General features: G+C 62.3%; 54 protein-coding genes and 1 tRNA gene (1 of these 55 cut by a window edge). 45 read left to right on the forward strand and 10 right to left on the reverse strand.

All coding sequences use genetic code 11. The features are described from left to right. From NCT32_RS05555 to NCT32_RS05730, 36 genes are all read left to right on the forward strand, one after another. A protein-coding gene (locus NCT32_RS05555; protein ID WP_034474013.1) for a hypothetical protein crosses the window boundary here: on the forward strand, nucleotides 1-240 show its 3' portion. Its footprint begins 9 nt before the window's first position; the window shows 240 of its 249 coding nt (coding positions 10-249); the start codon falls outside the window, past its left edge; it ends in the stop codon at nucleotides 238-240. A 191-nt stretch (nucleotides 241-431) separates the two neighbouring features. Beyond that, entirely contained in the window at nucleotides 432-830 is a 399-nt protein-coding gene (locus NCT32_RS05560; RefSeq protein ID WP_250489966.1) for a hypothetical protein, read from the forward strand. Between the two features lie 733 nt (nucleotides 831-1,563). Continuing rightward, nucleotides 1,564-1,770, forward strand: coding sequence for a hypothetical protein (locus NCT32_RS05565; protein ID WP_250489967.1), 207 nt, complete (start codon nucleotides 1,564-1,566; stop codon nucleotides 1,768-1,770). A gap of 119 nt (nucleotides 1,771-1,889) precedes the next feature. Continuing rightward, nucleotides 1,890-2,075: a hypothetical protein gene (locus NCT32_RS05570; RefSeq protein ID WP_250489968.1), complete on the forward strand. Its 186-nt coding sequence runs from the start codon at nucleotides 1,890-1,892 to the stop codon at nucleotides 2,073-2,075. Nucleotides 2,076-2,160: 85 nt separating this feature from the next. Then, on the forward strand, nucleotides 2,161-2,805 hold the full coding sequence (locus NCT32_RS05575; protein ID WP_250489969.1) for a hypothetical protein: 645 nt from the start codon (nucleotides 2,161-2,163) through the stop codon (nucleotides 2,803-2,805). Beyond that, the gene (locus tag NCT32_RS05580) at nucleotides 2,805-3,491 is read left to right on the forward strand and encodes a hypothetical protein (protein WP_250489970.1); all 687 of its coding nucleotides are present in this window, start codon (nucleotides 2,805-2,807) and stop codon (nucleotides 3,489-3,491) included. The genes NCT32_RS05575 and NCT32_RS05580 overlap by 1 nt, the downstream gene beginning before the upstream one ends. 6 nt (nucleotides 3,492-3,497) lie before the next feature. Then, a complete protein-coding gene (locus NCT32_RS05585; RefSeq protein WP_250489971.1) occupies nucleotides 3,498-3,707 on the forward strand; it encodes a hypothetical protein in 210 nt (69 codons plus the stop codon). A 193-nt stretch (nucleotides 3,708-3,900) separates the two neighbouring features. Then, nucleotides 3,901-4,479 (forward strand): hypothetical protein, encoded by a 579-nt coding sequence (locus tag NCT32_RS05590; RefSeq protein ID WP_061117471.1) that lies wholly within the window; start codon nucleotides 3,901-3,903, stop codon nucleotides 4,477-4,479. Continuing rightward, nucleotides 4,457-6,478: a phage terminase large subunit family protein gene (locus NCT32_RS05595; RefSeq protein ID WP_250489972.1), complete on the forward strand. Its 2,022-nt coding sequence runs from the start codon at nucleotides 4,457-4,459 to the stop codon at nucleotides 6,476-6,478. The genes NCT32_RS05590 and NCT32_RS05595 overlap by 23 nt, the downstream gene beginning before the upstream one ends. 17 nt (nucleotides 6,479-6,495) lie before the next feature. Continuing rightward, nucleotides 6,496-6,771: a gpW family protein gene (locus tag NCT32_RS05600; protein WP_250489973.1), complete on the forward strand. Its 276-nt coding sequence runs from the start codon at nucleotides 6,496-6,498 to the stop codon at nucleotides 6,769-6,771. Between the two features lie 144 nt (nucleotides 6,772-6,915). Next, entirely contained in the window at nucleotides 6,916-8,436 is a 1,521-nt protein-coding gene (locus tag NCT32_RS05605) for a phage portal protein (RefSeq protein ID WP_250490000.1), read from the forward strand. 13 nt (nucleotides 8,437-8,449) lie between these two features. Next, nucleotides 8,450-9,346: a S49 family peptidase gene (locus NCT32_RS05610; RefSeq protein ID WP_250489974.1), complete on the forward strand. Its 897-nt coding sequence runs from the start codon at nucleotides 8,450-8,452 to the stop codon at nucleotides 9,344-9,346. 23 nt (nucleotides 9,347-9,369) lie between these two features. Beyond that, nucleotides 9,370-9,975, forward strand: coding sequence for a hypothetical protein (locus NCT32_RS05615; RefSeq protein ID WP_250489975.1), 606 nt, complete (start codon nucleotides 9,370-9,372; stop codon nucleotides 9,973-9,975). A 27-nt stretch (nucleotides 9,976-10,002) separates the two neighbouring features. After that, on the forward strand, nucleotides 10,003-10,416 hold the full coding sequence (locus NCT32_RS05620; RefSeq protein WP_250489976.1) for a head decoration protein: 414 nt from the start codon (nucleotides 10,003-10,005) through the stop codon (nucleotides 10,414-10,416). A gap of 76 nt (nucleotides 10,417-10,492) precedes the next feature. Continuing rightward, the gene (locus NCT32_RS05625; RefSeq protein ID WP_250489977.1) at nucleotides 10,493-11,539 is read left to right on the forward strand and encodes a major capsid protein; all 1,047 of its coding nucleotides are present in this window, start codon (nucleotides 10,493-10,495) and stop codon (nucleotides 11,537-11,539) included. A gap of 5 nt (nucleotides 11,540-11,544) precedes the next feature. Beyond that, complete coding sequence (locus NCT32_RS05630; RefSeq protein ID WP_250489978.1) at nucleotides 11,545-11,781, forward strand: hypothetical protein; 237 nt, start codon at nucleotides 11,545-11,547, stop codon at nucleotides 11,779-11,781. A 3-nt stretch (nucleotides 11,782-11,784) separates the two neighbouring features. Beyond that, entirely contained in the window at nucleotides 11,785-12,123 is a 339-nt protein-coding gene (locus NCT32_RS05635) for a hypothetical protein (protein ID WP_061117462.1), read from the forward strand. Continuing rightward, complete coding sequence (locus NCT32_RS05640) at nucleotides 12,116-12,721, forward strand: hypothetical protein (RefSeq protein ID WP_250489979.1); 606 nt, start codon at nucleotides 12,116-12,118, stop codon at nucleotides 12,719-12,721. Before NCT32_RS05635 ends, NCT32_RS05640 begins: the two co-directional genes overlap by 8 nt. Nucleotides 12,722-12,730: 9 nt before the next feature. Further along, the gene (locus NCT32_RS05645; RefSeq protein ID WP_250489980.1) at nucleotides 12,731-12,919 is read left to right on the forward strand and encodes a DUF2635 domain-containing protein; all 189 of its coding nucleotides are present in this window, start codon (nucleotides 12,731-12,733) and stop codon (nucleotides 12,917-12,919) included. Continuing rightward, nucleotides 12,916-14,409, forward strand: coding sequence for a phage tail sheath subtilisin-like domain-containing protein (locus NCT32_RS05650; RefSeq protein ID WP_250489981.1), 1,494 nt, complete (start codon nucleotides 12,916-12,918; stop codon nucleotides 14,407-14,409). Before NCT32_RS05645 ends, NCT32_RS05650 begins: the two co-directional genes overlap by 4 nt. Nucleotides 14,410-14,474: 65 nt before the next feature. After that, nucleotides 14,475-14,849 carry a phage tail tube protein gene (locus tag NCT32_RS05655; protein WP_250489982.1) on the forward strand — a complete coding sequence of 125 codons (375 nt, stop codon included), beginning with the start codon at nucleotides 14,475-14,477 and terminating at the stop codon, nucleotides 14,847-14,849. A 3-nt stretch (nucleotides 14,850-14,852) separates the two neighbouring features. Further along, nucleotides 14,853-15,413 (forward strand): phage tail assembly protein, encoded by a 561-nt coding sequence (locus NCT32_RS05660; RefSeq protein ID WP_250489983.1) that lies wholly within the window; start codon nucleotides 14,853-14,855, stop codon nucleotides 15,411-15,413. A gap of 163 nt (nucleotides 15,414-15,576) precedes the next feature. Continuing rightward, on the forward strand, nucleotides 15,577-17,004 hold the full coding sequence (locus NCT32_RS05665) for a DNA circularization protein (RefSeq protein ID WP_250489984.1): 1,428 nt from the start codon (nucleotides 15,577-15,579) through the stop codon (nucleotides 17,002-17,004). Between the two features lie 3 nt (nucleotides 17,005-17,007). Beyond that, nucleotides 17,008-18,615, forward strand: a complete 1,608-nt coding sequence (locus NCT32_RS05670; RefSeq protein ID WP_250489985.1) for a phage tail tip lysozyme — start codon at nucleotides 17,008-17,010, stop codon at nucleotides 18,613-18,615. After that, nucleotides 18,615-19,694: a phage baseplate assembly protein gene (locus tag NCT32_RS05675; RefSeq protein ID WP_250489986.1), complete on the forward strand. Its 1,080-nt coding sequence runs from the start codon at nucleotides 18,615-18,617 to the stop codon at nucleotides 19,692-19,694. The genes NCT32_RS05670 and NCT32_RS05675 overlap by 1 nt, the downstream gene beginning before the upstream one ends. A gap of 8 nt (nucleotides 19,695-19,702) precedes the next feature. Continuing rightward, entirely contained in the window at nucleotides 19,703-20,266 is a 564-nt protein-coding gene (locus NCT32_RS05680) for a phage baseplate assembly protein V (protein ID WP_250489987.1), read from the forward strand. A 3-nt stretch (nucleotides 20,267-20,269) separates the two neighbouring features. After that, nucleotides 20,270-20,716, forward strand: a complete 447-nt coding sequence (locus tag NCT32_RS05685; RefSeq protein ID WP_250489988.1) for a phage GP46 family protein — start codon at nucleotides 20,270-20,272, stop codon at nucleotides 20,714-20,716. 133 nt (nucleotides 20,717-20,849) lie between these two features. Continuing rightward, nucleotides 20,850-21,881 (forward strand): baseplate J/gp47 family protein, encoded by a 1,032-nt coding sequence (locus NCT32_RS05690; protein WP_250489989.1) that lies wholly within the window; start codon nucleotides 20,850-20,852, stop codon nucleotides 21,879-21,881. Nucleotides 21,882-21,888: 7 nt separating this feature from the next. Beyond that, a complete protein-coding gene (locus NCT32_RS05695) occupies nucleotides 21,889-22,485 on the forward strand; it encodes a YmfQ family protein (RefSeq protein WP_250489990.1) in 597 nt (198 codons plus the stop codon). A gap of 9 nt (nucleotides 22,486-22,494) precedes the next feature. Further along, nucleotides 22,495-23,433, forward strand: a complete 939-nt coding sequence (locus tag NCT32_RS05700; RefSeq protein WP_250489991.1) for a hypothetical protein — start codon at nucleotides 22,495-22,497, stop codon at nucleotides 23,431-23,433. Next, nucleotides 23,433-23,651, forward strand: a complete 219-nt coding sequence (locus NCT32_RS05705; RefSeq protein ID WP_250489992.1) for a hypothetical protein — start codon at nucleotides 23,433-23,435, stop codon at nucleotides 23,649-23,651. Before NCT32_RS05700 ends, NCT32_RS05705 begins: the two co-directional genes overlap by 1 nt. Before the next feature lie 147 nt (nucleotides 23,652-23,798). Continuing rightward, nucleotides 23,799-24,218 carry a hypothetical protein gene (locus NCT32_RS05710; protein WP_250489993.1) on the forward strand — a complete coding sequence of 140 codons (420 nt, stop codon included), beginning with the start codon at nucleotides 23,799-23,801 and terminating at the stop codon, nucleotides 24,216-24,218. Further along, nucleotides 24,202-24,765, forward strand: coding sequence for a hypothetical protein (locus tag NCT32_RS05715; protein WP_250489994.1), 564 nt, complete (start codon nucleotides 24,202-24,204; stop codon nucleotides 24,763-24,765). Before NCT32_RS05710 ends, NCT32_RS05715 begins: the two co-directional genes overlap by 17 nt. A gap of 85 nt (nucleotides 24,766-24,850) precedes the next feature. Beyond that, nucleotides 24,851-25,138, forward strand: a complete 288-nt coding sequence (locus tag NCT32_RS05720; protein ID WP_250489995.1) for a hypothetical protein — start codon at nucleotides 24,851-24,853, stop codon at nucleotides 25,136-25,138. Then, nucleotides 25,110-25,631 carry a glycoside hydrolase family protein gene (locus NCT32_RS05725; RefSeq protein ID WP_250489996.1) on the forward strand — a complete coding sequence of 174 codons (522 nt, stop codon included), beginning with the start codon at nucleotides 25,110-25,112 and terminating at the stop codon, nucleotides 25,629-25,631. The genes NCT32_RS05720 and NCT32_RS05725 overlap by 29 nt, the downstream gene beginning before the upstream one ends. Nucleotide 25,632: 1 nt before the next feature. Next, the gene (locus NCT32_RS05730; RefSeq protein WP_250489997.1) at nucleotides 25,633-26,214 is read left to right on the forward strand and encodes a lysis system i-spanin subunit Rz; all 582 of its coding nucleotides are present in this window, start codon (nucleotides 25,633-25,635) and stop codon (nucleotides 26,212-26,214) included. A 16-nt stretch (nucleotides 26,215-26,230) separates the two neighbouring features. Here the strand turns inward: NCT32_RS05730 and NCT32_RS05735 are convergent, their stop codons facing one another. From NCT32_RS05735 to NCT32_RS05755, 5 genes are all read right to left on the reverse strand, one after another. Next, nucleotides 26,231-28,252, reverse strand: coding sequence for a hypothetical protein (locus NCT32_RS05735; RefSeq protein WP_250489998.1), 2,022 nt, complete (start codon nucleotides 28,250-28,252; stop codon nucleotides 26,231-26,233). 520 nt (nucleotides 28,253-28,772) lie between these two features. Beyond that, complete coding sequence (locus NCT32_RS05740) at nucleotides 28,773-28,970, reverse strand: hypothetical protein (protein WP_250489999.1); 198 nt, start codon at nucleotides 28,968-28,970, stop codon at nucleotides 28,773-28,775. Nucleotides 28,971-29,160: 190 nt separating this feature from the next. Then, nucleotides 29,161-29,237: transfer RNA gene (locus NCT32_RS05745), tRNA-Pro, on the reverse strand. An 89-nt stretch (nucleotides 29,238-29,326) separates the two neighbouring features. Then, on the reverse strand, nucleotides 29,327-29,842 hold the full coding sequence (locus NCT32_RS05750) for a hypothetical protein (RefSeq protein WP_250476538.1): 516 nt from the start codon (nucleotides 29,840-29,842) through the stop codon (nucleotides 29,327-29,329). 39 nt (nucleotides 29,843-29,881) lie between these two features. Beyond that, the gene (locus tag NCT32_RS05755; protein ID WP_061120069.1) at nucleotides 29,882-30,772 is read right to left on the reverse strand and encodes a LysR family transcriptional regulator; all 891 of its coding nucleotides are present in this window, start codon (nucleotides 30,770-30,772) and stop codon (nucleotides 29,882-29,884) included. Nucleotides 30,773-30,874: 102 nt separating this feature from the next. Here NCT32_RS05755 and NCT32_RS05760 point away from each other — a divergent pair, with 102 nt between their 5' ends. Then, on the forward strand, nucleotides 30,875-31,291 hold the full coding sequence (locus tag NCT32_RS05760; protein ID WP_250476534.1) for a DoxX family protein: 417 nt from the start codon (nucleotides 30,875-30,877) through the stop codon (nucleotides 31,289-31,291). Between the two features lie 2 nt (nucleotides 31,292-31,293). Here NCT32_RS05760 and NCT32_RS05765 read toward each other — a convergent pair whose 3' ends face one another. Both NCT32_RS05765 and NCT32_RS05770 read right to left on the reverse strand, forming a co-directional pair. Further along, a complete protein-coding gene (locus NCT32_RS05765) occupies nucleotides 31,294-32,217 on the reverse strand; it encodes a LysR family transcriptional regulator (RefSeq protein WP_061120067.1) in 924 nt (307 codons plus the stop codon). 58 nt (nucleotides 32,218-32,275) lie between these two features. Beyond that, nucleotides 32,276-33,094, reverse strand: a complete 819-nt coding sequence (locus tag NCT32_RS05770) for an IclR family transcriptional regulator (protein ID WP_061120066.1) — start codon at nucleotides 33,092-33,094, stop codon at nucleotides 32,276-32,278. A gap of 228 nt (nucleotides 33,095-33,322) precedes the next feature. Here NCT32_RS05770 and NCT32_RS05775 point away from each other — a divergent pair, with 228 nt between their 5' ends. Genes NCT32_RS05775 through pcaC form a run of 6 tightly spaced genes read left to right on the forward strand, consistent with a single transcriptional unit; the run spans nucleotide 33,323 to nucleotide 38,475 of the window. Continuing rightward, nucleotides 33,323-34,015: a 3-oxoacid CoA-transferase subunit A gene (locus NCT32_RS05775; protein ID WP_061120065.1), complete on the forward strand. Its 693-nt coding sequence runs from the start codon at nucleotides 33,323-33,325 to the stop codon at nucleotides 34,013-34,015. A 16-nt stretch (nucleotides 34,016-34,031) separates the two neighbouring features. Beyond that, nucleotides 34,032-34,688 (forward strand): 3-oxoacid CoA-transferase subunit B, encoded by a 657-nt coding sequence (locus NCT32_RS05780; RefSeq protein ID WP_061120064.1) that lies wholly within the window; start codon nucleotides 34,032-34,034, stop codon nucleotides 34,686-34,688. Nucleotides 34,689-34,721: 33 nt separating this feature from the next. After that, nucleotides 34,722-35,924 carry a 3-oxoadipyl-CoA thiolase gene (gene pcaF / locus NCT32_RS05785; protein WP_061120063.1) on the forward strand — a complete coding sequence of 401 codons (1,203 nt, stop codon included), beginning with the start codon at nucleotides 34,722-34,724 and terminating at the stop codon, nucleotides 35,922-35,924. Between the two features lie 4 nt (nucleotides 35,925-35,928). Further along, nucleotides 35,929-37,296 carry a 3-carboxy-cis,cis-muconate cycloisomerase gene (locus NCT32_RS05790; RefSeq protein ID WP_061120062.1) on the forward strand — a complete coding sequence of 456 codons (1,368 nt, stop codon included), beginning with the start codon at nucleotides 35,929-35,931 and terminating at the stop codon, nucleotides 37,294-37,296. Nucleotides 37,297-37,300: 4 nt separating this feature from the next. Next, nucleotides 37,301-38,095 carry a 3-oxoadipate enol-lactonase gene (gene pcaD, locus NCT32_RS05795; RefSeq protein ID WP_061120061.1) on the forward strand — a complete coding sequence of 265 codons (795 nt, stop codon included), beginning with the start codon at nucleotides 37,301-37,303 and terminating at the stop codon, nucleotides 38,093-38,095. Next, nucleotides 38,092-38,475 (forward strand): 4-carboxymuconolactone decarboxylase, encoded by a 384-nt coding sequence (pcaC, locus tag NCT32_RS05800; RefSeq protein WP_008350165.1) that lies wholly within the window; start codon nucleotides 38,092-38,094, stop codon nucleotides 38,473-38,475. The genes pcaD and pcaC overlap by 4 nt, the downstream gene beginning before the upstream one ends. 67 nt (nucleotides 38,476-38,542) lie before the next feature. Here pcaC and NCT32_RS05805 read toward each other — a convergent pair whose 3' ends face one another. Both NCT32_RS05805 and NCT32_RS05810 read right to left on the reverse strand, forming a co-directional pair. After that, nucleotides 38,543-39,835: a DUF3443 domain-containing protein gene (locus NCT32_RS05805; protein ID WP_061120060.1), complete on the reverse strand. Its 1,293-nt coding sequence runs from the start codon at nucleotides 39,833-39,835 to the stop codon at nucleotides 38,543-38,545. 10 nt (nucleotides 39,836-39,845) lie between these two features. Further along, complete coding sequence (locus NCT32_RS05810; RefSeq protein ID WP_061120059.1) at nucleotides 39,846-40,307, reverse strand: DUF2844 domain-containing protein; 462 nt, start codon at nucleotides 40,305-40,307, stop codon at nucleotides 39,846-39,848. Between the two features lie 418 nt (nucleotides 40,308-40,725). On the opposite strand from NCT32_RS05810, the gene bamC reads away from it, so the two are divergent. Beyond that, on the forward strand, nucleotides 40,726-41,946 hold the full coding sequence (gene bamC, locus NCT32_RS05815; RefSeq protein WP_061120058.1) for an outer membrane protein assembly factor BamC: 1,221 nt from the start codon (nucleotides 40,726-40,728) through the stop codon (nucleotides 41,944-41,946). Between the two features lie 453 nt (nucleotides 41,947-42,399). Continuing rightward, the gene (locus NCT32_RS05820; RefSeq protein WP_061120057.1) at nucleotides 42,400-42,690 is read left to right on the forward strand and encodes a putative quinol monooxygenase; all 291 of its coding nucleotides are present in this window, start codon (nucleotides 42,400-42,402) and stop codon (nucleotides 42,688-42,690) included. A gap of 15 nt (nucleotides 42,691-42,705) precedes the next feature. Here the strand turns inward: NCT32_RS05820 and NCT32_RS05825 are convergent, their stop codons facing one another. After that, nucleotides 42,706-42,966 (reverse strand): hypothetical protein, encoded by a 261-nt coding sequence (locus tag NCT32_RS05825; protein ID WP_035503563.1) that lies wholly within the window; start codon nucleotides 42,964-42,966, stop codon nucleotides 42,706-42,708. Nucleotides 42,967-43,161 lie beyond the last annotated feature (195 nt).

The following is a 43,161-nucleotide window of genomic DNA, read 5'->3' on the forward strand; positions in this document are numbered from 1 at the left end:
CACGCCTACATCCAATACGCGGACGTCCCGCAGAGCCTCATCGACACGAGCAGGCAGCACATCGACGGAGTGACGGGCGCCAAGGTCATCGCCTTTGATGGTTGCCCGTTCGCCGGCCAGATCGAGAGCGATGGCGATTCGCTCGAAGTCGAGTTTCCGTTCCCGCGCAATGCCGAGCTGCGAGATAGCTTTGTCGCGTGGCTCATGAACTGGGGCATCAGCTTCATGGTGGCGATGTGAGGCGCGGCGACTTCCGCGATCCGGCGATCGTGCTCGAAGAGCGACAGTCGGCCACGTGCCTCGGATGCGCCGAATTGATCCGTTCGAGCTGGGGCGGCACGACGAAGTTCATCTGCAACAAGGCATTCCAGAAAGCAGCGCTGAGCGTCTACGAGATGCGTCGCTGCAGAAAATACAACGAGGGAGTTTTCATGACGCGCGAACAGAGCGAACAGATCGAGGAAATGTTGCTGGAGTGGTACCGCTGGCAGATCCGCCAGTCGCACCGCGAGACGCTCTCGCATTTCTACCGCCCGGAGGATCGCACCTGCCGCGGCTACGAGACGCCGGCAAATGCCGAAGAGGACGCCGAGGACGCGTATCAGTGGGCGGACGACCAGCAATCGGAGCAGGTGCAGCTCTGCGTCGATGCGCTCCCGCCTGAGCAGCGCGCTGCGATCAGCACCAGCATGCGCAACAAGGAAGGCGGCTATCAGGTGTGGAGCAGCGGTCGCGCGGGCGACCAGCACGCTACATATCAGGCGGCGAAGGAGCGCCTGTTCCCGATGTTAGTCGCGCGGAACATGATCCGCGTCGAGGTGTCGGCATGACGCAGCGAAATCGTCGGGGAGGGGGCGCCGATGCTACCGCCCATCGGTGCATTAGTTTTGATCGAGCACGGCCGCAACGAGGGATCGACATCTGCCAAATCATCGGTTATGACGTGAAGCCGAGCTTGGATGGGAGTGGCGCCTCCCATCGCGTCTTCGTGAATGTCATCTATCGCCGGAGTTCAGGCTCTCCGTCGAAAGCCCGCCCTGATCCAGGCAACCGCGGCAAAGAATGCGCCAAGTGAGACGGCCGGCCACAGAAAAAGGTTGAGGGCGTAGCTAACGGCGGCCGAGTTTGCGGCAGCAATTGCGCTATCGCGCTTCTGAGCCGCTCTGGCTTCGGCGGCGGCAAAGTTCTCATCTGGATCACCGGTCGCCTCAACGCAATCACCACCCAGCCATCTGTCTACAGCGTTAATCGGCGTATGCGGGCCCTTCGCTCGACAATCTCTGAAAGCTTGGGCTGCAGATACCTCTGACTCATACTGATCGACTGCCTTTTTTTGAACGTATCTGACATCGCTGTAGCCACCCCATATACCCAATATCAGGAACACAGTGGATACCGCGATCCACAAACGTGTCCATCCACCGATTCTGATGCTGCCCATGTCTGAAGGACCCCCTCTATTGTTTTCGTGTGACGCGCAGCGCGCGCCGAGAAACTGTACTTCATCGAATGAATGGGTCAATAGGGCGCGGGCTATACTCGCGCTTCCCTTGGAGACTCGATATGACCGAATCAAACTTGAAGCAAGATACCGAAAACCCAGGCTGGTTTTTTGGCTGGGTGGCGTTGGCGCATTCGCCCGAACGATTCCTTGGCCTCTTCGCCACGGAGGCGGATGCTCGTGCCGAGTCGGAAAGCAAGCCCGGCTCAGAGTACTTCTATGCATCTGTCGAGGCTGGAACGGACAACTACATTCGAGTTGATCGGTAAGCAAAAAGTGCTTGCGGTTTGGAATCGCCTTGGGCAAAATTCGGGGTAGGGGCCTCGACCCCGAAATCTGCCAAGCCCGCTAGTCGAAAGACGGCGGGCTTTTGCATTTGGAGACCATCATGAACGTCGTGAAGGACGCCACAGCTTGCGCCACCGAGCCGCTTGTGAGCCGTGGCGCCGAGGCGACTGCGCTCGTCGATAACCTCGAATCGTTCATCGGCAACTTCCGTTTCCTTTCTTCCGAAGCTCGCGCGCACATCGAACAGCAGTTCATCGAGCTGCGCAGCTACTTGCCGACGCACTGACTGCGTCCCGAATCTCCTCAGGGGCATCCAAGCCCTTTCAGACGCCCCGGCCGCGCGCCGGGGCGCTTCTTTTTAGGAGCCTGCAATGCTCAAGTTCAACCCCGAAAAGAACGTTATCTTCGACAACGAAGAAGCGGCCGTCGCACCGATCCGCGAGATCACGCGCGCCGAAATTGCTGACCTGATCGCTAACGGAGCGGGCGTCGACCCGAGCGCCAACGTGGGGGAGCAAACCTCGTCGCCAGCCCAGACGGATGGCGATGCCCAGGCTGCTCAGGACCCGGCTGTGTCTGCGACCGGCTCGGATACGCAGGCTGACGCGGGAAAGCCCGCCGACGCGTCCTCGACCTCGCCCGCAGCATCCAGCGACGAATCCGCCGTCGTGAATGACGCGATCGCTGATCCGGGCGGCGCGGGATCGTCGGAGCTCTGCCCGACGCCCGCCGCGCCGAACCTCGATGCGCAAGCGCCTGCAAGCGTGTCGTCGGATGCCGTCCCTTTGGACGCTGGTGGCGCCGCTGATGCGGAGGCTGGCGGTGCTGAAGCGGGGGAGTCCGACGCGGCGCTTTCTGCTTCCCAGAATGGCTCGGATGAGCATCCGCTGACCATCATCGGCGAGATCGAAGCGCTGGTGCGGATGATTGGCAATAGCGCCGTGCACGAATACCAGCGCCTGATTCAGCGTCTGGCCGATCTCAAGAATCACCCGACCATCAAGGACGGCGAGTAATGCAGAGCCCAATCCGCATCAGCGTTCAGTCGGATCTCGACGCGCTGACGCGGAGGCTCAACGATTTCGAACGCAAGCAACTGACGTTCGCGTCTGCACAGGCGCTGACGGCAGTCGCTAAACGCGTTCAGGCCGCCGAGAAAGCGGCCCTCCCTCAAGTGTTCGATCGCCCCACGCCTTTCACGGTCAACTCGATCGGCGTGAAGGCCGCGAAGAAGAACACGCAGGAAGCGCTGGTGTTCGTGAAGGACATCGCGGCCGCGTATCTCGCGCCATACGAGTTTGGCGGAACGCACAAGCTCATCGGCGCAGGCAAGACGTGGCTGAATCCGAAGGACATGGCGCTGCTCAACCAGTACGGCAACTTCAGTCGCACCGCCCTGAAGCGTCTGGAGGGTCGACCGGACATTTTCGTCGGTACGATCAAAACGGCGAGCGGCGAATCGATCGGTGGCGTGTGGCAGCGCCCGACCGACGTGAAGGCGATCAAGCGCAGCGGCAAGCGCGGCGTCGCGATGCGCGGCGCGAACAAGACAAGTCATCTGCGATTGCTGATCCGCTTCGGCGATGCGCAGCCGGTTAAGCAGCATCTCGACTTTGGCAAGCGCGGCCGCGAGGTGGTCGCATCCACATATCGCGCCGAGTTTGCTGCGGCGTTTGCAAAGGCGCTCGCGACGGCACGGTGATCGACGATGAGGATCTACAAGTGCACGAACTTCACTGGCTTCTATCCGGTGGGTGTCGCCGCGGTCGTCGTCGCTGAATGCGCGTCTGCCGCTGAGCATCTTCTCAACGTGGCGTTGCAGGCCGTCGGGCTGCCTGGTGATGCGCAGATCAGTGAAGACGACGCGATCAACTCGGACGTGCCCGGCATCGTGATGCTGAGGAACGGCGATTACTGACCCGGGACGGCGCGCGGGATGGTTGTAAAAGATGCGCGTCTGGAGGGTGGGGCGGGCGGGCTTGGGAGGGCTCATAGGTATGGTTTACAACCGGGTCCCTCTCCGCCCTTCTGCTTCGCGGGCACTGCGCGCGCGCGATCTTTCTCTAGCCACAAACTTTTCAAATTTGGGTAACAGGTAACAGTTCAGAGCGATGAAGCAGAGCGAGTTTGCGGTTCTCCACGGCGTCAGTCGAAAGACGGTCACGAAGTGGAAGGAGCGCGGCTGGCTTGTGTTTGCGGGCGATGAAGTCGATGTCGACGCGTCGAACGCGCTGCTTAAAAAGTACCGTCGCGATGGCGCACCGGCTGTTACCCAAAGTGTTACCCAAGCGACGCAGGGTAACAAACGCAAGACTGTTACCCAGGCAGCGAGCGAGGTAACGCTCGGCGCGCGCGAGGACGCCGCTGACGTCGCGGACCGGATTCTCGCGGGCAACGTCGAGCTGCTCGACTTCGACGCGGCGCGCTGTTTCAAAGAGAACTATCTCGGGCTGAAGGCTCAGCTCGAATACGACCGCGACTCCGGTCTGGTTATCGACGTTGCCGAAGTGGCGAAAGCAGTCGGCACCGAATACGCCAAGGTCCGAACCCGCCTGCTGTCAATTCCCGCGGAACAGGCACCACGTCTCCATCGGTGCAAGACGCCTGCCGAGTTGCAGGACATGTTGCAGGAGGTCATCACAGAAGCACTCGAAGAACTCACTCGCGATGGAGCAGGCAACCCTAAATAGCACCAGGCGGTACGCGCGCGGCTATGACGCGTTGCGGGCGGGCCTCGCGGCTGCGCTTCGCCAGAACCTGACGCCGCCGCCGAAGCTGACGTTGAGCGAATGGGCCGAGCGTTATGCGGTTCTGTCGCGCGAGACGAGTGCGCAGACCGGCCGCTTCCGGGCGTTCGGTTATCAGAGGGGCATGCTGGATGCAGTAACCGACCCCAGCGTTGAGAAGATCAGCGTCATGAAGTCGGCCCGAGTCGGCTACACGAAGCTGATGGATCACGCGGTCGGCTTCTTCATCCACCAGGATCCTTCGCCGATTCTCGTAGTGCAGCCCCGCGTCGAGGATGCGGAGAGCTATTCGAAGACGGAAATCGCGCCGATGCTGCGCGACACGCCGGTCCTCGCGGCGATCGCGGGCGATCAGAAGGCGAAGAACAGCGATCAGACGATCCTTGCGAAGACGTTCCGCAATGGTTCGAGCCTGACGCTCGTCGGCGCGAATAGCCCGGCGGGCTTTCGGCGGATCACGTCGCGCGTCGTGATGTTCGATGAGGTCGACGCCTATCCGGTCGACGGCGCGGGCAACGAAGGCGATCAGATCGCGCTCGGCACGAAGCGATCGGAGACGTTCTGGAATCGCAAGATCGTGCTCGGCTCGACGCCGACGGTGAAGGGCTATAGCCGGATCGAGAAGAGCTTCAGCGAGAGCGATCAGCGCTACTTCTTCGTCGCGTGTCCGCACTGCGGCGAGCGGCAAGTGCTCGAATGGGGCAGTCCCGAAACGCCGTACGGCATGAAGTGGGACAAGGACGAGCACGGTAACGGTATCCCGGAAAGCGTCTATTACGTCTGCCGGCACAACGGCTGCGTCATCCACGAGGCCGACAAGGCCGACATGGTGACGAACGGCGAGTGGCGCGCGACGAAGCCATTCAAGGGGCATGCTGGGTTTCATATCTGGGCCGGCTACAGCCTTTTCCCGAACGCGTGCTGGTCGAACCTCGTTGCTGAATGGCTCCGAGTGAAGGACGACCTGCTCGCGCGGCAGACGTTCATCAACCTCGTGCTCGGCGAGCCGTATGAGGATCGCGGCGATCGCGCACTGAGCGAGACCCGGCTGGCCGCTCGGACCGAGGTCTGGGATGCGGAGGTGCCCGACGGCGTCGGTCTGATCACTGTCGGCGGTGACGTTCAGGACGATCGCGTCGAGTTGGAGACGATCGGCTGGGGACACAACGAGGAAAGCTGGTCCATAGATCACGCGGTCATCGAGGGCGACCCCGAGAGCGCGGAGCTATGGAAACGCATCGACGAGTATCTGAAGCGGATCTGGCGGCGCGCGGACGGTCGCGGTTTCGCAGTTTCCGCCGCGTGTATCGACTCCGGTGGTCACCATACGCAGAAGGTGTACGAGTTTGCGAAAGCGAGGCTCGGGCGCCGCATCTGGGCGATCAAGGGCGAGTCGGCGCGCGGCGGCGCGCGGTCACCTGTCTGGCCGACGAAGCGGCCGTCGTCTCGAACGAAATCGACGTTCCGGCCGGTCATCATCGGCGTGAACGCAGCGAAGGACGTGATACGCGAGAGGTTGCGGCGCGATCCGGAAGACAACGACGGCGTGCTGACGTACCCGGCCGGATATATGCACTTCCCGACTGACCGCGACATTAACTACTTCGCGCAGCTCATCTCGGAGCGCTCGGTGACGAAGTTCGCCAACGGGCAGAAGTTTCGCGTGTGGGAGTTGCCGCCCGGGCGCGCGAACGAAGCGCTCGACATTCGGGTGTATGGCTACGCGGCGCTGTGCGGCCTCATGCACATGGGCCTGAAGTTGAACCATCGGGTCGAAGCGGTGCAGGCGGATCCGGCTGATCTCGTGCCGCCTGCCCAGGAGACGCGGCAGGAGGTCGAGCTCGATGTCGTTAGCGCCGCGCGGCCGCTACGCCCAGACGGACCGATCATTAAACAGGCACAGCCTGAGAAACGCTCTCGGATTCGGCGGCTCGCCGGCTGAAGCATAGGAGAAAAATCTTGCGATGCTTCGACCCGAGCCGCAGTTTGCTCGCCGGCATGGATCAGACAGAGCTGCGGCAATCGCTTGCCAATGCGCAGCAGATCTACATTCAGTTGTCGACCGGCGCGCAAGGCGAATCGTACTCGTACACGCAGGGAGACGGCACCAGGTCGGTGACATACACGCGCGCGAACCTCGCGGAACTGGCTGCGGCGATCCAACTGATGCAGGCGCAGCTCGGCATCGTCTCGTCGCCCCGCAGAGCAAACCGAATCACCTTCACACGGCGATAACGCATGGAATCGAACGTACAGCTACTTGGTCCGGACGGGAAGCCGCTGCCGGAGCGCAAGAGCCGTGCGCTCGCGCTGAACGGCAGTTATAGCGGGTACGGCAGCACCAGCGCATTCGACGCGGCGGACATGTCCAGTCAGCACATGCGGGACTGGAACCCGGTGCTCTGGTCTCCCGATGGCGAGCTCAACCCATATCGCGATCGCATCGTCTCGCGCGTGCGCGATCTGGTGCGCAACGATGGTTGGGCGAGTGCGGCGGTCACGCGCACGCTCGACAATGTAATCGGCGCAGACTTTCGCCCGATCTCGAAGCCGGACCATCGTGCGCTCGCTGCGATGACCGGCAATAAGAAGTTCGATCACATGTGGGCGGACGAATTCGGGCGCGCACTGGAGGCAGGTTGGCGCACGTGGTCGGAAGATCCGGCGCACTTCTGCGACGCGCAGCGCAAGCTGACGATTCCGCAGATGATGCGCCTTGCATTCCGCCACAAGATCGTCGACGGCGACGCGCTCGCGATCCTCCAGTGGATGCCCGAGCGCCTGCCGCGCGGCGCGCGCTATGCGACCGTGCTGCAGCTGATCGACCCTGATCGCCTGTCGAATCCGCAACAGAATTTCGACCGCCAGACGATGCGCGGCGGCGTCGAGGTTGACGAATACGGTGCGCCGGTGGCGTACCACATTCGCAAGGCACATCAGGGAGACTGGTTCAGCGGCGGAAAGCAGGTGACGTGGGAGCGGATCGCCGCCGAAACCGACTGGGGCCGTCCGATCGTCGTCCACGACTATGACTTCGACCGGGCGTCGCAGCATCGCGGCGGCGCGGGCATCCTGACGCCTGTGCTGCAGCGGCTGAAGATGCTGATCAAGTACGACGGCACCGAGCTCGACGCAGCGATCATCAATGCGATCTTCGGCGCGTACGTCACGAGCCCGTTCGACAAGCAGCTCGTCACAGAGGCGCTTGGTGATGGCGAAGACGCGGTCGATGGATACAACGGCTATCAGGATGCACGAGCCGAGTTCCACGACAAGACGGATCTCCGTCTCGGCGGCGCGCGATTGCCGATCCTTTTCCCCGGCGAGACGATCAACACGGTCTCGGCGACACGGCCGGCGGGTAACTTCGCCGAGTTCGAGAACGCCATGCTGCGTAACGTGGCGGCAGGCACCGGCATGTCGGCGCAACAGATCACCCAGAACTGGGCCGACGTCAACTACTCGTCGTACCGCGCTGCGGCGCTTGAGGCGTGGAAGACATTCGATCGCCGGCGCAGCGACTTCGGTCGCGGGTTCGGCCAGCCTATTTTGTGCGCGATGGTCGAGGAAATGATGGACATCGGTGAGCTTCCGCTTCCGTCAGGAGCGCCCGAGTTCGCGATGGCGCGCGCGGCATATACCCGTGCGTGGTGGATCGGTCCGGGCCGCGGCTATGTTGATCCGATGAAGGAACGTCAGGGCGCGGCGCTCGGGATCGAGTCCGGGCTGTCCACGCTCGAAGACGAATCGGCGCAGCTGTCGGGCAACGATTGGCGCGACAACATCGATCAGAGGGCAGTCGAGATCCAGTACATCAAGGATCGCGGAATTCCTCTTCCCTCGACGCTGAAAGATGACGCGACGGCGGACGAGGTCACACAGGAGCCGAAGGCGCAATGACATTGGAGAGGCTATGCACGGCCAATTGGCGTTTCTGAGCCAGCGGATGTTCAACACTCCGCTGGCGATCAAGCGAGAGAAGGCCGAAGTCGTTATGGCGTCTCTTGCTGACCGGCTCGGCATCTCGCACATCGGGCGACTCGATGGATCGACCATTAGCCCGATGGCGTTCGGCGCGTGGGATGAGGAATACGAGTCCGACACTCGCGCTGGTCGCGTCATCGATCACGGCTACGACATGATTGCCGACACCGGCATCGCGATGATCACCGTGCGCGGCACGCTGGTCCAAAAGCTTCGGTCACTGCGGCCGTACTCGGGGATGACCGGATACGACGGACTTCGGCAGAGCATCCTGTCCGCCCATGCTGATCCGGGCGTGCGCGCGATTGTGTTCGACATCGATTCGCCGGGCGGTGAGGTTGCAGGCTGCTTCGACCTTGCCGATACCGTGTACGCGTTGCGCGGCGACAAACCGATGTGGTCGATTCTCTCCGAGTCGGCGTACTCGGCGGCCTATGCGCTTGCGAGCGCGACCGACAAGATTATCGTCCCGCGCACCGGCGGCGTCGGTTCGATCGGCGTGATCACGATGCACGTGGACTGGTCGAAGGCGCTGACCGCGTCTGGCTACCAAGTCACGTTCATCACGTACGGCGATCGCAAAGCGGACTTCCATCCGGAGATTCCGCTCTCGAAGGAAGCATTCGAAGCCGCGCAGGCCGACATCAACACCATGGGCGAACTGTTCGTTAACACCGTCGCCCGTAATCGAAATCTCGCTGCTGATGCTGTGCGCGAGATGCAGGCCGCCTGCTTCATGGGCGAAAACGGCGTCAGCCGAGGGCTTGCAGACGCAGTGATGGCGCCAGATGCGGCGCTCCTGGCCTTGCTAGCCGAGCTGGCCTAAACAACACTCTCACGAGGTATGCAATGAGCTTGAAGAAGACCCTTGCGGGCGTGGCGCCGTTCGCCCACCTGCTCAGCCGCGCCGGCGCCGCGCGCGCCGAAGAGAACGAGCGTGATCAGCGCGAAGGCGAGTCAGACGAGGATTACGCCAAGCGCATGGAAGAGCTCGACGAGAAGGAAAAGGCCGAGGAAGAGAAGCGCAAGGAAGAAGAGGCCAAGCGCGCTGAAGGCAACGACGTCGACGGCGACGATGCCGACGCCGACGAAGAGACCGACGATGGTAAAAAGGCCGCTCGAGCAACGGAGCGTGGTCGCTGCGCGCGAATCTTGGCGCATGGCATCGCGACCGGCAACGTCGAACAGGCCGCGAAGATGGCATTCAACACGCGGATCTCGTCGGCCGACGCGATCGCGATCTTGGGATCGGGTGCGCAACTCTCCGTGTTCGCTATTCCCAGAGCAGCGGCGGCCGCTCCCGCAGCGACGAGCGCTCCAGCACGTAAATCGCTTGATGAGCGTATGGCGCACGCGCGGCCGGCGAATCCCGGCGCCTCGGTGGCCCCTGTAGCTGAACCGACGCTCGCCGAAAAGATCCTCGCGGCCGGCCGTATGCGCCGCGGCGAACAGTAATCCCTCCCCAAACCCGGAGAAATTCAGATGGCTTTGACTCCTACCACGGTCGGGGAGAACCCCCAAGTCCCGTCGGCTTCCGCACAGACCTTCGTTCCCGATCAACTGATCGCCGGCCCGAAGCAACTCGTCACCCGCAACGTCACCATCACCGGCGGCCCGTTCGCGCGCGGCACGGTGCTCGGCAAGATCACCGCGAGCGGCAAGTACACCATTGCGCTGTCGGCTTCGTCCGACGGTAGCCAGACGCCGACGGCGATCCTCGCCGACTATGCTGACGGCAGCGCTGGTGATGTGGTGGCAGGCGTGTACCTCGAAGGCGAATTCAACGTCAACGCGGTCACGCTCGGCACGGGCATCACGTCGACGGCTGCTCAAGACGCGCTGCGTCCGCTCGGGATCCATCTCAAGTCCTCGGTCTCGGCTGCTGACCCGAGCTAAACCTCAACTGAACTAATGCGAAGGCCCCGCCACCGAGCGGGGCTTTTTCATTTGGGCCACACACTCGGAGAGAGCAATGCCCGGAAACCTGATTTACGACACGAATACCCTGATTCATGTCGTTCGAAACCTGAAGCTGGCGCAGAGCTGGCTGCTCGATCGGTTCTTCATGAACATGATCACGTCCGACTCGGAATTCGTATCCATCGACGTCGACGTCGGCAAGCGCCGTATGTCGCCCTTCTGCTCGCCGCTGGTCGAAGGCAAGCTCGTCGAGAGCCGCCGCTATCAAACGAACACCTTCAAGCCGCCGTACATCAAGGACAAGCGCGTCCCCGATCTGCGCAAGCCGGTCCGCCGCATGATCGGCGAGCGAATCGGCGGCGAACTCACGCCGGAGGTCCGCGAGCAGATGAACCTCGAGTTCGAGCTCAACGACCAGATTGACATGCTGACGCGCCGGCTTGAATGGATGGCGGCACAGGTGCTTCTGACCGGCACGCTCACGGTTTCGGGCGAAGGCTTCCAGACGACCGTGATCGACTTCGGTCGCGACGGTTCGCTGACAATCGCCCTTACGGGTGGCGCGCAATGGACGGCGGCCAACATCACGGCCGGCACCGCGTCGCCGACCACGAACATCGAGTCGTGGCAGCAGACCATCCTGAAGTCCTCGGGCGCGAACGTGACGGACATCGTCTTCACGCCGAAGGCATGGAACGGCTTCAAGCTCGATCCGGTTCTGAAGGGCGCGCAGTTCTATCCGGCGCTGGCGTCGTTCGGCAACGCAGTCGACTTGGGCTCGCGTGTCGAGCGCGGTGCGGTCCACAAGGGCAGGTGGGGCCAATTCGATCTGTGGCTCTACAACGACTGGTATGTCGACGACAACAACGTCGAGCAGCCGATGCTGCCGGACGGTTCGCTCATCATGTCGGGTCCGGACCTTGACGGTACGCGTGCGTTCGGCATGATTGAAGACCCGGCGTTCAACTACGCGTCGTTGCCGTTCGCGCCGAAGACCTGGCTGAAGGACGATCCCGCGCAGCGCTTCCTGATGATGCAATCGGCCCCGGTCATCATCCCGAGCCGCGTCAATGCAGCGCTCGCTGCGACCGTGGCGTGAGGTGAATGATGGCTGAAAAACTCATCGAAGCCGTCGTTGCCCGAAATCGCACCGTCCACGATCAACCGAAGAAAGACGAGCCGCCGGTCATCAAGACTGCCGGTGAGACCGTTCGGTTGCCCGAATCCGAGGTGAAGCGTCTGCGCGATCTCGGCTTCCTCGTTCCCGAAAAGGTCGAGGAGGTCAAGCTCGAAGGTGCGCAGATCTCGGGCGGGCAGATCTCGATCAGCCCGGGAGGCTAACCGATGGACTGGGACGACATCGTCGACGGCAAGATCCTCGGTCCTCTGATGGCGCAGTTCGGAACGGCGATCACATATATGCCTGCCGACGGTGGCTCGTTCCAGATCACGGGCGCTTACGACAAGGCGTTCTTCGGTGTCGATCCGGTCACCGGGTCGACGGTCGTCACGCAGCAGCCGACGGTCGGGATTCAGGTTTCACAGTTTCCCGTCGAGCCGCAGCAGTACGACACGCTGATGATCAACAAGACGGGCGAGCAGTGGCAGGTGCGCGAGGTTCATCTCGACGGCCACGGTGGCGGGCGTCTGATGCTCAACGTTCCAGGACAGACCGATGCCTGATCAAACCGGACGCGCGCAGCTTCGCAGCGTGCTGCTTTCGATCTTGCAGACGATCCCGGGCGTTGCGGTTTATTCGCCCGGCGATTGGAGCGTGCCCGCCCCGAAGCTGCCAGCGATAAAGCTGCGGCAGGCGAAGGAGCGCAAGCAGTCGACGGGACGAAACGGACAGACGTCTTTCACGACTGTCGCGGCATTCGAGATCAAGGCAGAGGTGTCGGCGGCTTCCGGTCCGGCGGCTTTGTCCGCCGTCGAGACGCTCGGCGCACAAATCGAAGAGGCGATCTTCAAGAGCATCCCGCTTCGGCAGGTCGTGCAGGACTTCCCGTTCTGCGACACAGAGACGGATGTGAACGCCGAAGGAGCACCGCACGTTGGCGGAATTTCGATCCTTTTGGGCATCGAGTTCTTCGAGACGTTTGCGCCAGACATCAACACGCAGCTGCTCGCGATGAACCTGACGGCCGACCTTACGAACGTCGCAGATCCGAACGGCACATATCCGGACCCGCCATTCCCTGACGCTGTCACGCCGGCTCCGCGCACGCAGGGCCCAGACGGCCGCGCGGAAGGCGAGGTCAACGTTCAATTTCCTCAATAGGAGCGACGAATGATCGTCAAACCTGCACCGGGCCTCAAAGTGCGGCATCCGGTTACGAAGCAGTTGCTGCCGGACGAAGGCACCGAAGTGCCGGACGGCGACATCTTCTGGACCCGCGTGCTCAATGACGGTGACGTCGTTCTCGCGGACAACGCGGCTCTGCCCGCACCGAAGCAGTCGGGGAGTGACGCAGAATGACCATTCCGTTCAAGCAGATCCCGCAGAACCTCCGCACGCCGCTGTTCTTCGCAGAGATCGACAACTCGCACGCGAACTCCGCGGTCGCAAACCAGCGCGCACTGCTCATCGGTCCGATGACGTCGGCCGGCGCCGCGACGCCGAATGTGCCGCTCATCTCGTCCGGCACGGGCGACGCGAATGTCCAGGCTGGCGCGAACAGCGTGCTCGCACTGATGACGGCCGCATATCGCCAGAACGATCAGTTCGGCGAGCTCTGGTATCTACCGGTCCAGGACGCCGCTGGCGCAGTGGCCGCGACCGGCTCGATCGCGTTCACCTCGGCGCCGACGGCTAATGGCACGATCTCGCTGTATATCGCCGGTCAGCTTGTCACCGTGCCGGTGACGGCAGGCCAGACGACCGCGCAGATTGCGACCGCTGTCGCCGCCGCGATCAACCTGATTCCGTCGATGCCCGTCACTGCAGCTGCATCGACGAGCACCGTAACGCTGACGGCCGACAACAAGGGCCTCGTCGGCAACGACATCGACATCCGCTTCAACTACATCGGCACGACGGCTGGTGAGGCGCTGCCGACCGGCCTCGCTGCGACGATCACGGCGATGGCGGGCGGTACGACGAATCCGACCCTGACGACGGCGCTCGGCAATCTTCAGGATATGCCGTTCGACTTCATTGCGTGCGCGTTCACCGATACGACGTCGCTCGACGCGCTGAAGGCGTTCCTGAACGACTCGACCGGCCGTTGGAGCTGGCAGCAGCAGGTGTACGGCCACGTGTTCGTCGCATATCGCAGCACGTGGGCGGGTCTCACCACTTTCGGCACCTCGCGCAATAACCAGCACGAGTCGATCATGGGCTTCAACGACTCGCCGACGCCGGCATGGCAATGGGCGGCGGCAATCGCGGCGGTGACCGCGGTGAGCGTGCGCGCTGATCCGGGCGTCCCGATGCAGACGGTCGCGCTGACGGGCGTACTTGCGCCGCCGCTGCAATCGCGCTTCAACTTGAGCCAGCGCAACACGCTGCTCTATGACGGCATCGCCACGTTCACGGTTGGTGACGACGGCACGGTCGCGATCGAGAACCTGATCACGAGCTATCAGACAAATGCGTTCGGGCAGCCGGACAACAGTTATCTCGAAGTCGAGACGATGTTCCTGCTCGCGTACGTGCTGCGCCGCCTGCGCACGCTGGTGACGTCGAAATATGCGCGCGTGAAGCTCGCGGCCAACGGCACGCGATTCGGACCGGGCGCCGGTATCGTGACGCCGAACATCATCAAGGCTGACCAGATCGCCGAATACCAGGCGATGGAGTACGAAGGCTACGTGCAGGGCAGCGATAAGTTCGCTCAGTCGATCATCGTCGAGCAAAACGCGCAGAACCCGAATCGTGTCGACGTCCTCTGGCCGGGCACGCTGATCAATCAGCTGCGGATCTTCGCGCTTCTCGCGCAGTTCCGTCTGTCCACCAGCCAGACGTAAGCAGTTCGCCAACGCTGTAAGCCGCCCATGACCGGGCGGCTTTTTCTTTTGTGGAGAAGCCAACGATGGCAAACAACACGAATTTCATCGCCGGCACCGCGTACATCACGATCGACGGCGTCAATTACCAACTCGAAGGCGAGCTTCGGTATGACGTCGGCACTGTGACGCGCGAGTCGCTGTCCGGCCAAGACACGGTGCATGGCTTCAGCGAGAAGCCGAAACCGCCGTCGATTTCCGCATCGATCCGTGATTCGGGCGGCGTCAGTCTTGCTGCGATCAACGCGATGCGCAGCAATACGGTCGTCCTCGAGCTTGCGAACGGCAAGACGATCATCGGCCGGACCATGTGGACTGTCGAGGCGCAGGAAGTCGACACGACCGAAGCGAAGTTCACGGTCAAGTGGGAAGGCCTGCAAGGTTCGGTCACGGAGCAGTAATCGATGAGCGACACAAAAACCATCCAGTTGCGCAAGGCGCTGAGCTACGGCAAGGGCGATCAGGCCAAGACAGTCGACTCGATCACGCTGCGCGAGCCGACCGCAGGCGAATACGAGAAGGCGGAAAACGCGTCAGGCGTGTACGGGCTCCAGATCGCTTTGATCTCGCTGCTCACAGGCGTACCGGTCGACGTGATCGACCAGATGTACACCAGCCAGATCGACGAGGCGGCCGACTTCATCGGTTCTTTCGGCAAGGAAGCGATCAGCGGCATGAAGGCGAGCGCCGACGAATTCGAGCTCGTTCTCCAATCACCGGTGAAGCTCACGGCCGACGACAGCCCGCTGAATGTCGCTTCGCTCGAGTTGTGCGAGCCGACGAATCAGCAGAGGCGCAAAGCTTCGGCCGCCGGCGGCACGTTCGCTTCGAGTATCGCGCTGATCAGCATCGTGTCCAAGGTGCCGAAGAACGCAGTGCGCGCGCTGACCGCGCGCGACTTCATGGCCGCGTGCGCGTACTTCAACGGTTTTCAGCTTCGGCGGACAGCGGACTCGGACGACTGATTGCCGCCGTGACGCCTGTTCCGGAAGGCTGGGATGACGTCCTCGCGGAGTTGACGCATTTCATGCGGTGGGGGCCGAGGGACGTCGAAAGCATGACGGTTTCCGAGACTTTGCGCTGGCTTGACCAGGCCAAGCGCATGAAACAACAGATTGGAGCAAACGCATGAACATTGGAGGCGGCGCAGGCGCAGTGCTCGGCACCACCTCGGGCATCTCCAATCTGGCGAGTTCGCTGGCCGCGCGGCTCGGCGGCTCGGCGGGATCGTACTTCGATCAGTTGCGGCCCGCGTCATTCCGCGGCGTGCCGTTCGTATCGCTCGGTGGCGAAGGCGGCTTCGGTCGCCGAAACGAGTTGCATGAATACCCGCTGCGCGACACGCCGTGGGTCGAGGATCTCGGGCGCGGCACGCGCCGATTCCGCGTCTTCGGGTTCGTCGTTGGCGACGACGTCATCGCGCAACGCGACCTGCTGATCGCAGCCTGCGAGAAGGAAGGCGCAGGCTCGCTCGTGCATCCGACGTATGGTCGGCGGGACGTCAGCCTGATGGATAGCCGATGGATCGAGCGGTGGGAGAAGGGCCGGTATTTCGAGTTCGAGTTTGAATTTATCGAGGGCGGTCCTCGTGTCTTCCCAGCGACCTCAGTGGCTGGCGGCAGCCTTGTCGAGAGTGCGGCGAGTGGCCTGAATGTCGCGGCCGCTCTCAATTTCGCACGGACGGCGCTGACCGCCATCGCGTACGGCGCGGCGGTGCTTGGGTCGGCGGTGAGCACGGCCGTCGGCTGGTACACGGCTGCGAAGAATTTCGTTGGCGACGCGCGGAACCTGTTCCGGCTTCTGACAAACCTGCCGGGTGACTTTGGCCGATTTGCCGGCAGCGCCACGGTGCCGACGTTCAGCAAGTTTCCGAGCTCGTCCGTCGATACGAGTGGCGCGACCGTCGAAGGCCTCACGCAAGCGGCAACTCTTGCGCGCGCGAATCTCGACACAGCGTCCGCGGCGCTCGACTCGGCGGCGAGAAATCTGGACGCGTCGACGATCGACGACTTCACCGCCGCGGTGCAGGGCGTTACGAGTGCGATGCTGGCGGCGACGCCGGATCCCGCTGATTCGATGCGCTTGCTGACGTCGTTGGCGGGCTACGAGCCGAGCGGCGCGACAACGGCATCGACAATCGGCACTGCAATGGCGACGATGCAATCAGCGTGCTCCGATCTCTTCCGGCGCTCGACCATCGCTTCGATTGCAGTGGCAGCATCGAATTACGAGCCAACGTCGAGTGACGATGCGGCACGCGTGCGCAGTCAAGTGCTCGATCTAATCGACGCTGAGATGACTGTATCGGGCGATCAAGGCGACGATGAGACGTATGAGGCTCTCCGATCCCTGCGCCAAGCTGTTGTGTCAGATCTGAATCAGCGCGGCGCGAGTCTGCCGGCCATGCGGACCTTCGCGTTCGCGACGCCGTTGCCGTCTCTGACGCTCGCGAATCGCATCTATCGCGACGCGTCCCGAGCGGATGAGCTGGTCGCGCAAGCAGATCCGGTGCATCCCGCGTTCTTTCCTACAAGCTTCAAGGCACTGGCTACCTGATTCATGGCAAACAACCTGACGATCGTTATCTCCGCGCTCGACAGGACGGGGGCGGGTTTCGCTTCGGCGAACCGGAACCTTCGTGCCATCGATCAGGCGATGATGCGCACGACGCGCTCTTCGCAGCGCATGACGGCAGTGCAAAGCTTCGTGACCGGAGCGACGCGCGCAAGCGCGCTCAGCGGCGCATTGCTCGCTGGCGTTGTAGGCGCAGCCGCGCTCGTCACGTCGAAGATCCTTTCGATCGAATCGGCTTGGGCAAACACCGTGCGCAGCGTCAGCAATAAATCGCTGACCCTCGGTATCGATGCCAAGCAGCTGTTCGGCATCCAGAATGCGGCAAAGTCGGTCGGCGTGAGTGCCGAGCAGGCGACGTCTTCGGTCGAGGGCGTGACGCGCGGGTACTACGAGTCGACGCAAGGTCGCGATCCGCAGAAGCGGATGATCTATCAGGCGTACGGCATCAACGGGCTTGACGAGCGCGGCCAGTTCAGTTCCGAGCGTCTGCTCGAGCAGATCGCTGCGGCCGGCGAAAGCGTGAACAGCCGGAACGGTCCGCTCGCGCGTCATCGCCTCTTTGAAGCGCTCGACGCCGGTGGCTTGGAAGATCTGCTCAACAAGGGCGCGGGCGGTGTGCGTGACCGCTACGCGCGCGGCGTTGCGCTCGCACCCAGCGAGGACGATATTCGTCACGCGAACGACTACGCCGAGGCGATGTCGAGACTCGACGCGCAGTTCGACAAGACGAAGCAGACGATACTCGGTGGCCTCGCTCCGGCGCTGACGAGCTTTCTGGAGGGCGTCGAGCGCGTCATCGCGCGCGTGAACGGGCAGGACTATGTGCCGACGCGCTGGAACAGCAGCAGCTATGTTCCCGCTTCGTCGCCGGATGCCCCGCCCGCAGCGAATCTCGGCGACCGCGCAATCGATGGGCTTGAGAAGTTCGGCAACTTCTTGCGAGGGAACGGCGCGCGCACGAACGCCCAGGTTGGCGCCGAGCCGAATGCCAACGTTCCGGCCGCCGTCTCGTTCTTCGAGTCGCGCGGTTGGACGCGTGCGCAGGCAATCGGGATCGTCTCGAACCTGCAGCAAGAGAGCGGCATCGATCCGGCGGCAAGCGGCGATAACGGCAAGGCGTACGGCATCGCGCAGTGGCATCCCGATCGCCAAGCCGCGTTTCAGCAGTGGGCGGGGAACTGGATCGGCAATTCGACGCTCGAGCAACAACTCGGGTTCGTCGATTATGAACTTCGGCGGGGCGGTGAGCAGCGCGCGGGTGCAGAGTTGGAAATGGCTCGTACGCCCGGTCAGGCGGCCGATGTCGTTTCGCGGCTTTACGAGCGGCCTGCCGCGGCAGCTGCAGAAGCCGCAGCACGCGCTGCGACCGCAAATCGCATCGCCGGCCTCTATTCAGGTGGACAAGGGACGGATGCGGCGCAGCAAGACGCGGCGCCGGCGCGTTCGGACGGCGAGCTTCGCGTGAAGGTAGAACTTGGCAACCTGCCGAAGGGCTCTCGCGCTGAGGTCTCGGGCACGCCGAACGTGAAATCGACGGTGGAGCGCGGCTCGACCGGCTCAACTAGTCAATTCGCACTCGGAGCGACGTACTGATGAATTCGCTCGTTGTGACGCTGCCGGAGTCGAAAATCTCGATCACCGGATGGACGGCCGCGCGCGTGACGCGCTCGATTGAAAATTGCACGGGATCTTTCGTGCTGGAAATGACGGAGCGGTTTCCGGCTGAGGTCGACGAAACATCGCTGATCGGTGGTGCGCCAATTCAGATCGCGATCGATGCTGACAATCTGTTGCTGACGGGGTATGTCGATACAGTCGAATACATCATCACGCCGCACGAGCATATGGTTCGCGCGACGGGGCGTGGACGGTGTCAGGATTTGATCGACTGCAGCGCGCCGGTCTACAGCATTTTGGCGAACAGCCGTATTGATGCCGTCTGTCGCGACCTTGTCAAGAAATTTGAGCTTGAGGTCGTGGTCACGGCGAGCCTCCAGGCGGTGATCGACGACCTGCCGACGATTCCATTTCAGCTTATATCCATCACAGAGACGCCGTGGGAAGTGATAGAGCGATGCTGCCGGTATAGCGGCGTTCTCGCGTTCGAGCTTGAAGACGGATCGCTGTGCCTTGCGATGGCAGGCGATGATCTAGGCTCGACGGGGATTGAGCTCGGCAAAAACGTCGAATCTGCTGTGTCTGTGAAGAGTTCTCTAGGCAGATTTTCAAGCGTCTCCGGCGTGTTGACCAACTACAACAACGCGACGGACATCGGCGTGAATCTGTTGCCGGAGTACACAGCGTTCGATCGCGGCGTGAAGCGGTGGCGCACGAAGTACATCGTGTCAGAGCAGCCCGCGTCAGACCGAACATATCTTCAGCGTCGTGTGGATTGGCAAGTCGCACGCGCTTACGGTATGTCCCGCCAGGTTCGAGTGCTGGTCGACAGTTGGCTCGATGCAAGCGGCTCCCCGTGGTACTTGAATTACCAGGTGCCGGTGACGATGCCATTGCTGAAGATTCCAGAGAAGACTCTGCTGCTTATAACTGAGACGACGTTCATTCTTGACGAGCACGGAACACATACGGAGTTGGTGCTCGCGCCGCGGCAGGCATTTCTACCCGAGCCGCTCGTACTGCAACGCATTGATCCGGACATCGCTCCGGAATAGGGATTTCGATGCATGACGCACTGAACTCGCTGGCGCGGCGGATTCGTCTGTTCGTGAGCCGCGCGGTGATCTCATTCGTCGACGACACGCGAACGGTCCAGTACCTGCAGGCGAAGATCAACGCGCTGGAGACGGTCGGCGACATTCCGCGCTACGTAGAGTACGGGCTGTCATCGAATCCGCCGCTCGGCTCCGAGGCGCTGATCGTTTTCGGAAATGGAGAGCGCACGAACGGCATCGTCATCGCCACGTCGAACGCGAAGTATCGCGTGACGGCGCTGGCGAGCGGCGAGGTCGTGGTGCACGACAACACGGGACAGAAGGTCTATCTATCGCAGGCGGGCATGGTGCTCGACGGTGGCGGAAAGCCTGTGACGATCACGAACACGCCAGAGATCGACGCTGATACGCCGTTGCTCAAATGCAAGGGCGACATCATCGACAACTACGAAACGAATACGCGGACGGTCGCGGGCATGCGAGCAGTTGCCAACTTGCATACGCACCAGATCGTCAACGTGCAGACGGGAGGCAGCACGATCAACACTCAGCCGCCGACACAGCCGGAGTAATAGATGCCTGACATCAGCATTCTCTGGGATGCCGCGAACAGCCGCGGCGATTGGCAGCAGCTCGGGCCCGAACTGCTGACCGGAAACGATCTGCAAACTGCAGTGCTGCTGAGCCTCTTCACCGACCGCGCGGCGAACGCCGATGACGTCATTCCTGATGGCACCGATGATGCGCGCGGCTGGTGGGGCGACCTCGACGAGGACAGCCCAATCGGCTCGCGCCTATGGCTGCTGGATAGGTCGAAGCAGACTCAAGAGGTGCTCAACAACGCGCGCGACTACATCGTCGAGGCGCTGCAATGGCTCGTGGATGACGGCGTCGTTGCGAGCATGGATGTTCAGACGGAATGGACGCGCGACACGTTTCTCGGCGCGCAGATAACGCTCTATCAACCGGCCGGGCCCAGCGTCTCTCTGACGTACGCATGGGCATGGCAACAGCTCACCTGATATGCCATTCCAACGCAAAACGCTCTCCACCTTGATCAGCGAGGTGGCGGCTGACATTAACTCGGCCTTGCAGGGTGCTGATGCAACGCTGCGCCGTACCGTCTTGAAGGTGGTCGGAAAGGTGCAGGCGGGAATGTCTAACCTGCAGATGGGGTATCTCGACTGGATTGCCAAGCAGGCGGTTCCGTTCACCGCGGAAGACGAATATCTGGAGGGTTGGGCGGCGCTCAAAAAGGTCTATCGCAAGGCCGCGACGCCAGCGCAGTTGACGGCTTCCTTCGCTGGCGTCACGGGAACCGTTCTGAATGCCGGAACGCAGGTCGTGCGCAGTGATGGCGCGACATACACGACGGTCGCAACCGCGACGGTCGACGGGACTGGTTCTCTGACCGTGACGATCGTCGCAACCTCGGCAGGCTCAGCAGGCAACGCCGATCCGGGCACGGCCGTCGCTCTCGGCGTTGCGGTGTCGGGATTGCAGTCGGCGGGAACGATCACGGGCACGGTTGCATCTGGCTCAGACATCGAAGATAACGACGATCTGCGCACGCGAATGCTCGCCGCGTACCAGAACACACCGCAAGGCGGCGACCTCAACGACTATGTCGGATGGGCGCTCGCCGTGCCCGGCGTCTCGCGTGCATGGTGCGCGCCGAACGGTTTCGGCGCCGGCACTGTTGTGATCTACACGATGTGGGACTCGGCCGAAGCTTCCCAAAACGGCTTTCCGCAGGGAACGAATGGCTGCTCGCAGTACGACAAGGGCCCAGGCGGCACGCCGCGCGGCACAGTGGCAACCGGTGATCAACTTGTTGTCGCCGACACCATCGTCAACGAACAGCCGGTCACCGCACTCGTTTATTCGTGCGCGCCCGTCGCGAACAACCTGACGGTCACTTTGTCCGGGCTGACGGGCACGTCGACTGCGACGCGCGCGGCGATCTCCGCGGCAATCTCCGACGTCCTGTTTCGAAATGGCGATCCTCGTGCGGGCACGATCAATCGATCGGACATCGAATCCGCGATCGCCTCTGTGTCCGGTACGAGCGGCTTCGTCATCACGCTTGTACAGGGCGTCGTTGGTGTGACGACAACGACATATCCGGGGAACATCACAAGCGGCTTCGGTCAGCTGCCGGTGCTCGCCGGCGTGAACTACGTTTGAGGCGTCCATGCTTGCACCGAACTTCAAGGCGGCGGATTTTCTCGTCGCGATGCAGGCGTTGTTGCCCCGTGGCCGCGTATGGCCGCGTGATCCGGATACCGTCCAAGCGAAGGTCCTTTCGGGGCTTGCGCCGTCGTACGAGCGCCAGACCGCCCGCGCAAACTATCTCTTGGTCGACTCGTTCCCAGCGACGACCTATGAACTTCTGCCGGAGTGGGAGGCGACACTTGGCCTTCCGGATCCGTGCGCGGGTGTCGCGCCCACGGTGCCGGCGCGGCGCGCGCAGGTTGTAGCGCGGCTCACCAACCTCGGCGGCGCGTCAATCCCATATCTGATCGGTTTCGCCGCGAGCCTCGGCTACACCGTGACGATCACGCAGTACACGCAGGCCCGGGCAGGGATGCTCCGCGCTGGCCAGCCGTGCTGTGGATACGACTGGAACTTCGCCTGGAAGATCACCGCGCCCTTGAACACCGTCGTGCGTGCAGTGGCTGGTTCGATGGCAGCTGGTGATCCGCTCGCTTCGTGGGGCAACGCGGTCCTCGAGTGCGAAATTCGCGCGGTAATGCCGGCACACACGACTCCAATTTTTGCTTACGTATAACGAGGTCATATGCAACGCATTGACGATGCAACTGCGGCGGCGAGCCTGCCCCTTCCAGAGGCGGCCGGTACGCCGGGCTACTTCACGGAAGGAAATCCGACGGCGGGCACTCCGGCGACGAACGTTCGCGGCTCCTGGCTGAACATGGTTCAGGAAGAGCTCATGGCCGTGGTCGCGGCTGGTGGACTCACACCGAGCAAGACGACATACACCCAAGTCCGCGATGCCATCAAAGCATTTGTAGGCTCGGGCCGATTGCTCCGCACCTCGGTCTACACGCTGGTCGGTGGCACGCAAATGGTGTCAGTAAATGGCGGCGCATTCACCGCAACGGGTGCTAGCACTTTCACGCCGCTCTCCAGTGCGACCGCGTGGGACGTCGAAGTAGTCGGTGGTGGCGGCGGGTGTGGGGGCACTGCCGCAACAAGTTCTTCACAGATTGCCATTGTCGGAGGAGGAGGAAGTGGGGCCTATGCGCGGAGCATCTTGTCTGCCCTCACGGCGCAGACGATCACCATCGGCGCTGGAGGGGCCGCCGCAGCTGCGGGAAATAATTCGGGCGGCAATGGAGGAACAACCTCATTCGGATCATTGATTACTTGCCCCGGCGGAAGCGCTTCTGCGGGGAGTTCTGCTGTCGCAACGACAACTCCATCCATTAATCCTGGCGCGACGGTAAGTTCCGCACCGACAGGAGGGAATGTGTTGAGCATGGCCGGCGCGCCCGGACAACACAGCATCTTTGTTGCCAACACGGCATCGCCGGTTGGCGGTAGCGGCGGCTCGAACCCGCTTGGAACCGGCGGCGGCTACGGACTATCGGCCACACCGAAACCAGGGCAAGGTTTCGGATCCGGCGCTGGAGGGTCGGCGGCGCAACAAAGTGCAGCGGCGGCGGCTGGCGCCGCAGGCGCGCCAGGCGCGATCATCGTTAGGGAGTACTCGTGATGTCAGTCTATGTCCGTTGCCAAGTCACTGAACTGCAGCAGAAGAACGTGGTGTTTGAGATTATCAACCCGCTCTTCGACTCGGATGGGCTTGAGTATCCGATAAAAGAGAGATTCACTCCTGAATTTGTTGCCACGTTGATAGATGTTACCAACATCAGTCCTCAACCGCAGCAAGGTTGGATATATGACGGCGGCGTCTTCTTGCCGCCTAGCTGATCAATTTTGGCTTTAGAAAGACGATGGTCTGATAGGGATCGAGCAGGTTGACGTCTGTTCCGGCTAACTGCCAGACATTATATGCAAGCCGCTTCGAGGGCGGCTCTTTTATACCCGGATGACCGGCAAATCTACGAGGCAATGCGCATGTCGGAGTTCTGGAACGAGGGCGTTAAATCGATCGTGACGGCCCTCGGAAGCGTTGGAACCTTCTGGGTTGGTGGCCGCATGTGGCGGCAGATCGATCGCAGGCGGCAGGCCGAGAGCGAGGGCGAAGCCAACATCGTTAAGGCGGACTCCGCCGCACAGGTGGAGGCAATCGCGAGATTTGAACGTCTCGCCACATTGGCCGAAGAGCGCGCCGGACGCGCTGAGGCACGCGAGCTCCTCGCAGTGCAGCGTGCTGACCGCGCCGAAGAACTCATGCGCGTTGCTGAGCAACGAGCCGATGCGGCTGACCGACGTGCGCAGCGCGCGGAGGCCGAAGTCCTCGAACTGAAAACTCGGATCGAACGTCTTGAACGTGCGATCGACAACCGGAGGGAATCAGATGTCTCGCGTTCGTGACTGGCGATGGTGGGTTGTGGGCGCGTGTCTCATCGGGGGCTTGATCGGTGTCGCCGCGGTCGGTTTCTTCATCGGACAATGGGGCATGTCGGTTGAACGCGCGAGCTGGCAGGCCGAGCGCGCCGCGTATCTCGCACGGTTTCCGAAGGTGCGGCAAGAGACGCGCGAAGCGTGCACGCGCGAGTTCGCTGGCCGAATCGAGGGGCTGCAGAAGCTCAACGAGCGCAGTGAGCAGGCGCTTGTGGATCTGAAGGCGCAGATGACCGATACGCACGAGCTCGCGGCGTACACGCTGCGCTTTCTCGGCGATCGCGCGAAGCTGACGGATGCGCGGCAGGCGGCGATGCTCAAGCAGACTCGTGCGGCTGCCGTGGCGGCTGTCGCGGCAGCGAAGAAAACTGAAGTTGTCGAGCGGAAGGTATCCGTTGCCACCGCAAGCGCAGCCGAAGCAGCGAGCACGGCGAAGGCGACAGAGAAGAAGCTCGACACCGCAACGCATCCGACGGCGGTCGTGCCGTCGACGCCGTGGGCTGGCAGCAGACGATGACCCGATCGCTATCGACATATCAATAGCGGAAACAGTTACCCGACTCTACCCGGCCACGCGCCGGGTTTTTCTTTTCAGAGAACCTATGAACCTCAAGCTTCGCCTGGTCGATGACGCGGCCAAGGTGCACACATACTCGTCGACGATCATTGCGGCGGCGCTCGGCGCTGTCTCTGCCGCGTCGCCTTTCATCGAGGCCGCATGGACGGGCATGCCCGACGAAGTGAAGTCGCTTCTTCCGGATCGCTGGCGGCTTGCGGTCGCGATCGCGGTCGGCTGTCTCGCGATCATCGCCGCGCGCTACACGACGACGGCTCCGAAAACGACCACGACCGAGGTTGCTGATGGCGACGCAAGCGCAGCAGCCGAGTAAGCGGCCCGGCAAGAAGACACTCGCCGCGACGCTCGGCGCTGCCGCCGCAGCTTCGCTCGTCGCGCTGACTGCTTCACAAGAGGGCGTTTCGCTGAAACCCTATAACGATCGTCTCGCGAACAACATCCAAACCGTCTGCTTCGGCGAGACGAACGTCGAGATGCGCGCCTATTCGCTGCCGGAGTGCAAGTCGATGCTTGGCGACAGCCTCGCGGGCTATGCAGAATCCGTGCGTGCCATCACGCCTGGCTTCGACACGCTCACGGACGGGCAGAAGGTTGCCGTAGTGGATCTCGCCTACAACATCGGCATGCCGAATTACAAGGGCTCGACGCTGCGCAAGCGCTACATCGCGCGCGACTTCCCCAATGCGTGCAACGAGTTCATCAAGTGGCGCTTCGTGGCCGGAAAGGACTGCGCGATAGCGGCGAACCGCTGTGGCGGAATCGTGACGCGTCGCCAGATCGAGGCGCAGGCCTGCCGAGGAAACTGACATGTCTCCATACCTCATCACAGGAATCATCGCTAGCGCACTCGGCATCGCGATCGGCGGGGCCGCTGTGCATACGGTCGACGCCACGAAGCTCGCAAGCGAGCAGACCGTGCACGCGCGCGACAACGAGATCAACGCGCAGAAGTTGCAGGCCGTGTCCGACGCGGCCGCCAGCGCGGCGCGCGCGGCGATCGCAAAGCAGAACGACGCGTCAACGCAGATCGCGTCTTTGGACGCAGAACTCATTCAGGAGAAAGCATCCCATGATTCCGACAATGCGAAGAATCGCGCTGCTATCGCTGATGGCGCTCGCCGGCTGCGCGTCGCAGTCACCGCCTACGCCCCCGCAAGCAGTGGCAACGTGGCAGATTCAGGCGCAAGCGCCAGCAGCGTGGGCAATGGTGCCGGTGGCACAGCCGAGCTATCACCTGCGTTTGGATCAGCTCTTTTCGAGATCGTCGACGACGCAGACAGCGACGCCCGCGCAAAAGCAGAATACCTCCAGCACTACGTCTGCATCCTCCAACAGCAAGGATTGATCGCTGGCGCGTGCAGCCTTACGACCGCTGCAAGGCCCCGGTGACCAAGGTATGGCCGTGTTACCTTGTCTCCGCATGCGCAGCAAGGGCAGTCGCCACAAGGCTCGGCGCGATTCGTACCTGCCTGAAGGTGAGATCAACCGGCAGTTCCCATTGCCCCTCGGAATGCGTGAGCACCCGAAGTGAAAGTACCCGGCGCCCTTTGCCTTCTTGAGCAGCAATAAAATCGTCAGTCTTCGCTATGTACGGTGAAAGGAGGAACCCGCCCGCAGCCATCTCTGGAACGATGCGAGGATACGAAACCGACCCATCCGAAAGGCGAACTTCCAAGACAACTGGCGACAGCTTGTAGGCGGCACTGAGCGCTTTGCCGAACGGTGTCTTGCGGAAATGAACACTGAGCCAGACGGCTCCATCGATCGGTACTGGGACGGGATTCTCGACGTTCATCTCTGTTGCCACGGTCACTGGTGCACCGAACGTCATCGCGCGATGCCCGTCTTTCGTCAGCCATAGACGGTCACCAAGATTCTTTTTTACCGCATAGTCGGTGAGAAGCACGGGCCAACTATGAGCGTCTTCCATCGTGGCAATTCGCTCATCGAGCGGACTGACCGATAGAAATACGTTCTGAGGGGCTTTGCTTCCGTTGAGATGCTTAGCGTTCAATGCATCCAAGACCGGAAGGTATGCCGAATAGCTTTGGATGATCGGCCTCGGCGACCATTCGATCTTGTTTGCGAAAAGGATCGAGATCTCGGAGGGATATACGTCGGACGGTCCGGTCACACCGGCTAGCGGAGTGTGTGCTTCGATTCTCGCGTTCGCCTTATTGAATGCTGCGAGCAAAGCGTCCGGTTTGAAAATCCTTGTCTTAATCCCGTTGAATGTGCCATTCAAGCGTTTTGTGACACGCGTTGACAGGTTCGCTGCCGTCGAATTCGGGGCAGTCGTCGACGCTTCGATTGCATACCAGCCGGCAATCGATATGAAAATCGCAAGGGCACCAGTCTGCCAGGCGGTCGTGCCCGCAACGCAGAAAGCCAACAGCAGCAAAGCGGCGGCGGAAATCAGTGGGTGTACATCCTGACGTACGAACCCAGCTTTGAAGGCCACGGCTGAAAACAAAGCCAATCCAGCGAGGGCGATGATGTCTTGAAGCTTCGGCCTCCATCTGAATGACGCGGCGAACGACAGCAGTAACGCAGTGCACGTAGCAACATATGTCCACACGGGCCAAGCAGGTCCGTCCGACGCCATTGCGTCGGTATAGCCAGCAATAACCGGCCCCTGCATCTTTATGTAAGTCGGCAGGGCACCCAACGGTTGGCTACAAAGCAGCCATGTCACCAGCATCAACAGGAGCGGGAGCAGGACCACCAGAAAAGCGACCCTACGCCTGCCTTGAATCGCGGCGATTGCGCAGGCCATAAGAATGCCCGCGGCTGCGATCGCCGTGAGACTTCCCTTGATCAATGGCAGCAAACCCACGGCCGCCGCTCCGATATAGATGGCCGCGGCGGGAGTCCGACGCCATGCGCACAACATCACAAGCATCGGCAAAACCATGAATATCGGATCTCTGAAGTTCGAGAGCACCACAATCATGGGCAGCACGATAAGGAGAATCCGACGACGTTCAGAAACGAGGGCGTAAGCTGTTGTGCAGAAGCCGATTGCGACCACAGTGCTACCTATTAGCATGGTCATGTCGGTTTCCGGTCCGTACAAAGTCGTGTACACGGACGCCAGCGGACCGAACGTGAAAATCACGTCTCTCCCGAAAACCAGATGCTTCGCGACGGCCACGTTAAAGGCGTACGCCCACGACGCGTCAAGGCCGGGCTTCGGCATCCAAGGCATTAGTGGAACGATCAATAAACCAGCGAATAGAAGAGCAATACCGCAAAAAATGCGAACGCCTTTATTTGACGAGAGTTGAGCGTGTTTCTGCGAGATCGTCGCGTTGAGAGCGGACGTAGTTCTCAACCACAGCCAATATGCGGACCAAATTATGATTGGTATTAAGACGAGTCCAAGTCCAAGCAGCAAACCATCGACACTGTAATCCTGATAATCCATTGAGCCGCTCACTTCTCTTCTGCCGGGAAGTGTGGGTTCGGCGCCTTTGCAGTCGTGGGCTCGTAGCCAGGCTTTGGCTTAACACTTTGGTCGCGATCGGAAAGAGCCAGCATGACTGTCAAGATCACTGCGTATTTCATATGAGTGTCGGAAATAAGTGCGCGCAGTCTACCGTAAACGCTTCCTAAACCGGCACTTCGTGCGCCTCGCCGTTGCGTTAACCGCACGCCGGCGTGGAATGGCTCAGGAATCGTCAGGGTTTGCTGCTGACATCGGTTCCTCCCCCGACATAATTTGCGGCAGCCGCGGGAAATACACGTCGCACCGCTCGTGATGAGCGGTGGCGCTCCGCCGAGGACAATCCGCCAGCTCGGAGCCGAGGTCCGTCATCGGGAAGTCGTCTCCGAGTCGCGCGACTAGCTTGGCCACTCGATACCGGCCTTTGCGGTCGCACCGGGAGCACGCGACGTCGATGTGGCTCGCGCGCTCGGCGAGCTCACCAAGGAGAACGCTTCCGTTCTTACCCATCGCAAACCCGGACCTGATTTTCTGCGGCCGCGATCCATTGCGGTTGCTCGTATTCGTCGTCGTATTTGCTGACGATGCAATCGCAGTCTCCGCACATCCACCGATCAGGCACATCACCACCCGCCGGCTGAAACTCATCGCGCGTGAGCCGTCTCGCGCAGACCGGGCACCACATCGCCGTCAGTTCCACTTCCTCTCGTCGCGAACGCCATAGGCCCATGCCAGCCTCCCTGTACTGTATGTATATACAGTATCACGCGAGCGCGCGAGCCGCGCGTCTCCCACAAATATTAGAAACTTTCTAATATCGGCCCGCACTTGCCTAAATCTTGAGCACAAGAAAAAACCCGCGCCAGCCTTAGCTGACGCGGGTTTGTGTCTGGTCGGGGCGAGAGGATTTGAACCTCCGACCACCTGCACCCCATGCAGGTACGCTACCAGGCTGCGCTACGCCCCGAAAGAGCGAAAGTATATCAGAGAGAAACGGATAGTAGAACTGCTTCCAACAATTTCGCTGTTGCACTCACCAAATTCACTCGCGGTGGGTCAGAGCGTCAGCTCCGACTGCGTGTAAGGCGAGGTTTGAATCTGCACGGAGCCTTCGCGTTCCGTCTCGCTTCGACCGTGGACACCCTCGCGCGCGAAGCGCTGACGCCGACGAAATCTCAACGCAAGCAGCAGCGATATCGTGCAGGGAATCAGATACGTGACGATCCGTTCGCTCCACGCGATCCTCGATCCGAGGCTGTCGTAGCGAGTGCGTTCATGGAAATTCGCGGATGCGAAGACCATCGTCAGCGTAAAGTCCAGCAGCATCGCCAATACGCAGAGGGCCAGAAAAAGCAGTGCGCCGTTCCACTTCGGCGCGCCAAGGCTCGCGTTCAAGGCGCGACAGATAAAAAGCGCCAGGCCAAGCAAGGTCAGACTGAAGGCCAGGGGAAGCCAGGGAAAATCCATATCGCGCGTGCCTCGCGTGCGGGTAACAGGGAAGATCCCGGCGGCGCGCAAGATGAAACTTTTTGTCGCGTCTCGAGCGCCCGATCCGGAAGCGGGCGCGATCATCACACGCAAGACCTAACGCTTGAATGAGAGTATTCCTAATTACATAGGCCGATCGGCTAACGACTCCGACAAAAAGTCGATGAAAGTCCGTACCTTGGTCGTCATGTACTTTCGGCTCGTGTACACCGCATACACGGACGGCGCGAACGCCGTGTAGCTCGGCAGCACGCGCACGAGCGAGCCTGAGGCCAGCTCGGGTTCGACGATCCACGCCGGAAAATACGCGAGGCCGAGCCCCGCGCGCACGAGTTGCAGCGCCATCGACGTATCGTTGGTCTTGAGCACAGCTTGATTCTTCACGGTGAACACGCCGTCCGGTCCCGTCAGCGTCACGGTGTCGACGTTCGTGTACGTCGGCAACACGAAGCGATGACGCGCGACATCGTCCGGATGACGCAGCTTGCCGTGCTGTTCGAGATAGGCGCGCGAGCCGGCGAGCACGAAGGGCATCTTGCACAGCGGCCGCACGATCAGCGAAGGCGACGGCTCGGATGTCGCGCGGATCGCCATGTCATAGCCTTCCTCGACCAGATCGACGAAGCGGTTCTCCAGCCGCAGATCGACGAGCACGCCCGGATAGCGCGCCTGATACGCGACGAGCAGATCCGCGAACGTGCGATTGGCGAACCAGCCCGGTGCGGTGACCTTGAGCACGCCTTGCGGCTGCGCGGTCTGCACGCCGACTGCCGCCTGCGCGGCCTGCAGGATGTCGAGCGCCTCGCTGCACTGCTCGTAATACACGCTGCCGGCCTCTGTGAGGCTCAGATGGCGCGTCGTGCGGTTCAAGAGGCGCACGCCCAACTGACGTTCGAGATTGGCAACGTGCTTGCTCGTCATCGCGGTAGAGATGTCGAGCCGCTCGGCGGCTTTCACGAAACTTCCCGCCTCGACGACTTCACGGAACACGCGCAGGCTGGTCAGAGCGTCCATCGATCATTTCCTGTTCGGAAACAAAAAGCCAATGTTAACCGGATTTATCGACGGACGATGCCTGCCTAGACTGCGAGCATTAACCATCACAGGAGTTTCGCGATGTCTACGACTCAAGTTCCCTCAGCCGTGTCCCGCGTACCTGCGCTAGCCGGCTACGCTCACGCTCTGTTGCGCATCGTCGCGTCGTATGTGCTGCTCACGCATGCGAGCGCCAAGCTGTTTCATGTTCCGCACATCGCGATGTTCGATGGCTTGCCGCTCTTCTCGTTGCTCGGCGCGGCGGGCGCCATTGAACTGGTTGGCGGCGTGCTCGTGTTGATCGGCTGGTTCACGCGCGCGGCGGCGTTCGTGTTGTCCGGTGAACTCGCGTTCGCCTATTTCCTCGGACATGCGCCGAATGGACACTTCTTCCTGCCGCTGCTGAATCAGGGCGAGCCGGCCGTGCTGCTGTCGTTCATCTGCCTGTTCATTGCGGCGGCGGGGCCGGGCGCGTGGAGCATCGACAATCGGCGGTGAAGCTATTTCGGCCACTCGTCGAGCTCGTCGTTGAAGAGTGAAGCGACGATCCGGCGCAGCCACATCGTGCGCGCATCGTTATGAAACTTGCGATGCCAGTGCTGCTTCAGATCGAAGCGCGGCAGCGCGAGCGGCGGCTCGGCGAGCGTGATCGACGCATGCTCGGCCACATACGCGAAGCCGATCGCGTGCGGCACCGTCGCGATCAGATCGGTGCGCGACAGGATGAACGGCAGGCTCATGAAGTGCGGCGTCTCGAGCACCGCACGGCGCCGCACGCGTTCCTTGTCGAGAAAATTTTCCAGGATCTCCTGACTGCGGCCTTCGGCGCGCACGACGGCGTGGCCGCATTCCATGAAGCGCGCGAGCGTGAGCGGCTCGCTCGCGTACGGATGATCGCGCCGCATCAGACAGATGAAGCGATGCGAAAAAAGTCGCTGCTGAAAGAAGTTGTTGCCGCGCAGATCCGGGAAATAGCCGACCGCAAGATCGATATCGCCCGATTCGAGCCCGCGCTCGACATCCCCGTGCGACGCCGACACCGAGCGCAGATTCGCATTCGGCGCCTCCTTCGCGAACGCTTGCAGCAGCCGCGGCAGGAATACGATTTCGCCGACATCGGATAGCGCGATCGAGAAAGTCTCCGTGCTTGTCGACGCATCGAAGTGCTGCCGGTCGAGCAGGCCGCGTTCGATGCGCGCCAACGCCTCGCGCGCAGCGGGCACGAGCGCGATGGTGCGCGGCGTCGGTTCCATGCCGCGCGAGGTGCGTACGAAAAGCGGATCGTTGAAGTATTCGCGCAGGCGCGCGAGCGCCGTCGACACGCGCGGCTGGCTCACGCCGAGCCGTTCGGCCGCGCGGCTCACGTTGCGCGTTTCCTCGATGGCGACGAGGTAGGGAATCAGATTGAGATCGAGGTCGTTCATGGCGCGATGCTCCGCCAACGATGTTGGCGCGCGGCGATTCCCACGTCAACGCGCGCCATCAGCCGCGCCGCGCGACCATGTCCGACACGCGCTGAGCCGCTTCCTGCAACGGCTCCAGAAACGCTTTCACCATCTGTCTGGCGTTTTTGCGCTGGGCGTTTCCGCTGATGTTCAGCGCCGCGATCACGCGTCCCTGCCGGTCGCGGATCGGCGCGGACATCGAAATCAGCCCTTCCTCCAGTTCCTGATCGACGATCGCCCAGCCCTGGCGGCGCACGATGGCGATCGCTTCCTTGAGCGCGTTCTTGTCGACGACCGTGCGCGGCGTGCGCGCGACGAGCGGGCTCGAATCGAGCACTTCGTCGAGGCGCGCTTCGTCGAGCGCGGCGAGCAGCACGCGACCCATCGACGTGCAGAACGCGGGCAGGCGGCTGCCGATCGACAGATTCTGCGTAATGATCTTGTGCGTCGGCACGCGCAGGACATAGACGATTTCCGCGCCGTTCAGCACCGCGGCCGAGCAGCTTTCGTGAACCTGCTCGACGAGGTCTTCCATCACCGGCTCCGCGAGATTCCAGAAGGGCATCGAGGTCAGGTACGCGAACCCGAGGTCGAGAATCTTCGGCGTCAGTTGAAAGAGACGCCCGTCGGCTTCGACATAGCCGAGCGCCTGCAGCGTCAGAAGAATGCGGCGGGCGCCCGCGCGCGTGAGGCCCGTTGCCGCGGCGACATCGGTGAGCGTCTGGGCGGGGCGGTTCGCGTCGAACGAACGGATCACCGCGAGCCCGCGTGCGAAAGACTGAACGTATGCGTCGCCGGGGCGCGTCTGCGTGTCTTGCGGCTCGGCATCTGGATTGGGCGTGGCTGGATTCTTCATAAGGCTCGTCACGAAAGGGGCGAACGGTCTGCGGCTTCAGTGAAAACCCGCAGTTTGCGCATGCTTCGTTGACACGACAACGAACGCGGGACTACTATGCCGATGTTCGCTAAACGAATCCATGTTCGCATGACGAACATTTTGAAGCAAGTCTGATTACCAACTGGTAAACCCGAATTCGAGGCGCGATTTTCAAATCGGCGCCCGAGACAGGAGAAGGAACGGCACATGATCAACAAGATTTTCGATTCGCTCGCCTCGGCCGTGGCCGACGTCCACGACGGCGCGACCATCATGATCGGCGGTTTCGGTACGGCGGGCATGCCCTCCGAGCTGATCGACGCGCTCATCGAGCAGGGCGCGCGCGAACTCACGATCGTCAACAACAACGCCGGCAACGGCGACACGGGCCTGGCTGCGTTGCTCAAGGCGAAGCGCGTGCGCAAGATCATCTGCTCGTTCCCGCGCCAGACGGATTCTTATGTATTCGACGCGCTGTACCGCGCGGGCGAAATCGAACTGGAACTCGTGCCGCAGGGCAATCTGGCCGAGCGCATCCGTGCGGCGGGCGCGGGCATCGGCGGCTTTTTCACGCCGACCGGCTACGGCACGAAGCTCGCGCAAGGCAAGGAAACGCGCGTGATCGACGGCAAGCACTATGTGCTCGAAGCGCCGCTGCATGCGGATTTCGCGCTCGTGAAGGCATTCAAGGGCGACCGCTGGGGCAATCTGGTCTATCGTAAAACTGCGCGCAACTTCGGCCCGATCATGGCGAGCGCCGCGAAAACGGCGATCGCGCAGGTCTCGAAGGTCGTGCCGCTCGGTGAGTTGGACCCCGAAAACATCGTGACGCCGGGCATCTTCGTGCAGCGCGTCGTGGAAGTGCCGCAAGCCGTGCATCAAGCCGAACTCGCTGCTTAAGGAAGGACGAAAAGCCATGAAGAAACTCACTCGTGACGAAATGGCCAGGCGCGTGGCCGCGGATATTCCCGAAGGCGCATACGTGAATCTGGGCATCGGCGTGCCGACGCTCGTCGCCAATCACCTCGCGGCGGATCGCGAAATCTTCCTGCACAGCGAAAACGGCCTGCTCGGCATGGGCCCGGCGCCCGCTGCCGGCTCCGAAGACGACGAACTCATCAACGCCGGCAAGCAACATGTGACGCTGCTGACGGGCGGCGCCTATTTTCATCACGCCGACTCGTTCGCGATGATGCGCGGCGGCCACCTCGACTTCTGCGTGCTCGGCGCATTCCAGGTGTCGGCGACGGGCGATCTCGCGAACTGGCACACCGGCGCGCCCGATGCGATTCCGGCCGTCGGCGGCGCGATGGACCTCGCGATCGGCGCAAAGCAGGTCTATGTGATGATGGAACTGCTGACGAAGCAGGGCGAAAGCAAGCTCGTCGCGCAATGTTCATATCCGGTGACGGGCGTCCAGTGCGTGGATCGCGTGTACACGGACCTCGCCGTGTTCGACGTGACGCCGGAAGGCTTCGTCGTGCGCGAGATCGTGGAAGGTCTGTCGTTCGACGAATTGCAGAAGCTGGCCAAGGTGCCGCTTCAATACGCGCCGCTGACCGAAGCCGTCTGACGCCTGAGAGACATAAAGGAACTGGAGCAACTGATGAAAGAAGCTTTCGTATGTGATGCCATCCGCACGCCGATCGGCCGTTACGGCGGTTCGCTGTCCTCCGTGCGCGCCGACGATCTGGGCGCCGTGCCGCTGCGTGCGCTCGTCGAGCGCAACAAGGAAGTGGACTGGGAAGCGGTGGACGAAGTGATCTACGGCTGCGCGAATCAGGCGGGCGAAGACAACCGCAACGTCGCGCGCATGTCGGCGCTTCTGGCCGGACTTCCGGTCGGCACGCCGGGCTCGACGGTGAACCGCCTGTGCGGCTCGGGCATGGACGCGATCGGTGTCGCGGCGCGGGCGATCAAGGCAGGCGAGACGAGCCTGATGATCGCGGGCGGCGTCGAGAGCATGAGCCGCGCGCCGTTCGTGATGGGCAAGGCGACGAGCGCGTTCTCGCGTTCCGCCGAAATTCACGACACGACCATCGGCTGGCGTTTCATCAATCCGCTGATGAAGAAGCAGTACGGCGTCGATTCGATGCCCGAGACCGCCGAAAACGTCGCGGACGACTACAAGATCAGCCGCGCCGATCAGGACGCGTTCGCACTGCGCTCGCAGCAGAAGGCGGCGCGCGCGCAGAAGGACGGGACGCTCGCACAGGAAATCGTCGCGGTGACGATTCCGCAGAAAAAGGGCGATGCGCTCGTCGTCGACCGCGATGAGCATCCGCGTGAAACGAGCCTCGAAGCGCTCGCCAAGCTCAAGGGCGTCGTGCGTCCGGACGGAAGCGTGACGGCCGGCAACGCGTCGGGCGTGAACGACGGCGCGGTCGCGATGCTGATCGGCGACGAGGAAAGTGCTAAGCGCCACGGTCTCACGCCGCGCGCGCGCATTCTCGGCCTCGCGACCGCGGGCGTGCCGCCGCGCGTGATGGGCATCGGCCCGGGTCCGGCGTCGCAGAAGCTGCTCGCGCGTCTTGGCATGACCATCGACCAGATGGATGTGATCGAGCTGAACGAAGCCTTCGCGTCGCAAGGACTGGCGACGCTGCGCATGCTCGGCGTCGCCGACGACGATCCCCGCGTCAACCCGAACGGCGGCGCGATCGCGCTGGGCCATCCGCTAGGCGCGTCGGGCGCGCGGCTCGTCACGACCGCGAGCTACCAGCTTCATCGCACCGGCGGCCGCTTTGCGCTGTGCACGATGTGCATCGGCGTGGGCCAAGGCATCGCGATGATCATCGAGCGCGTCTGACGCAATGTTCGCATCCACGGGACGTCTCACCGATCTCGTGTGCGGCAACGCCGCCGCGAACGAGATCTGGTCGCCGCGCGCGACCGTGCAGGCGATGCTCGACGTCGAAGCCGCGCTCGCGCGTGCGTCGGCGCTGCATCGCGTGATTCCGCCGGGCGCGGTCGAGGCGATCGTCGCCGCATGCAACGCGGACAACATCGACGGCGACGCACTGATGACCGGCGCGCAAGCAGGCGGCAACCTCGCGATTCCGCTCGTCAAGCAATTGACGGCCGTCGTGAAGGCGAGCGATGCCGAAGCCGCGAAGTATGTGCACTGGGGCGCGACGAGTCAGGACATCATCGATACGGGCGTCGTGCTGCAATTGCGCGCGGCGCTCGATCTCTTCGATGCCGACCTGCGTTCGTTGTCCGATGGGCTCGCGCAGCAGGGCGACCGGCATCGCGCAACGCCGATGATCGGCCGCACGTGGCTTCAGCAAGCGCTGCCGATCACGCTCGGCCTGAAGTTCGCGCAATGGCTCGATGCGGTGACGCGTCATCGCCAGCGTCTTGCGGAGTTGAAAGCGCGCACGCTGGTGCTGCAATTCGGCGGCGCGGCGGGAACGCTCGCGAGTCTGCGTGACAAGGCGCTGCCGGTTGCGGCATCGCTCGCGCAAGATCTGAGACTGACGCTTCCCGCGCTGCCTTGGCATACGCAGCGCGACCGCATCGCGGAAGCGGCGTCCTTCTTCGGCATGTTGACGGGCACGCTGGGAAAAATCGCGCGCGACATTTCGCTCATGATGCAGACCGAAGTCGGCGAAGTCGCGGAACCCGCCGCGGCAGGCAAGGGCGGTTCGTCGACGATGCCGCACAAGCGCAATCCCGTCGGCTGCGCCGCGGTGCTCACCGCCGCGACACGCGCGCCGAACCTCGTCGCGACGATCTTCGCCGGCATGGTTCAGGAGCACGAGCGCGCATTGGGTGGCTGGCAGGCCGAGTGGGAGGCGCTGCCCGACCTCGCACGCCTGACGGCCGGGGCGCTTTCGAACATCGTAGGCATCGTTGCGGCGATGGAAGTCAACGTCGAACGTCTCGCGCACAACCTCGATGTGACGAACGGCCTCGTGCTCGGCGAAGCGGTGATGCTCGCGCTCGGCGACGCCATCGGCAGGCTCGATGCGCACAAGCTCGTCGAAGGCGCATCGAAGGCGTCGGTCGCGAAGGGCACGTCGCTCTTCGACGAACTCGCCGCGAACGAAACCGTCACGCGCCATCTCTCGCAAGATCAATTGAAGCAATTGCTCGATCCGGCGAACTACGTCGGTGAGGCGCAGGCGTTCGTCGCTGCCGCCATCGCGAGCGCTAACTCGAAACAACAGGAGCAGTAAAAACATGCCTCTTGCCGAAGTGAACGGAACGCGGATTCACTATCGCATCGATGCCACGGCGGGCGACAGCGCGCCGTGGCTCGTGCTGTCGAATTCGCTCGGCGCCGATGTCTCGATGTGGACGCCGAACATCGAGGCCTTCGCGAAGCACTACCGCGTGGTGCGCTACGACACGCGCGGCCACGGCCATTCCGACGTGCCGCCGGGACCCTACACGATCGATCAGTTGATCGGCGACGTGATCGGCCTCATGGATCATCTGAAAATCGAGCGCGCGAACTACTGCGGCCTGTCGATGGGCGGGCTGACCGGCATCGGTTTGGCCGCGCGTCATCCGGAACGTTTCTCGCGCGTCGTGCTGTCGAACACCGCCGCGCTGATCGGCTCCGACGCCGTATGGACGCCGCGCGCCGCGAAGGCGCGCGAGCCGGGCGGCATGCCCGCGCTCACCGACGCCGTGATCGCGCGCTGGTTCACCGCGCCGTTCATCGAGCGCGAGCAACTCGAGCTCGCAAATATCCGCGACGTGTTTCGCCACACCTCGGGCGATGGCTACGCGTCGAACTGCGAGGCGATCCGCGACGCCGATCTGCGCGACGAAGCCAAAACGATCAGGCTGCCGGTGCTCGTGATCGCAGGCACGCACGATCTGTCGACGACGGCCGAGCAGGGCCGCGAGCTCGCGGGTTACATCGACGGATCGCGCTACCTCGAACTGGACGCGGCGCATCTGTCGAACATCGAAAAGCGCGACGACTACACGCGCGCCGTCCTCGACTTCCTCGGAGAAAAGAAATGACCGACGACGAACGTTACGAAGCGGGGATGAAGGTGCGTCGCGCGGTGCTGTCCGATGCGCACGTGGACCGCTCGCTTGCGAATCGCACGGAGTTGACGACGGAGTTCCAGAACTTCATCACGCGCTATGCGTGGGGCGAGATCTGGACGCGCGATGGCCTGCCGCGCCACACGCGCAGCCTCATCACGATCGCGATGATGGTTGCGCTCAACCGCAGCGAGGAACTCGCGCTGCACTTGCGCGCCGCGAAGAACAATGGCGTGACGCAGGACGAAATCAAGGAAGTGCTGCTACAGACGGCGGTCTACTGCGGCGTGCCGGCGGCGAATTCGGCATTCCACCTTGCGCAGAAGATCTTCGACGAGGAAAGCAAGGCGTAATCGCGTAATACGGCTTCGAGAGGAACCGTCTCCGGGAAACCGGAGACGGTTTTTTTTGTTTCTGGACTCAGAACGCGTAGTACGGTCCCGGTCCGGCGGGCGTCGCGCGTCCGGCGAGCGCCGTGAACACGCGGCGCCCGTAGAAGAACGGCAAGCCCCAGTCGAAGTAGCCGCTCGCCGCGCCGGCGAGGTTGTCGAAGGCGAAGTTGCCTGTGCCGAACAATGCGGTCGATTGCGCGACGGTAAAGCTCACCGCGCTTTGTGCGCCGCTCGACGAGCGAATGGTCGCCGCGATCGTCTGCGGTGTGGACGGGCAATACCACACGCCGCATTTCGCAAGCGTCGTCGAAGGGAAGAAGACGCCGTTCGATCCGCTGTCGATGAAACTCGACCCATACTGGCTGCCGCCGAAATCCGTCGTGACGTAGCCCGACGACGAACTCGACTTGAGCACGGTCGCCGAGCCGAGCAGATTGTTCGACTGCGAGCCGATGCCGAAAGTCATCGTGCCGGTCACGGTCATCGCGCCGTTGTCCGGCACGTCGGGAAGCTCGATCAGCACGCCATTGTTGTCGGTGGCGAAGTTCGCGACCGGATTCGTCACCTGCTGGGCGACCGCCACCGTGCTCGAGACGCAGTTGCCCGCGATGCAGCTGTAGTACCAGCGCGGCATCGCGGTGACCGCACATCCCGCGCCGCAATCGGCGCTGAAGGGCCCGACGCCGAGAATGCCGTTCGCGCGCAAGGACGACGCGGAGAGCATCGGCAGACCGGACTGGGTGCAGTCCTGCGCGGTCGTGGGCGCGGCGCTGTCGGCGATCAGTTGGACGGAGGTCGAGCGCGCGACCTGGCCGGCGAGCCGCACGTCGGCCGTGCGTACCGCGCCCCACGTGTAACCCGAACCGAACACCGCGCATTCCGCAACGATCGCGCTTTGATTGCTGCCCGCGATCAGCGGCAAGGCAATCGACGGGCTGAGCGCGGAGGCAAGCACGCGCAGGCCATGCGAGCCGGTATCGACCTGAATGTTGTCGATGGTCTGACAGGTGTTCGTGCCGGGCACGCAGATCGTGACGCTCGTTTGCAGCATGTTGCGCGTGTTGGTGGGCGTGCTGGTGACGTGGATCGTCTGGACGTTGGGTGTCGTCGATTGCGGCAGGCTCGTGTCCGTGGACGCAGGCGATGGGGCGCTCGAGGGCGTGGCGGCGCTTGCCGCGGCCGCCGCGCTCGCGGTTGCGGGCGCGCTCGGTTGCGGGGGCGGCGCGGCGGAACTGTCGTTCGAGCCTCCGCCTCCGCCGCACGCGTTAAGCAGGGCGCAGAGCGCGAAGAGGGGCATCGAGTGGAGGGCGCGTGTGTTCATCGTCGGCCTCTCACTGGATGTCGCTCGATGTCACGCCCGCCGGCAGGCCGCTCGCGAGCCATGCGCGTCCGCTGAATTCGCGAAGCCGCACGCGATTTTCGACGACGAGATCGCCCTGCGCGACGCGCGTCGCATGCAGACCGGCGTCGCCGACCGACGCATTCGCGCCTTGCCTGAACGTCTCGAAGTGCGCGCCAAGCAGCGCGCCGATGTCCGGCATCGCCGGGCCGCGCCAGGAGACGCCGTACACCGCACCGCTCGTATCGACATATTCACGCACGACGATGCCTTGTTGGTCGGTCGTTTCGCGATATTGCACGAGTCCGCCCTGTGCCTGATGCACGACATCGCCTTGCGAGGCACCGGCGGCGCGCCCGGTCGCGCCGAGTTCCGCGCGAGCGGGCGCCGTCGCGCCGATCGTGAGAATCGCCAGGCCAGCGATCGCGTAGTGAGGAATTCTGATCTCTCTCATGTACTTTCTCCGTTATTTAGGACTCTTCTTGTTTTTGAGATGGGATTTTAGATGTAGAGCCCGGCAAAACGATACGGAGGAAGGCACGTGGCAGAGCGATCGATTCCCGTCGTACTAGCGATAAATTCGCCTATAAATCAGCAGGTTGCACACAGCGAAAGACCGAATTCCTGATTTTCGTGATTGTCATAAATTGTCAATGCGATGCCGGAGCGTCTTAAATACAAAATGCGCACGCGCTATTTGGCTGCTTTCAATCCGCATTCTGCGACACCGAGCAATAGGCAAGATGCGCGCGCTGCACGCGCTCGCCGGAGGCCGACCGGACCTCTTTTTTTCACGGCACACCGTCGGACCGGTAAAATGCTGGGTTGATCCACGGAAGAACGCCCGTGGCGTAGCGGAAGGATTTCTCCAAATGACAGATTTTCGTGTGACCAAGCGCATGGCTGCGCTTTTCGCGGTGGCCGGAATCGTGGCGGGATGCGGCAGCACCAATCCCAACGCATTCAACTACAAGAGCGATCAGCGTTCCAAACAGGTGTCTCTCGCCGTTCCGCCGAATCTGCTCGACGAAGCGGTCGACCAGCGCTCGCTGCCGCCGCAGGGCGGGCAGGCATCGCTCTCCGAGCTTCAACAAGTCCAGAAAGTCGCACCGAACGCGCCCACGGTGGTCCCGCCGGTCTCCGGCATGCACATTCAACGCGACGGCACCGAGCGTTGGCTCGTCGTCGATGGCAAGACGCCCGATCAGGTATGGCCGCAAATCCGCCGTTTCTGGCAGGAGCAGGGCTTCCTGCTCGTCGTCGATCAGCGCGACAAGGGTGTGATGGAAACGGACTGGAACGAAACCCATCCGCAGATTTCGGACGGCCTGATCCGTGACACGCTCGCCAAGGCAACCGGCAATTCGTATGTGACCGCTGAGCGCAACAAGTACCGCACGCGCCTCGAAACGGCACCGAGCGGCGGCACTTATGTGTTCATCAGCCAGAAGGGCATGCGCGAGGCGCTGACGGGCGTGAACAACGATTCCAGCCAGTGGCAGGCGCGTCCGAACGATCCGGCGCTGGAAAACGAATATCTCAAGCGTCTGATGTCCTCGCTCGCGATGGCCGATCAACGGACCGCTTCGGGCGGCGCGACGCCGCTCGACACGCCGGTTGCGGCAGGCGCAGCAGGCGCCGCAGGCGCGCAAGCCGCGAAGGGCGGTGATTCGAAGGCCGCGTCGGTTGCGGCACAGAATGTCGCGAACACGGGCAACTCGCCGATTCGCAACGAAGTCGTGCCCGAGGCCACGACCTCGCAACTGACGTTGCCGGAAGCGTATGACCGCGCGTGGCTGCGCGTGGGCATCGCGCTCGATCGCGCGAACTTCACGGTGGACGACCGCGACCGCAGCAAGGGCGTCTACTACGTGCGTTATGTCGATCCCACGGACAAGTCATCCGCGGAGCAGGGCTTCTGGAGTCAGGTGTTCCACGGCCGCAAGGAAATGAAGGCCAAGCAATATCAGGTCAACGTGCGCGCAGTCACGGAGCAGCAGACGCGCGTGGCGATCGTCGACGACAAGGGGAATGTCGATTCGTCCCCGCAGGCGCGCCAGATCATGGCGTTGCTCGCCGACCAGATCAGCTGAACGTACCGTCAGCCTGATCGCAGGGAAACCGCCTCGTCCGCGAGGCGGTTTTTTTATGCCCGCCGCACGCGCAAACGATTTTTTCAGCATGCACAGAAATGCGAGCGTCGCCCGAGAATTGCGCAGACAATTCTTTCTATCGGGAAATGTGCGCAAAAGCTTATAGAAATGAACGGGCGGACAGTACATTGCATCAATAGCGTCATTCACCCGCCCGAAGCGCTTCGAAAGCGCGTCATCAGGCGCGTCGCACTGGACAAACAGACGATTGGTTCGCTACGCGCGAACCCCGATGGCCCCGTCGCCTATCCTCGTAGGGCGACGGTTTTTGCCCGCGTTTCGCTTGGAACGCGGGCTTTTTCTTTGCGTGCGCTCATCGGATGTTTTCAGCGATCTCGGCGGAGCGCGGTTATGCTCGTGCTTTCATCGCTTCATTGAATAATGAGAACATTCATGTCGGAAGTTGCCGTCGTTGCTATTTTCGTCGCCAAGCCGGGCAAGGAAGAGGAACTGAGGCAGGTGCTCGAAGCCAACGTCGAGCCGACGCGGAAAGAACCGGGTGCGCTGCAATACGACTTGCACCGCGACATCAAGGAGCCGCGGCGCTTTATCTTCGTCGAGCGCTGGGAGAGCGAAGCCGCGCTCCAAAAGCACGGCGAATCGGCGCATATTCAGGCGTTTCGCGCCAAAGCGCCGGATCTGTACGAGCACGGCGAGGTCCGCGTCGCGAGCAAGATCCTCTGACGGTCGAGACCGTCTTCAGTGCGTTTCGTGCGGAACGTCGAGGATCAGGATGATGGTCCAGTCGGCGTCGCCGTCGTGGTGATACTGGCGCTCCGCGACGATGAACGGTTGTTGCTTGCCGCTCGGCCCGAGGAAGAGCACGTCACCTTCCATCGGCAGACATTCGACCGGCGGCAGCGCCAGATACGAGTCCTTGTTCACGTTGCGCGGCATCAGTTTTTCGATCTTGCGCGATGCCGCTTCGGTCCATTCGATATCGAGCTGGATATTGCTCATGCTGTCGTTCGCACGGTGAGTGCGCTCCACGGTTGAATCATTGAAAAGACGATGCGCAATGTAGCACACGCCATGCTCGATCCATGAGGCGCGCCAAACGAAAAAACGGCCCTGAGGCTAATGCCGTTCAGTTAGCGCTGCACGGCATTTTTGTTTATGGGGTGAGAAGTGGTTGTAAACGGAGCGCCGGGCTGT

The sequence above is a fragment of the Caballeronia sp. INML2 genome, from assembly GCF_023631365.1.
In the GTDB taxonomy this organism is placed as follows: domain Bacteria; phylum Pseudomonadota; class Gammaproteobacteria; order Burkholderiales; family Burkholderiaceae; genus Caballeronia; species Caballeronia turbans.

What these genes read in the sequence shown, in the direction of transcription:
- NCT32_RS05560 (WP_250489966.1), top strand. Translation starts at nt 432, where the DNA reads ATGACGCGCGAACAGAGCGAACAGATCGAGGAAATGTTGCTGGAGTGG.
- NCT32_RS05565 (WP_250489967.1), top strand. Translation starts at nt 1,564, where the DNA reads ATGACCGAATCAAACTTGAAGCAAGATACCGAAAACCCAGGCTGGTTT.
- NCT32_RS05570 (WP_250489968.1), top strand. Translation starts at nt 1,890, where the DNA reads ATGAACGTCGTGAAGGACGCCACAGCTTGCGCCACCGAGCCGCTTGTG.
- NCT32_RS05575 (WP_250489969.1), top strand. Translation starts at nt 2,161, where the DNA reads ATGCTCAAGTTCAACCCCGAAAAGAACGTTATCTTCGACAACGAAGAA.
- NCT32_RS05580 (WP_250489970.1), top strand. Translation starts at nt 2,805, where the DNA reads ATGCAGAGCCCAATCCGCATCAGCGTTCAGTCGGATCTCGACGCGCTG.
- NCT32_RS05585 (WP_250489971.1), top strand. Translation starts at nt 3,498, where the DNA reads ATGAGGATCTACAAGTGCACGAACTTCACTGGCTTCTATCCGGTGGGT.
- NCT32_RS05590 (WP_061117471.1), top strand. Translation starts at nt 3,901, where the DNA reads ATGAAGCAGAGCGAGTTTGCGGTTCTCCACGGCGTCAGTCGAAAGACG.
- NCT32_RS05595 (WP_250489972.1), top strand. Translation starts at nt 4,457, where the DNA reads ATGGAGCAGGCAACCCTAAATAGCACCAGGCGGTACGCGCGCGGCTAT.
- NCT32_RS05605 (WP_250490000.1), top strand. Translation starts at nt 6,916, where the DNA reads ATGCGGGACTGGAACCCGGTGCTCTGGTCTCCCGATGGCGAGCTCAAC.
- NCT32_RS05610 (WP_250489974.1), top strand. Translation starts at nt 8,450, where the DNA reads ATGCACGGCCAATTGGCGTTTCTGAGCCAGCGGATGTTCAACACTCCG.
- NCT32_RS05615 (WP_250489975.1), top strand. Translation starts at nt 9,370, where the DNA reads ATGAGCTTGAAGAAGACCCTTGCGGGCGTGGCGCCGTTCGCCCACCTG.
- NCT32_RS05620 (WP_250489976.1), top strand. Translation starts at nt 10,003, where the DNA reads ATGGCTTTGACTCCTACCACGGTCGGGGAGAACCCCCAAGTCCCGTCG.
- NCT32_RS05625 (WP_250489977.1), top strand. Translation starts at nt 10,493, where the DNA reads ATGCCCGGAAACCTGATTTACGACACGAATACCCTGATTCATGTCGTT.
- NCT32_RS05630 (WP_250489978.1), top strand. Translation starts at nt 11,545, where the DNA reads ATGATGGCTGAAAAACTCATCGAAGCCGTCGTTGCCCGAAATCGCACC.
- NCT32_RS05635 (WP_061117462.1), top strand. Translation starts at nt 11,785, where the DNA reads ATGGACTGGGACGACATCGTCGACGGCAAGATCCTCGGTCCTCTGATG.
- NCT32_RS05640 (WP_250489979.1), top strand. Translation starts at nt 12,116, where the DNA reads ATGCCTGATCAAACCGGACGCGCGCAGCTTCGCAGCGTGCTGCTTTCG.
- NCT32_RS05645 (WP_250489980.1), top strand. Translation starts at nt 12,731, where the DNA reads ATGATCGTCAAACCTGCACCGGGCCTCAAAGTGCGGCATCCGGTTACG.
- NCT32_RS05650 (WP_250489981.1), top strand. Translation starts at nt 12,916, where the DNA reads ATGACCATTCCGTTCAAGCAGATCCCGCAGAACCTCCGCACGCCGCTG.
- NCT32_RS05655 (WP_250489982.1), top strand. Translation starts at nt 14,475, where the DNA reads ATGGCAAACAACACGAATTTCATCGCCGGCACCGCGTACATCACGATC.
- NCT32_RS05660 (WP_250489983.1), top strand. Translation starts at nt 14,853, where the DNA reads ATGAGCGACACAAAAACCATCCAGTTGCGCAAGGCGCTGAGCTACGGC.
- NCT32_RS05665 (WP_250489984.1), top strand. Translation starts at nt 15,577, where the DNA reads ATGAACATTGGAGGCGGCGCAGGCGCAGTGCTCGGCACCACCTCGGGC.
- NCT32_RS05670 (WP_250489985.1), top strand. Translation starts at nt 17,008, where the DNA reads ATGGCAAACAACCTGACGATCGTTATCTCCGCGCTCGACAGGACGGGG.
- NCT32_RS05675 (WP_250489986.1), top strand. Translation starts at nt 18,615, where the DNA reads ATGAATTCGCTCGTTGTGACGCTGCCGGAGTCGAAAATCTCGATCACC.
- NCT32_RS05680 (WP_250489987.1), top strand. Translation starts at nt 19,703, where the DNA reads ATGCATGACGCACTGAACTCGCTGGCGCGGCGGATTCGTCTGTTCGTG.
- NCT32_RS05685 (WP_250489988.1), top strand. Translation starts at nt 20,270, where the DNA reads ATGCCTGACATCAGCATTCTCTGGGATGCCGCGAACAGCCGCGGCGAT.
- NCT32_RS05690 (WP_250489989.1), top strand. Translation starts at nt 20,850, where the DNA reads ATGTCTAACCTGCAGATGGGGTATCTCGACTGGATTGCCAAGCAGGCG.
- NCT32_RS05695 (WP_250489990.1), top strand. Translation starts at nt 21,889, where the DNA reads ATGCTTGCACCGAACTTCAAGGCGGCGGATTTTCTCGTCGCGATGCAG.
- NCT32_RS05700 (WP_250489991.1), top strand. Translation starts at nt 22,495, where the DNA reads ATGCAACGCATTGACGATGCAACTGCGGCGGCGAGCCTGCCCCTTCCA.
- NCT32_RS05705 (WP_250489992.1), top strand. Translation starts at nt 23,433, where the DNA reads ATGTCAGTCTATGTCCGTTGCCAAGTCACTGAACTGCAGCAGAAGAAC.
- NCT32_RS05710 (WP_250489993.1), top strand. Translation starts at nt 23,799, where the DNA reads ATGTCGGAGTTCTGGAACGAGGGCGTTAAATCGATCGTGACGGCCCTC.
- NCT32_RS05715 (WP_250489994.1), top strand. Translation starts at nt 24,202, where the DNA reads ATGTCTCGCGTTCGTGACTGGCGATGGTGGGTTGTGGGCGCGTGTCTC.
- NCT32_RS05720 (WP_250489995.1), top strand. Translation starts at nt 24,851, where the DNA reads ATGAACCTCAAGCTTCGCCTGGTCGATGACGCGGCCAAGGTGCACACA.
- NCT32_RS05725 (WP_250489996.1), top strand. Translation starts at nt 25,110, where the DNA reads ATGGCGACGCAAGCGCAGCAGCCGAGTAAGCGGCCCGGCAAGAAGACA.
- NCT32_RS05730 (WP_250489997.1), top strand. Translation starts at nt 25,633, where the DNA reads ATGTCTCCATACCTCATCACAGGAATCATCGCTAGCGCACTCGGCATC.
- NCT32_RS05735 (WP_250489998.1), bottom strand. Translation starts at nt 28,252, where the DNA reads ATGGATTATCAGGATTACAGTGTCGATGGTTTGCTGCTTGGACTTGGA.
- NCT32_RS05750 (WP_250476538.1), bottom strand. Translation starts at nt 29,842, where the DNA reads ATGATCGCGCCCGCTTCCGGATCGGGCGCTCGAGACGCGACAAAAAGT.
- NCT32_RS05755 (WP_061120069.1), bottom strand. Translation starts at nt 30,772, where the DNA reads ATGGACGCTCTGACCAGCCTGCGCGTGTTCCGTGAAGTCGTCGAGGCG.
- NCT32_RS05760 (WP_250476534.1), top strand. Translation starts at nt 30,875, where the DNA reads ATGTCTACGACTCAAGTTCCCTCAGCCGTGTCCCGCGTACCTGCGCTA.
- NCT32_RS05765 (WP_061120067.1), bottom strand. Translation starts at nt 32,217, where the DNA reads ATGAACGACCTCGATCTCAATCTGATTCCCTACCTCGTCGCCATCGAG.
- NCT32_RS05770 (WP_061120066.1), bottom strand. Translation starts at nt 33,094, where the DNA reads ATGAAGAATCCAGCCACGCCCAATCCAGATGCCGAGCCGCAAGACACG.
- NCT32_RS05775 (WP_061120065.1), top strand. Translation starts at nt 33,323, where the DNA reads ATGATCAACAAGATTTTCGATTCGCTCGCCTCGGCCGTGGCCGACGTC.
- NCT32_RS05780 (WP_061120064.1), top strand. Translation starts at nt 34,032, where the DNA reads ATGAAGAAACTCACTCGTGACGAAATGGCCAGGCGCGTGGCCGCGGAT.
- pcaF (WP_061120063.1), top strand. Translation starts at nt 34,722, where the DNA reads ATGAAAGAAGCTTTCGTATGTGATGCCATCCGCACGCCGATCGGCCGT.
- NCT32_RS05790 (WP_061120062.1), top strand. Translation starts at nt 35,929, where the DNA reads ATGTTCGCATCCACGGGACGTCTCACCGATCTCGTGTGCGGCAACGCC.
- pcaD (WP_061120061.1), top strand. Translation starts at nt 37,301, where the DNA reads ATGCCTCTTGCCGAAGTGAACGGAACGCGGATTCACTATCGCATCGAT.
- pcaC (WP_008350165.1), top strand. Translation starts at nt 38,092, where the DNA reads ATGACCGACGACGAACGTTACGAAGCGGGGATGAAGGTGCGTCGCGCG.
- NCT32_RS05805 (WP_061120060.1), bottom strand. Translation starts at nt 39,835, where the DNA reads ATGAACACACGCGCCCTCCACTCGATGCCCCTCTTCGCGCTCTGCGCC.
- NCT32_RS05810 (WP_061120059.1), bottom strand. Translation starts at nt 40,307, where the DNA reads ATGAGAGAGATCAGAATTCCTCACTACGCGATCGCTGGCCTGGCGATT.
- bamC (WP_061120058.1), top strand. Translation starts at nt 40,726, where the DNA reads ATGACAGATTTTCGTGTGACCAAGCGCATGGCTGCGCTTTTCGCGGTG.
- NCT32_RS05820 (WP_061120057.1), top strand. Translation starts at nt 42,400, where the DNA reads ATGTCGGAAGTTGCCGTCGTTGCTATTTTCGTCGCCAAGCCGGGCAAG.
- NCT32_RS05825 (WP_035503563.1), bottom strand. Translation starts at nt 42,966, where the DNA reads ATGAGCAATATCCAGCTCGATATCGAATGGACCGAAGCGGCATCGCGC.